Origin of the sequence: Streptomyces sp. NPDC006655 (genome assembly GCF_040703965.1) — a bacterium.
In the GTDB taxonomy this organism is placed as follows: domain Bacteria; phylum Actinomycetota; class Actinomycetes; order Streptomycetales; family Streptomycetaceae; genus Streptomyces.
Genome location: NZ_JBEYJU010000026.1, coordinates 57,672 through 101,715, shown reverse-complemented (window position 1 = coordinate 101,715; position 44,044 = coordinate 57,672). Strand labels below are relative to the sequence as shown.

The 44,044-nt window shown below is 70.5% G+C and carries 44 protein-coding genes, 1 pseudogene and 1 riboswitch (1 of these 46 running past the window's edge); of the genes and pseudogenes, 31 read left to right on the top strand and 14 right to left on the bottom strand.

Annotated features, from left to right (window positions below):
- Positions 1-181 precede the first annotated feature (181 nt).
- Complete coding sequence (glgX, locus tag AB0958_RS17695; RefSeq protein WP_366891341.1) at positions 182-2,350, bottom strand: glycogen debranching protein GlgX; 2,169 nt, start codon at positions 2,348-2,350, stop codon at positions 182-184.
- Between the two features lie 308 nt (positions 2,351-2,658).
- Between glgX and AB0958_RS17690 the strand changes: the two genes are divergently transcribed.
- The 7 genes from AB0958_RS17690 (at position 2,659) to AB0958_RS17660 (ending at position 9,678) form a co-directional block, all read left to right on the top strand.
- Positions 2,659-3,894 (top strand): Ig-like domain-containing protein, encoded by a 1,236-nt coding sequence (locus AB0958_RS17690; RefSeq protein ID WP_366891336.1) that lies wholly within the window; start codon positions 2,659-2,661, stop codon positions 3,892-3,894.
- Positions 3,895-4,049: 155 nt separating this feature from the next.
- Complete coding sequence (locus AB0958_RS17685; protein ID WP_366891335.1) at positions 4,050-5,285, top strand: Ig-like domain-containing protein; 1,236 nt, start codon at positions 4,050-4,052, stop codon at positions 5,283-5,285.
- Between the two features lie 87 nt (positions 5,286-5,372).
- On the top strand, positions 5,373-6,140 hold the full coding sequence (locus AB0958_RS17680) for an enoyl-CoA hydratase-related protein (protein ID WP_366891334.1): 768 nt from the start codon (positions 5,373-5,375) through the stop codon (positions 6,138-6,140).
- Positions 6,141-6,429: 289 nt separating this feature from the next.
- On the top strand, positions 6,430-6,933 hold the full coding sequence (locus AB0958_RS17675) for an ATP-binding protein (protein WP_165939398.1): 504 nt from the start codon (positions 6,430-6,432) through the stop codon (positions 6,931-6,933).
- Positions 6,934-6,981: 48 nt separating this feature from the next.
- Entirely contained in the window at positions 6,982-7,737 is a 756-nt protein-coding gene (locus AB0958_RS17670) for a polysaccharide deacetylase family protein (RefSeq protein WP_366891333.1), read from the top strand.
- Entirely contained in the window at positions 7,737-8,924 is a 1,188-nt protein-coding gene (locus tag AB0958_RS17665) for a YncE family protein (RefSeq protein WP_366891332.1), read from the top strand. The genes AB0958_RS17670 and AB0958_RS17665 overlap by 1 nt, the downstream gene beginning before the upstream one ends.
- Positions 8,925-8,994: 70 nt before the next feature.
- Positions 8,995-9,678, top strand: coding sequence for an ADP-ribosyltransferase (locus tag AB0958_RS17660; protein ID WP_366891330.1), 684 nt, complete (start codon positions 8,995-8,997; stop codon positions 9,676-9,678).
- Between the two features lie 72 nt (positions 9,679-9,750).
- Here the strand turns inward: AB0958_RS17660 and AB0958_RS17655 are convergent, their stop codons facing one another.
- On the bottom strand, positions 9,751-10,431 hold the full coding sequence (locus tag AB0958_RS17655; RefSeq protein WP_366891329.1) for a GNAT family N-acetyltransferase: 681 nt from the start codon (positions 10,429-10,431) through the stop codon (positions 9,751-9,753).
- Here AB0958_RS17655 and AB0958_RS17650 point away from each other — a divergent pair.
- From AB0958_RS17650 to AB0958_RS17635, 4 genes and pseudogenes are all read left to right on the top strand, one after another.
- Positions 10,430-10,528, top strand: a pseudogene (locus AB0958_RS17650) (MerR family transcriptional regulator); the annotation flags it as partial. The gene AB0958_RS17655 and the pseudogene AB0958_RS17650 overlap by 2 nt on opposite strands.
- A 13-nt stretch (positions 10,529-10,541) precedes the next feature.
- Complete coding sequence (locus AB0958_RS17645) at positions 10,542-10,688, top strand: hypothetical protein (protein WP_366891342.1); 147 nt, start codon at positions 10,542-10,544, stop codon at positions 10,686-10,688.
- 69 nt (positions 10,689-10,757) lie between these two features.
- Positions 10,758-10,970 (top strand): EF-hand domain-containing protein, encoded by a 213-nt coding sequence (locus tag AB0958_RS17640; RefSeq protein WP_132889692.1) that lies wholly within the window; start codon positions 10,758-10,760, stop codon positions 10,968-10,970.
- 138 nt (positions 10,971-11,108) lie between these two features.
- Positions 11,109-11,771 carry an NAD(P)-binding domain-containing protein gene (locus tag AB0958_RS17635; protein WP_366891328.1) on the top strand — a complete coding sequence of 221 codons (663 nt, stop codon included), beginning with the start codon at positions 11,109-11,111 and terminating at the stop codon, positions 11,769-11,771.
- Positions 11,772-11,796: 25 nt separating this feature from the next.
- Here AB0958_RS17635 and AB0958_RS17630 read toward each other — a convergent pair whose 3' ends face one another.
- The 6 genes from AB0958_RS17630 to gcvT form a co-directional block, all read right to left on the bottom strand.
- Positions 11,797-12,354 carry a glycoside hydrolase family 25 protein gene (locus tag AB0958_RS17630; protein WP_366891327.1) on the bottom strand — a complete coding sequence of 186 codons (558 nt, stop codon included), beginning with the start codon at positions 12,352-12,354 and terminating at the stop codon, positions 11,797-11,799.
- 125 nt (positions 12,355-12,479) lie between these two features.
- Positions 12,480-13,313, bottom strand: coding sequence for a PIG-L family deacetylase (locus AB0958_RS17625; RefSeq protein ID WP_366891326.1), 834 nt, complete (start codon positions 13,311-13,313; stop codon positions 12,480-12,482).
- A gap of 102 nt (positions 13,314-13,415) precedes the next feature.
- Positions 13,416-14,783: an L-serine ammonia-lyase gene (locus AB0958_RS17620; RefSeq protein WP_366891324.1), complete on the bottom strand. Its 1,368-nt coding sequence runs from the start codon at positions 14,781-14,783 to the stop codon at positions 13,416-13,418.
- Between the two features lie 56 nt (positions 14,784-14,839).
- Entirely contained in the window at positions 14,840-16,102 is a 1,263-nt protein-coding gene (glyA, locus tag AB0958_RS17615; RefSeq protein ID WP_366891323.1) for a serine hydroxymethyltransferase, read from the bottom strand.
- Positions 16,103-16,162: 60 nt separating this feature from the next.
- Positions 16,163-16,540, bottom strand: coding sequence for a glycine cleavage system protein GcvH (gcvH, locus tag AB0958_RS17610; RefSeq protein ID WP_366891322.1), 378 nt, complete (start codon positions 16,538-16,540; stop codon positions 16,163-16,165).
- 98 nt (positions 16,541-16,638) lie between these two features.
- Positions 16,639-17,766, bottom strand: coding sequence for a glycine cleavage system aminomethyltransferase GcvT (gcvT, locus tag AB0958_RS17605; protein WP_366891321.1), 1,128 nt, complete (start codon positions 17,764-17,766; stop codon positions 16,639-16,641).
- Positions 17,767-17,935: 169 nt separating this feature from the next.
- Positions 17,936-18,036, bottom strand: a riboswitch (glycine riboswitch).
- A gap of 189 nt (positions 18,037-18,225) precedes the next feature.
- Here gcvT and AB0958_RS17600 point away from each other — a divergent pair.
- The 3 genes from AB0958_RS17600 to AB0958_RS17590 all read left to right on the top strand — a co-directional run bounded on the left by AB0958_RS17600 (position 18,226) and on the right by AB0958_RS17590 (position 20,748).
- A complete protein-coding gene (locus AB0958_RS17600; RefSeq protein WP_366891319.1) occupies positions 18,226-18,897 on the top strand; it encodes an AAA family ATPase in 672 nt (223 codons plus the stop codon).
- A 129-nt stretch (positions 18,898-19,026) separates the two neighbouring features.
- A complete protein-coding gene (locus tag AB0958_RS17595; protein WP_366891318.1) occupies positions 19,027-19,818 on the top strand; it encodes an enhanced serine sensitivity protein SseB in 792 nt (263 codons plus the stop codon).
- A gap of 132 nt (positions 19,819-19,950) precedes the next feature.
- Complete coding sequence (locus tag AB0958_RS17590) at positions 19,951-20,748, top strand: enhanced serine sensitivity protein SseB C-terminal domain-containing protein (RefSeq protein WP_366891317.1); 798 nt, start codon at positions 19,951-19,953, stop codon at positions 20,746-20,748.
- 130 nt (positions 20,749-20,878) lie between these two features.
- Here the strand turns inward: AB0958_RS17590 and AB0958_RS17585 are convergent, their stop codons facing one another.
- Positions 20,879-21,448 carry a hypothetical protein gene (locus AB0958_RS17585; RefSeq protein WP_366891316.1) on the bottom strand — a complete coding sequence of 190 codons (570 nt, stop codon included), beginning with the start codon at positions 21,446-21,448 and terminating at the stop codon, positions 20,879-20,881.
- Positions 21,449-22,123: 675 nt separating this feature from the next.
- Between AB0958_RS17585 and AB0958_RS17580 the strand changes: the two genes are divergently transcribed.
- The 7 genes from AB0958_RS17580 to AB0958_RS17550 all read left to right on the top strand — a co-directional run bounded on the left by AB0958_RS17580 (position 22,124) and on the right by AB0958_RS17550 (position 30,870).
- On the top strand, positions 22,124-23,122 hold the full coding sequence (locus AB0958_RS17580; RefSeq protein WP_366891315.1) for an ABC transporter permease: 999 nt from the start codon (positions 22,124-22,126) through the stop codon (positions 23,120-23,122).
- Positions 23,123-23,181: 59 nt separating this feature from the next.
- Positions 23,182-24,933, top strand: coding sequence for an ABC transporter substrate-binding protein (locus AB0958_RS17575; protein WP_366891314.1), 1,752 nt, complete (start codon positions 23,182-23,184; stop codon positions 24,931-24,933).
- A 72-nt stretch (positions 24,934-25,005) separates the two neighbouring features.
- Complete coding sequence (locus AB0958_RS17570; RefSeq protein WP_366891313.1) at positions 25,006-26,013, top strand: ABC transporter permease; 1,008 nt, start codon at positions 25,006-25,008, stop codon at positions 26,011-26,013.
- Positions 26,010-27,101, top strand: coding sequence for an ABC transporter ATP-binding protein (locus AB0958_RS17565; protein WP_366891312.1), 1,092 nt, complete (start codon positions 26,010-26,012; stop codon positions 27,099-27,101). Before AB0958_RS17570 ends, AB0958_RS17565 begins: the two co-directional genes overlap by 4 nt.
- A gap of 29 nt (positions 27,102-27,130) precedes the next feature.
- Positions 27,131-28,582: a dipeptide ABC transporter ATP-binding protein gene (locus AB0958_RS17560; protein WP_366891340.1), complete on the top strand. Its 1,452-nt coding sequence runs from the start codon at positions 27,131-27,133 to the stop codon at positions 28,580-28,582.
- 189 nt (positions 28,583-28,771) lie between these two features.
- Complete coding sequence (locus tag AB0958_RS17555) at positions 28,772-30,163, top strand: M1 family metallopeptidase (RefSeq protein ID WP_366891311.1); 1,392 nt, start codon at positions 28,772-28,774, stop codon at positions 30,161-30,163.
- Positions 30,164-30,210: 47 nt separating this feature from the next.
- Positions 30,211-30,870 carry a trimeric intracellular cation channel family protein gene (locus AB0958_RS17550; RefSeq protein WP_366891310.1) on the top strand — a complete coding sequence of 220 codons (660 nt, stop codon included), beginning with the start codon at positions 30,211-30,213 and terminating at the stop codon, positions 30,868-30,870.
- Here AB0958_RS17550 and AB0958_RS17545 read toward each other — a convergent pair.
- Positions 30,779-32,002, bottom strand: a complete 1,224-nt coding sequence (locus tag AB0958_RS17545) for an alpha/beta hydrolase-fold protein (protein WP_366891309.1) — start codon at positions 32,000-32,002, stop codon at positions 30,779-30,781. The genes AB0958_RS17550 and AB0958_RS17545 overlap by 92 nt on opposite strands.
- A 164-nt stretch (positions 32,003-32,166) precedes the next feature.
- On the opposite strand from AB0958_RS17545, the gene AB0958_RS17540 reads away from it, so the two are divergent.
- Positions 32,167-33,018 (top strand): thioesterase family protein, encoded by an 852-nt coding sequence (locus AB0958_RS17540; RefSeq protein WP_366891308.1) that lies wholly within the window; start codon positions 32,167-32,169, stop codon positions 33,016-33,018.
- 120 nt (positions 33,019-33,138) lie between these two features.
- On the top strand, positions 33,139-33,510 hold the full coding sequence (locus tag AB0958_RS17535; protein WP_366891306.1) for a hypothetical protein: 372 nt from the start codon (positions 33,139-33,141) through the stop codon (positions 33,508-33,510).
- Positions 33,511-33,530: 20 nt separating this feature from the next.
- Here the strand turns inward: AB0958_RS17535 and AB0958_RS17530 are convergent, their stop codons facing one another.
- Positions 33,531-34,160, bottom strand: coding sequence for a TetR family transcriptional regulator (locus AB0958_RS17530; RefSeq protein WP_366891305.1), 630 nt, complete (start codon positions 34,158-34,160; stop codon positions 33,531-33,533).
- Positions 34,161-34,281: 121 nt separating this feature from the next.
- Between AB0958_RS17530 and AB0958_RS17525 the strand changes: the two genes are divergently transcribed.
- The 3 genes from AB0958_RS17525 to AB0958_RS17515 all read left to right on the top strand — a co-directional run bounded on the left by AB0958_RS17525 (position 34,282) and on the right by AB0958_RS17515 (position 36,058).
- Positions 34,282-34,449 (top strand): hypothetical protein, encoded by a 168-nt coding sequence (locus tag AB0958_RS17525; protein WP_165939399.1) that lies wholly within the window; start codon positions 34,282-34,284, stop codon positions 34,447-34,449.
- Positions 34,450-34,483: 34 nt separating this feature from the next.
- On the top strand, positions 34,484-34,756 hold the full coding sequence (locus tag AB0958_RS17520; protein WP_366891339.1) for a DUF4190 domain-containing protein: 273 nt from the start codon (positions 34,484-34,486) through the stop codon (positions 34,754-34,756).
- Positions 34,757-34,894: 138 nt separating this feature from the next.
- Positions 34,895-36,058: a cysteine desulfurase family protein gene (locus AB0958_RS17515; protein ID WP_366891303.1), complete on the top strand. Its 1,164-nt coding sequence runs from the start codon at positions 34,895-34,897 to the stop codon at positions 36,056-36,058.
- An 87-nt stretch (positions 36,059-36,145) separates the two neighbouring features.
- Here AB0958_RS17515 and AB0958_RS17510 read toward each other — a convergent pair whose 3' ends face one another.
- On the bottom strand, positions 36,146-37,690 hold the full coding sequence (locus AB0958_RS17510; protein ID WP_366891302.1) for a multicopper oxidase domain-containing protein: 1,545 nt from the start codon (positions 37,688-37,690) through the stop codon (positions 36,146-36,148).
- 247 nt (positions 37,691-37,937) lie between these two features.
- On the bottom strand, positions 37,938-38,600 hold the full coding sequence (locus AB0958_RS17505) for an N-acetylmuramoyl-L-alanine amidase (RefSeq protein WP_366891301.1): 663 nt from the start codon (positions 38,598-38,600) through the stop codon (positions 37,938-37,940).
- Between the two features lie 60 nt (positions 38,601-38,660).
- Here AB0958_RS17505 and mnmA point away from each other — a divergent pair, with 60 nt between their 5' ends.
- On the top strand, positions 38,661-39,797 hold the full coding sequence (mnmA, locus tag AB0958_RS17500) for a tRNA 2-thiouridine(34) synthase MnmA (RefSeq protein WP_366891300.1): 1,137 nt from the start codon (positions 38,661-38,663) through the stop codon (positions 39,795-39,797).
- Here mnmA and AB0958_RS17495 read toward each other — a convergent pair.
- Positions 39,773-40,099 carry a DUF427 domain-containing protein gene (locus AB0958_RS17495; RefSeq protein ID WP_366891299.1) on the bottom strand — a complete coding sequence of 109 codons (327 nt, stop codon included), beginning with the start codon at positions 40,097-40,099 and terminating at the stop codon, positions 39,773-39,775. The genes mnmA and AB0958_RS17495 overlap by 25 nt on opposite strands.
- A gap of 84 nt (positions 40,100-40,183) precedes the next feature.
- Between AB0958_RS17495 and AB0958_RS17490 the strand changes: the two genes are divergently transcribed.
- The 4 genes from AB0958_RS17490 to ligA all read left to right on the top strand — a co-directional run.
- Positions 40,184-40,723 carry a TIGR00730 family Rossman fold protein gene (locus AB0958_RS17490; protein WP_366891298.1) on the top strand — a complete coding sequence of 180 codons (540 nt, stop codon included), beginning with the start codon at positions 40,184-40,186 and terminating at the stop codon, positions 40,721-40,723.
- 16 nt (positions 40,724-40,739) lie between these two features.
- Positions 40,740-41,444, top strand: a complete 705-nt coding sequence (locus tag AB0958_RS17485) for an SDR family oxidoreductase (protein ID WP_366891297.1) — start codon at positions 40,740-40,742, stop codon at positions 41,442-41,444.
- A gap of 118 nt (positions 41,445-41,562) precedes the next feature.
- Complete coding sequence (locus AB0958_RS17480) at positions 41,563-42,564, top strand: methionine synthase (RefSeq protein WP_366891296.1); 1,002 nt, start codon at positions 41,563-41,565, stop codon at positions 42,562-42,564.
- 13 nt (positions 42,565-42,577) lie between these two features.
- Positions 42,578-44,044: the 5' portion of an NAD-dependent DNA ligase LigA gene (ligA, locus tag AB0958_RS17475; protein ID WP_366891295.1), read on the top strand. The gene runs 729 nt beyond the window's last position; only the first 1,467 of its 2,196 coding nucleotides appear in the window; its start codon is at positions 42,578-42,580; the stop codon falls past the right edge of the window.

Sequence of the window (44,044 nt, the reverse complement as noted above, 5' to 3'; positions counted from 1 at the left end):
GCCGCGGTCGCGACGGCCTACCAGCGGGGCATCCTCGGCTAGGGCCCTTCTGATGGATCTCCGCGGCGTCGCGACGCCCGCCGCCCCGCACGCCGATCGCACGCACCGAACGCCGCTCCTTCTTCCACGGAGATCCATCAGAAGGGCCCTAGCGCTGTGCCCGGAACGTCACCGGGACGGTTCAGCCGGCCACCCTGAGCAGCAGTACCGACCGTGCCGGCACCGTGATCGACGCCCCCGCCCGGTGCACCGCCGCGGGTGCCTCGCGCTGCTCCTCCCGTGAGGTGTCCACGAGCACCTCGTAGCGTTCCGCCCACGGCGGGCCCGGCAGCAGGAACTCCACCGGGCGGTCACCGGCGTGCAGGACGGTCAGGAAGCTGTCGTCCACGACCGGCGCCCCGCGTTCGTCCCGTCCTGGGATGTCGCGCCCGGAGAGGTACATGCCGAGCGTGGCGGCCGGCGCGTACCAGTCGCCCTCCGTCATCTCGGTGCCGCGGGCCGTGAACCAGGCCAGGTCGCGCAGTCCGTCCGCCGAGTGCGCGCGCCCGGAGAAGAAGGCGCGGCGGCGCAGCACCGGGTGACGGTGGCGGAGCCGGATGAGACGGGCGGTCAGGTCGAACAGCGGCCGCCACTCGGGATCGTCCAGCAGGCTCCAGTCCAGCCAGCTGATCTCGTTGTCCTGGCAGTAGGCGTTGTTGTTGCCGCGCTGGGTGCGGCCCAGCTCGTCGCCGGCGACCAGCATCGGGACGCCCGTCGACAGCAGCAGCGTGGTCAGCAGGTTCCGCACCTGCCGCCTGCGCAGCGCCCGTACGTCCCGGTCCTCGGTCTCGCCCTCCACCCCGCAGTTCCAGGAGCGGTTGTCCCCCGAGCCGTCCCGGTTGTCCTCGCCGTTGGCCTCGTTGTGCTTGGACTCGTACGACACCAGGTCGCGCAGCGTGTACCCGTCGTGCGCGGTGACGAAGTTGACGGAGGCGTAGGGGCGGCGGCCGCCCCAGGCGTAGAGGTCGCTGGAGCCGGACAGGCGGTAGCCGAGGTCGTGGACGTCGGGGAGGGCGCCGCGCCAGAAGTCCCGGACCGCGTCCCGGTAGCGGTCGTTCCACTCGGTCCACAACGGCGGGAAGGCGCCCACCTGGTAGCCGCCGGAGCCCACGTCCCAGGGTTCGGCGATCAGCTTCACCCGGCGCAGCACCGGGTCCTGGGCGATGACGGCGAGGAACGGGGAGAGCATGTCGACGTCGTGCATCGAGCGGGCCAGCGCCGCCGCCAGGTCGAAGCGGAAGCCGTCCACGCCCATCTCGGTGACCCAGTAGCGCAGCGAGTCGGTGATCAGGCGCAGCACGTGCGGCCGCACCACGTGCAGGGTGTTGCCGCAGCCGGTGTAGTCGGCGAAGCGGCGGGCGTCGTCCTGGAGGCGGTAGTAACCCCGGTTGTCGATGCCCTTGAGGGACAGCGTCGGGCCCAGCTCGCCCGCTTCCGCGGTGTGGTTGTAGACCACGTCCAGGACGACCTCGATGCCGGCCGCGTGCAGCGCCCGCACCATCCGCTTGAACTCGCCGACCTGCTGACCCGTCGTACCGGAGGCCGCGTAGGCCGCGTGCGGGGCGAAGTAGCCGATGGAGTTGTAGCCCCAGTAGTTCCGCAGGCCGCGCCCGAGCAGGTGGTCCTCGTGGGCGAACTGGTGGACGGGCAGCAGTTCCACGGCCGTCACCCCCAGCTTCACGAGGTGCTCGACCGCCGCCGGATGTGCGAGACCCGCGTAGGTGCCGCGCAGTTCCTCGGGTATGCCCGGGTGCAGTCGGGTGAAGCCGCGCACGTGCAGCTCGTAGATGACGGAGTCCGCCCACGGCGTCTTCGGGCGGCGGTCGTCGGACCAGTCGTCGTCATCGTGGACGACCACGCCCTTCGGGACGTACGGCGCCGAGTCCCGGTCGTCGCGGACCGTGTCGGCGACCTGCTGGTCGGGCCAGTCCCGGACGTGCCCGTACACCTCGGGCGGCAGCGCGAACTCGCCGTCCACCGCCCGCGCGTACGGGTCCAGGAGCAGCTTCGCCGGGTTCCACCGGGCGCCCGTCCACGGATCCCAGCGGCCGTCCACCCGGTAGCCGTACCGCTGCCCCGGCAGCACACCGGGCACGAACCCGTGCCAGATCTCGTGCGTGAGTTCGGTCAGCCGGATCTGGGTCTCCCGGCCCCGCTCGTCGAAGAGGCACAGCCGGACCGCCTCCGCCCCGGCCGCCCACAGCGCGAAGTTGGTGCCCGCCACTCCGTCGGGACCGACCCGGAAGCGGGCGCCCAGCGGTGTCGAGGCCCCCGGCCACGCGGACGGGACGGGCAGCGGCGTCCCGTTCACCGCGGGGGCGGCGTCCGCCCTCGGGGCCCGCGCCCGTGCTCCCTGCTGCTCGGCTGCGCTCGTCACGTGTCGGCCCCTTATTTGTTTCGCGGCTCGCCGACCCCCGGGGCGCACCGGACCCGCGTCCGGGCGGCCGGCCGCACCCGGGCTCCCGGTCCCGGGCACGGCCGGCCGCTCGCCACGGACCCGCCCGTGGCGGCTCGTCCACGGGCGCGGCGGCTCCCCAGCTCGTCGTCCTTCCCTCTGTTCTGCCCAGTGCCGGCGTCGCACTCACGTTTCCCCGGGGCATGCCCGATCGTTAGCGGTACGTGACGCATGCACAAGGGCGCGCACGGCGCGCGGGGGCCGCGCTGGCCGCGGTACTGACATGGGCGGGACTGCTGGCGGGCGCCGCCGGCTGTTCCGTCGGCGACAAGGCCCCACTGGGCGTCGACCACGTCCTCGGGGGCGCGCCACCGGCTCCCGAGGACGTGATCCGGATCTCCCCGGACGACGGCACCAAGGCGGTACGCCCCGGCGCGGGGCTGACGGTACGGGTGCCCGGCGGCCGTCTGGAGTCGGTGAGCGTCGTCAGATCCCAGGACGCCCAGGACTTCCCGGTGCCGGGGCACATCGCCGAGGACGGCACGACCTGGCGCCCGGACGACCCGAAGCTCGCGCTCGCCGCCGAGTACACGGTGGACGCGGTCGCCCTGGACGCCTCGGGACGCCGCTCCGCCCGCCACACCACCTTCACCACCCTCGTCCCCGACGAACGCTTCATCGGGTACGTCACCCCGGAGAACCGCGCCACGGTGGGCACCGGGATGATCGTGTCGCTCGCGTTCAGCCGCGACATCGACAACCGCGCCGCCGTCGAACGCGCCGTGCGGGTCACCGCCAGACCCGCCGTCGAGGTCCGCCCGCACTGGTTCGGCAAGAACCGCCTCGACTTCCGCCCCGAGCACTACTGGCGGCCCGGCACGGTCGTCACCGTCGACCTGAGGCTGCGTGACGTCGAGGCGGCCCGGGGCGTCTACGGCCTCCAGTACAAGACGTTCACCTTCACCGTCGGCCGCAGCCAGGTCTCCCTCGTCGACGCGGCCAGGCACACCATGGAGGTCCGCCGCGACGGCGACCTGCTCGCCACCGTGCCGATCACCGCGGGCGCGCCCGCGCACACCACCTACAACGGCAAGATGGTGGTGATGGAGATGCACGAGGTCACCCGCATGAACAGCCGCACGGTCGGCTTCGGCGGCGAGTACGACATCCCCGACGTCCCGCACGCCCTCAAACTCACCGACTCCGGCACCTTCCTGCACGGCAACTACTGGGCGCCGGACGCCCCGGGCCACGTCAACGTCAGCCACGGCTGCGTGGGCCTGCGCGACGTGAAGGGCGGCAGCTCCGAGACGCCCGCGGGCTGGTTCTACGACCGCAGCCTCATCGGGGACGTGGTCGAGGTCGTCAACAGCAACGACAGGACGGTCGCCGCCGACAACGGCCTCGGCGGGTGGAACATGGGCTGGAAGGAGTGGAAGGCGGGCGGCGCGGCCGGGTGACCGGGCGGGACCGGGCCGGTGGTGGGGGCGGAAGTTGCGACGCAACGGTGACATTCGCCCAACACCAAGCTCAAAACCCTGCGGTTACGATGCGCCCATGCGCGCGCCGAAGGCGCCGGGGTGGGCCTGACCAGGCCCTGGGAGGGGAGAACAACGTGAACGTGCGGCCGATATCGGGGGCGTCGGTTCGGACTCGGGGAGCTCGGGGGGCGCGGCTGGCGCTCATATCCTCGGTCCTGCTGGTGGCGGTCACCGCGTGCGGGGGCGGCTCCTCCGACAAGGGGTCCGGGAACGGCGACAAGAAGGACTCCACGACGCAGGCGAGCAAGCAGTCCGTCGCCACGGTCAGCATCAGCCCCAGGTCCGGCGCGACCGGCGTGGACACCAGCGGGGCGCTCAAGGTCAGCGCCGCCCGGGGCAAGTTGACCGACGTCGAGGTCAAGGACGCCAAGGGCAACAAGGTCGACGGCACCATAGCCGCGGACGGCGTCAGCTGGACGCCGTCCCTCCACCTCGCCAGCGCGACGAAGTACACCGTGCACGCGGTGGCCAAGGACGCCGAGGGCCGGGAGTCGGCGGAGGACTCCACGTTCACCACCCTCACCCCGAAGAACACGTTCGTCGGCTACTTCACGCCGGAGGACGGTTCCACGGTCGGTGTCGGGATGCCGTTCTCGATCCGCTTCACCCGGGGCATCACCGACCCGGACGCCGTCAAGAAGGCCATCACCGTCAAGACCGAACCGGCCGTCGACGTGCAGGGCCACTGGTTCGGCAACGACCGCCTCGACTTCCGCCCCGAGCACTACTGGAAGTCCGGTACGAAGGTCTCCGTCACCCTCGACCTCGACGGCGTCGAGGGCCGCGACGGGGTCTATGGCAAGCAGTCCAAGACCGTGAACTTCACGATCGGCCGCAACCAGGTCTCCGTCGTCGACGCCAAGAAGCACACGATGAAGATCACGCAGGACGGCAAGGTCGTCAAAACCCTCGCGGTGACGACCGGCAAGCCGGGCTACGACACGTGGAACGGCCAGATGGTCATCAGCGAGAAGCTGCGCGTGACCCGGATGAACGGCGAGACGGTCGGCTACGGCGGTGAGTACGACATCAAGGACGTGCCGGACGCGATGCGGCTGACCACGTCGGGGACGTTCATCCACGGCAACTACTGGGGCGGGGACGCCTTCGGCAACTACAACGCCAGCCACGGGTGCGTCGGCCTGCGGGACGTCCGCGGCGGCGGCGACCGGTCGGTGCCGGCCGCCTGGTTCTTCGACCACTCCATCGTCGGGGACGTGGTGACGGTGAAGAACTCCCACGACCGGACGGTGTCGCCGGACAACGGCTTGAACGGCTGGAACATGTCGTGGAAGGAATGGACCGCGTAGTCGTTCGGCTGCCGGTGCGTGGGGGCTGGTCGCGCAGTTCCCCGCGCCCCTGACGGGGTCCGATGAACCGGCGTTAACCTGCGGGGCATGACTGTAACCCTCGAAGTCGCCGAAGGTGTCGGTACGATCCGCCTCGACCGGCCGCCCATGAACGCGCTGGACGTCGCCACCCAGGACCGGATCAGGGAGCTGGCGCAGGAGGCCACCCGTCGCGCGGACGTCCGTGCCGTCGTCGTCTACGGCGGCGAGAAGGTCTTCGCGGCGGGCGCCGACATCAAGGAGATGCAGGACATGGACCATGCCGCCATGGTCCTGCGCGCCCGTGACCTCCAGGACTCCTTCACCGCCGTCGCCCGGATCCCCAAGCCGGTCGTCGCCGCCGTCACCGGCTACGCGCTGGGCGGCGGTTGCGAACTCGCTCTGTGCGCCGACTACCGGATCGCCGCCGACAACGCCAAGCTCGGGCAGCCCGAGATCCTGCTCGGGCTGATCCCGGGGGCCGGCGGCACCCAGCGGCTGCCCCGGCTGGTCGGCCCCTCCAGGGCCAAGGACCTGATCTTCACCGGCCGGATGGTCAAGGCCGACGAGGCGCTCGCCATCGGCCTGGTCGACCGGGTGGTACCCGCCGCCGACGTCTACACCGAGGCGCACGCCTGGGCCGCCAGGCTCGCCCAGGGACCCGCGATCGCGCTCCGGGCCGCGAAGGAGGCGATCGACACCGGTGTCGAGACCGACCTGGAGACGGGCCTCGCCGTCGAACGGAACTGGTTCGCGGGCCTGTTCGCGACCGAGGACCGGGAGCGCGGCATGCGGAGCTTCGTGGAGGAAGGGCCCGGCAAGGCCAAGTTCCTGTGATCTTCACCCTGTTGTGAATGGGTTGAAGCACTTGCAATTGACGTGATGTCTGATTCCGGGTCCCTCGATGGGGCGGTTTATGGGAGCCTTAAGACACCCTTAATTCCGCCTTGTCGAGGGGGCCTGTCGCTTGCCCGGAGATGAGTCGTCGCCCCAGGTGGAGAGGGGTGTCAGAGCCCCCGAAATGCCAACGGCATATGCCGATCGACGGTCGACGGACCGGGTCTCCCCCAGGGCCTATTCCTCCGGAACGGCCCCGCGGTGCGCTCCGGACGGCCATGATGGGGGCATGGCGGGGCTGGAGGGCATCGAACAGCCGCGGGGACACAGCCGTGCGGCCGCTGCACGGTGGTCGCCTGCGGTCGAGGACGAGCAGGCGCTCAAGGCGATCGAACTGTTCGGCAACCCGACGGAGGCGGAGGTTCCGCTGCCGTCCCGCCCCGAGTCCGCCGCGACCGCACGCCGGCTGGCCCAGGTCGTCATCCTCCGCCAGTGGCGCCTCACCCCCAAGATGACGGAGGACGCGGTCTTACTCGTCTCCGAACTGGTGGGCAACGCGGTGCGACACACCGGCGCCCGGGTCTTCGGCCTGCGGATGCGCCGCCGCCCCGGCTGGATCCGGGTGGAGGTGCGCGATCCGTCGCGCGGACTGCCGTGTCTGATGCCGGTTCAGGAGCTGGACATCAGCGGCCGGGGCCTGTTCCTGGTCGACAAGCTGTCCGACAGATGGGGAGTCGACCTGCTCCCGCGGGGCAAGACGACGTGGTTCGAGATGCGGGTGGCCGACCGCTAGGCACGTCAATGGCCACTTTTCTTACCTTATCCCCCTTAAATAGGGCAAGTGACCCCCACCAACCGACGTGACGTCCTCCGAGCAGGCGCCGGCCTGGTCGCCGGAGGCGCCATGGCCACCGGTTGCGGCAACACCGGTACGGCCAGCGCAGCACCGCCCACCGACACCCCCACCCCCACCTCCGCCCCGGCCTCCCCCGACCGCCTCCCCCTGCAAGTCACCCACGGCCCCCGCGACCGCGCGAGCGTCGCGCTCACCTTCCACGGCCAGGGCGATCCCGCCCTCGCCACCCAGCTCCTCACCACCGCCGAGCAGCACGGTGCCCACCTGACCGTCCTGGCCGTCGGCAGCTGGCTCGACGCGTGTCCCACCATCGCCCGCCGCATCCTCGACGGCGGTCACGACCTGGGAAACCACACGCAACGGCACATCTCCATCAACGCCATGGCGGAGGACGGCGCCCGCAAGGAGATCACCGACTGCGCCGACCGTCTCCGGCGGCTCACGGGCTCGATCGGCCGCTGGTTCCGCCCGTCCAGGGCGGCGACCGCCTCACCGCTGGTCGCCCGCCTCGCCGTCGCGGCCGGATACCCGCACGTGCTGTCGTACGACGTCGACTCGCTCGACTACACCAGCCCCGGCGCGTCGGCCATCACCCGCAAGGTGCTCGCGGAGGTCAGGGGCGGCTCCGTGGTGAGCATGCACCTCGGGTATCCCGACACGATCGCCGCCCTTCCCGTCGTACTCCAAGAACTCCACCGCCGTGGACTGCGCGCGGTCACCACCACGGAGCTGCTGAGCTGATGCGAACCAAGAAAGCCGCCCCTCTGCTGGCCGCGGGCGCCGCCCTCACCGCCCTCGCGCTGCTGTCCGCGTGCAGCGACGACTCCGACCGGCCCGCGGCCGCCGGCAGCACCGCCCCGGCGCGGCCACAGGCCAGGCAGGAGGAACCGGCCGTCGACGGACTGCCGGGCATGCCCCCGGTCCTCGACCCCAAGGACATGTACGCGGCCGACCGCCCCGGCCTGCTCTCCCCGGTCGTCAAGGGCTTCCCGTCCCTGGTCTACGTCCCCAACACCAACTCCGACACCGTCTCGGTGATCGACCCGAAGACGTACCGGGTGATCCGGACCATCCCCGTCGGCCGGCAGCCCCAGCACGTGGTGCCGTCCTGGGACCTGAAGACCCTGTGGGTCAACAACGACCTCGGCAACAGCCTCACCCCCATCGATCCGAAAACCGGTGAGGCGGGCCGTCCGGTCGCCGTGCACGACCCGTACAACCTGTACTTCACCCCCGACGGCAAGTACGCGATCGTGATGGCCTCCAACGACCGCGAGCTGGTCTTCCGGGACGCGCACACCATGAAGACCGTCAAGGCCCTCCCGGTCAGCTGCTACGGCGTCAACCACGCCGACTTCTCCATCGACGGCAAGTACTTCATCGTCTCCTGCGAGTTCAGCGGCGAACTGCTCAAGGTGGACACGGCGCGGATGGAGGTGCTCCGGCAGGAGAGGCTGCCGTTCCACGGCGCGATGCCGCAGGACGTCAAGGCATCCCCGGACGGCAAGCGGTTCTACATCGCGGACATGATGGCCGACGGGCTGTGGGTCCTGAACGGCGACACCTTCGCCAAACCCACCTTCCTGGCCACCGGCAAGGGCGCCCACGGGCTGTACGTCAGCCGGGACTCCCGTCGGATGTACATCTCCAACCGGGGCGAGGGCACCATCTCCGTCTTCGACTTCGCGCAGAACCGGCTGACCGACAAGTGGCGGCTGCCGGGCGGCGGCAGCCCGGACATGGGCGGGGTGTCGGCGGACGGCAAGGTGCTCTGGCTGTCCGGCCGGTACAACTCGGTGGTGTACGCCATCGACACCGGCACCGGCGCCGAACTCGCCCGCATCCACGTCGGCAGCGGACCGCACGGCCTGGCCGTCTACCCGCAGCCGGGCCGCTACTCGCTCGGCCACACCGGGGTCTTCCGCTGACCACGCGGGACACGCCGCTGAACGAGTGACGGTCCCCGACGCGGCCCAGCCGGGCCGACATCGTGCTGCCATGCTCACCACTCGTCTGCGGCGGCGTGCCGCTGCCGCCGTCCTGTCCCTGGCCGCCGTCTTCGCGACCACGGCCGCCGTACCCGCGACCGCGACCGCCACCCCGGCCCTGGCCGCCGCGACCGCGACCGCGACCGCCACCCCGGCCCTGGCCGCCGCGACCGCGACCGCGACCGCCACCCCGGCCCTGGCCGCCGCGCCCGCCTGCCCCCAGTTCGAGGACAAGCTCGAGGCCGCCGCCGACCACGACGTCGACGTCGACCGGATCACCCCGGCCCCGGTCTGGCGCACCACCTGCGGCACCCTCTACCGCAGCGACAGCCGCTCGCCCGACAAGGTCTTCCCGGTCGGCTTCCTCCCCAAGGACGTCGTGACCGGCCAGTACGACATCGAGAAGTACGTCCTCGTCAACCAGCCCTCCCCGTACGTCTCGACGACCTACGACCACGACCTCTACAAGACCTGGTACAAGTCCGGCTGGAACTACTACATCGACGCCCCCGGCGGCGTCGACGTCAACAGGACCATCGGCGACACCCACCGGTGGGCCGACCAGGTCGAGGTGGCCTTCCCCGGCGGGGTCGCCCGGCAGTACATCATCGGCGTGTGCCCGGTCGACAAGGTCAGGAAGATCGAGATCATGGACGACTGCCGGAGCAACCCGTACTACGAGCCCTGGCACTGAGTTCGGATGCTGAGGTCCGGGCGCTGAGGTCCGGGTGTTGGGGTCCGGGTGCTGGGGTCCGGGCGCTGAGGGTCAGGTCTTGAGCAGCAGCGCCTCGGCGCCCACCGGCGCGTAGCCGGCCGCCTGGAACGCCCGGACACTGCGGGCGTTCCCCGGGGCGACCTGCGCCCACAGCGGCTCCCCGGCGAGCTGCCGGGCGGCCGTCACCAGGGCGCGGCCCAGCCCCCGCGGTGCCCCCTCGGCCACCTCCACCGAGACCTCCAGGCGCCCCGCCACACCACGGCCCAGGACGACCACCCCGCCGTCCGCCGCCCAGGCCCGCACCTCGTCGCGGCGGGTCCGGGCATAGGCGATCCGGGAGTGGCCGGCGCCGGTGAGCCGGGTGAGGGGCAGGTCCGGGCGGCCGGGGAGCGGGGCGGCGACCAGCAGCGCGTCGATCGTCTCCTGCTCCCGTCCGGTGCGGTCCATCAGGGCGGTGAGGAACCGCGCGTTCATGCTCGCGCACAGGGGATCGCAGGGGACCGCGCGCAGGGCCTCGTACACCCACCGCGGGTCCTCGTCCACGAACACCACCGAGTGCGCCGTGAAGGAGAGCACCCCCGCGTCCCGCGGGGACGGCTGCGGTACGACCGTGGTGCCGCCGTCGGCGGGCGGGAAGACGCCGTCCGCCGCCGCGTCGAGAATGTCCCGCAGGGTTCCTGCCACCGTGCTCCTTGAGTCTCCACCCACTGGAAGCCCCACACTCGCAGACATGATCGAAGACGGCACCGGACTTTTCACCATCGGCGAGCTGGCGCGCGCCACCGGGCTGACCGTGCGCACCATCCGCTTCTGGTCCGACGAGGGCGTGCGAACCCGCCGCCGTGCTGGCGCGGCTGGAGGCGGCCTTCAACGACCGCGTGGCGCGCTACCGCGAACTGCTCTGCGTGCTCAAGGGACAGCCTCTCGCGGTGCACGCCGAGGAGTTCTCCCGGCTGTCCGCGGCACTGACGGCTCGCCTGGACCGTTAATCTGACCTGCGACAGTACGCCGGTACGGCACCGGTACGACAGCAGAGACAGACACAGAGGGGCGGATCGGTGGCGGACATCGACGAAGCACGCCAGCAGTTCCAGCGGATCGACGCGGACGGTGACGGTTTCATCACCGCCGCCGAGTTCAAGTCCGCTCTCGCACAGGGGGGTGACTGGAACGTCACCGACACGGTGGCCGAGGCCGTCATCAGGACCCGCGACCTCAACGGCGACAAGGTTCTGTCGTTCGACGAGTTCTGGGCCTACCTGAGCAAGTGAGGCGAGGGGAGGGGGTGCCCGCCGAACGGGTGAGGGGTGCCCCCTGCCCGGAATGATCCGGGCGGACCCGGGGTTGATGCCGGACAGCAGCTTTGTATGCGTGTGCATCGACTGTGCATCGACTACGGAAGGTCCCTCATGAAGATCGGCATCATCGGCGCGGGCAACATCGGCGGCAACCTCACCCGGCGGCTCACCGCCCTCGGCCACGAGGTGTCCGTGGCGAACTCACGCGGTCCCGAGACGCTCACCGCGCTCGTCGAGGAGACGGGGGCGAAGGCGGTACGGGCCGAGGAAGCGGCCCGGGGCGCACAGGTCGTGGTCGTCACGGTCCCGCTGAAGGCGGTTCCCGGCCTTCCCGCCGGCCTCCTGGACGGGGCGGCCGAAGGCGCTGCCGTGATCGACACCGGCAACTACTACCCGCAGCAGCGGGACGGCCGGATCGCCGAGATCGAGGACGACGGCCTGACCGAGAGCCGCTGGACCGAACGGCACCTCGGCCACCCGGTGATCAAGGCGTTCAACGGCACCTTCGCCCAGGACATCCTCGACCGCCACCGCCCCGCCGGGGACCCCGACCGCCAGGCCCTGCCGGTCTCCGGCGACGACGAGCAGGCCAAGCGGACCGTCCGCGCCCTGATCGACGAACTCGGCTTCGACACGGTCGACAACGGCGGCATCGACGACTCCTGGCGCCAGCAGCCGGGCACCCCGGTCTACGGCCTGCGGGCGGGCGTCGAGGCGGTCCGCAAGGCCCTCTCCGAGGCGTCCAGGGAACGGCCGGCGGACTTCCGGGCCTGACGGGCTCCGGGCCGGGGACCGTCCGTCACGCGTCCCCGGCCCACTGCCTGAGCGCGTCCTTGGTCGCGAAGGCGGCGACGTTCTTGTCGTGCGGGTCGCTCGTGTACTGGTGGAACCGCCACGTGGCCTTGACGCGCGGCTTGCCCGCCGTCACGTAGTCGGCGATCCACAGCCCGTCCCCCGCGTAGGAGGTCCTGTCGACGGTGAGCCAGTAGTTGCGGTTCGTGTAGAGGATCACGCGGTGGCCGGGCCGCAGCGCCTTCACCTTGCGGATGAAGGCGTCCTTCTCGGCGTTGCTCGCGTGGGTGCCGTCGCCGGTGGTCTCCCAGTCGACGGCGAGGATGTCGCCCGCCTTCTCGGGGGCGTGCGCGACGAAGTACTCGGCCTGCGCGGTGAGGTCGCCGGGCCAGAGGAAGTGGTAGAAGCCGACGACCAGCCCGGCGTCACGGCCCCGCTTCGTCTGGGCGGCGAGTTTCGGATTGACGTACGAACGCCCCTCCGTCGCCTTCACGAAGACGAAGGAGAGGCCGTCCGTGTCGTACGCGGACGACTGGTACGCGCTCACATCGATGCCGTGCAGCATGGGGGAACTCCCTGGGTGCCGGTGGGGGGGGACAGGAGTTGGAATCTCGTGCTCCGTATTCCCCGCCCAGGGGACCGCCGATCGTCATACTTCTCAGCCGCGGGCCGCCGGGGGCCGTGCCTTCGTCAGCGCAGGCCCGCGAAGAGGTCGTCCTCGGGCAGGGACGCGCCGGTGGTGTCGTGCACGCGGACGAACGTCTCCACGCCCATGAGGTGCGTGAACCTCTCCTTGCCCATGCGCAGGAAGAAGATGTTCTCCCCCTGGCTGGCGTGTGCGGCCAGCGAGTCGTACTTCCGGCCGCCGAACCCGGTGGTGTCCACCCACGTGGTGATCTCCTCGTCGGGCAGCCCGATCTCGGGCACCGCCGGGTCCTCGGCCGGGTCCAGCTCCGGCAGATCCTCGCCGAACTCGCGCATCACCTGCCCGAACTCCTTCATCATCGAGCGCGGCGCCGTCGTCCAGTACACCTTCGACGCCACGTCGGTCAGCGCCAGCGCGGCCATCGTGATCCGGTGCGCCTGGATGTGGTCGGGGTGGCCGTAGAACCCGTTCTCGTCGTAGGTCACGACGACGTCGGGCCGGTGACGCAGCATCAGTTCGGCCAGCCGGGCGGCGGCCTCGTCCACGGGCGTGCTCCAGAACGATCCCGGCGCCGTGTTGGCGGGCCAGCCCATCATCCCGGAGTCGGCGTAGCCGAGGAGTTCGAGGTGACCGATCCCCAGGACCTCGCAGCTCGCCTCCAGTTCGCGTCGGCGCAGCGCGGCGACGGCGGCCGGGTCGTGCCCGGGATCGCCCGGCTTGACGCCTCCCGGCCCGTCACCGCAGCCGCCGTCGGTACAGGTGACGAGCACCGTGCGGACGCCCTCCGCCGCATACCGCGCCAGGACACCCCCCGTGCTCGTGGCCTCGTCGTCCGGGTGGGCGTGCACTGCCATCAGCGTCAAGGGCCGCTCGGCCATGGAATCCATCCCCTGGGTCGGTCAACTGATCGACACCAGTCTGCGGCACACCGCGTGCGACGCGGCCGGCAGATCCGCGTGGGCCGTCATGGGCCCCGTTGCTCAGCACTCGATGATGTTCACCGCGAGCCCCCCGCGGGCCGTCTCCTTGTACTTGACGCTCATGTCGGCGCCCGTGTCCTTCATGGTCTTGATGACCTTGTCCAGGGACACCTTGTGGGAGCCGTCGCCGCGCATGGCCATGCGGGCCGCGGTGACCGCCTTGACCGCGGCCATGCCGTTGCGTTCGATGCAGGGGATCTGGACCAGGCCGCCGACCGGGTCGCAGGTGAGGCCGAGGTTGTGTTCCATGCCGATCTCGGCGGCGTTCTCGACCTGTTCGGGGGAGCCGCCGAGGACCTCGGCGAGGGCGCCCGCCGCCATCGAGCAGGCCGAGCCCACCTCGCCCTGGCAGCCGACCTCGGCGCCGGAGATGGAGGCGTTCTCCTTGAACAGCATGCCGATCGCGCCCGCCGCCAGGAGGAAGCGGACGACCCCGTCCTCGTCGGCGCCGGGCACGAAGTTGATGTAGTAGTGCAGGACCGCGGGGATGATGCCGGCCGCGCCGTTCGTCGGCGCGGTCACCACCCGGCCGCCGGCCGCGTTCTCCTCGTTCACGGCCATCGCGTAGAGCGTGATCCACTCCATCGCGTGGGCCAACGGGTCGCCCTCGGCGCGCAGTTGGCGGGCGGTCACGGCGGCCCGGCGCTTCACCCGGAGCCCGCCCGGCAGGATGCCCTCCCGGGACATCCCGCGCGAGACGCACGCCTGCATCACCCGCCAGATGTCCAGCAGGCCAGCGCGGATCTCGTCCTCCGTCCGCCAGGCCCGCTCGTTCTCCAGCATCAGCGCGGAGATCGACAGGCCCGTCTCCTTCGTCAGGCGCAGCAGCTCGTCGCCCGTGCGGAAGGGGTACTTCAGGACGGTGTCGTCCAGCTTGATGCGGTCCGCGCCGACCGCCTCCTCGTCGACCACGAACCCCCCGCCGACCGAGTAGTAGGTCCGGGACAGCAGCTCCGCCCCGGAGGCGTCGTACGCCCAGAGGGTCATGCCGTTCGCGTGGTAGGGGAGCGCCTTGCGGCGGTGCAGCTTCAGGTCGTCGTCGAAGGAGAACGCGATCTCGTGCTCGCCCATGAGCGACAGCCGCCCGGTGGCCTTGATCGTCTCCAGCCGGTCGTCCGCCGTCTCCACGTCCACCGTGCGCGGCGAGGCGCCCTCCAGACCGAGCAGCACCGCCTTCGGGGTGCCGTGGCCGTGGCCGGTGGCGCCGAGGGATCCGTACAGCTCGGCGCGTATCCGCGCGACCGAGGGCAGCAGCTCCTCGTTGCGCAGGCGGAGTGCGAAGATCCGGGCCGCGCGCATCGGGCCGACGGTGTGGGAGCTCGACGGGCCGATGCCGATCGAGAACAGGTCGAAGACCGAGATGGCCACGGGAACTCCTTGGAAATGGGCGGGGGCACACGCCGTCGGGCGCCCCCGCCGGGGAACTACTTGTTCAGAGCGGGGTAGAGCGGGTGCTTCGCGGTCAGGGCCTCGACCCGGACCTTCAGCGCCTTCGCGTCGTAGGAAGGCTTCAGCGTCTCGGCGATCACGTCCGCGACCTCGGCGAAGTCCTCGGCCGTGAAGCCGCGGGTGGCCAGCGCCGGGGTGCCGATCCGCAGCCCCGAGGTGACCATCGGCGGGCGCGGGTCGTTCGGGACGGCGTTGCGGTTGACCGTGATGCCGACCTCGTGGAGCCGGTCCTCGGCCTGCTGTCCGTCCAGCTCGGACTCGCGCAGGTCGACGAGGATCAGGTGGACGTCCGTACCGCCGGACAGGACGTTCACACCGGCCTCGCGGGCGTCGGCGGCCGTCAGCCGCTCCGCCAGGATGCGCGCACCCTCCACCGTACGACGCTGGCGCTCCTTGAACTCCTCCGAGGCGGCGACCTTGAAGGAGACCGCCTTCGCCGCGATCACGTGCTCCAGGGGGCCGCCCTGGAAACCCGGGAAGACGGACGAGTTCAGCTTCTTCGCGAAGTCCTTCTTCGCCAGGATGATGCCGCCGCGCGGACCGCCCAGCGTCTTGTGGGTGGTGGAGGTGACCACGTCGGCGTACGGCACCGGGTTCTCGTGCAGCCCCGCCGCCACCAGGCCCGCGAAGTGCGCCATGTCGACCCACAGGTACGCCTCGACCTCGTCGGCGATCCGGCGGAACTCCGCGAAGTCCAGCTGACGCGGGTACGCCGACCAGCCCGCGATGATCACCTTCGGCCGGTGCTCCTTGGCGAGCCGCTCCACCTCGGCCATGTCGACCAGGCCGGAGTCGTCCACGTGGTAGGCGACCACGTCGAACTGCTTGCCGGAGAAGTTCAGGCGCATGCCGTGGGTCAGGTGGCCGCCGTGGGCGAGGTCCAGACCGAGGATGGTGTCCCCGGGCTGGGCCAGCGCGAACAGGGCCGCCTGGTTGGCGGAGGCGCCCGAGTGCGGCTGCACGTTGGCGTACTCGGCGCCGAACAGCTCCTTCACCCGGTCGATGGCGATCTGTTCGGTGACGTCGACGTGCTCGCAGCCGCCGTAGTAGCGGCGGCCGGGGTAGCCCTCGGCGTACTTGTTGGTGAGGACGGAACCCTGCGCCTCCATGACCGCGAGCGGAGCGAAGTTCTCCGAGGCGATCATCTCCAGGGTGGACTGCTGACGCACCAGCTCGGCGTCGACCGCGGCGGCGACCTCCGGGTCGAGCTCGTGCAGGGACGTGTTCAGAACGGACATCTGTTTCTACGACTCCTAAGCCGGTGTTCCTGCGGCCGTCGGCCGGCGGTGGGGTGTCCCTCAGCCGGCGGTGAAGGCGGTGTAGTCGTCGGCGGAGAGCAGGTCGGCCGGCTCGTCCGCGAAGCGCACCTTGAACAGCCAGCCGCCCTCGAAGGGCGCCGAGTTCACCAGCGACGGGTCCTCCACGACGTCCTCGTTGACCTCGGTGACCTCGCCCGTGACCGGCGAGTACAGGTCGGACACCGACTTGGTCGACTCCAGCTCGCCGCAGGTCTCGCCCGCGGTCACCGTGTCGCCGACCGCCGGCAGCTGGACGAAGACGACGTCACCGAGCGCGTTGGCCGCGTGCTCCGTGATGCCGACCTTGGCCACGCCGTCCTCGGCGGCCGACAGCCACTCGTGCTCCTTGCTGTAACGCAGCTGCTGGGGGTTGCTCATGTCCTGAATTCTCCTGTACGCGGGGGAGTGCTGATGAAGGGGGAACTGCGGAATGCGGGCCCGAGCAGCGACGATGTGCTCGGTATCACCCGCGGTCGCTACTTCTGGCGCTTGTAGAACGGCAGCGGCACGACCTCGTACGGCTCGTGGCTGCCCCGGATGTCGACACCGACCCCGGCCGTGCCGGGCGCCGAGTGCGCCGCGTCGACGTACGCCATGGCGATCGGCCTGCCCAGGGTGGGGGAGGGGGCGCCGGAGGTGACCTCGCCGATCACCTTGCCCGCGGCGACCACCGGGTAACCGGCGCGCGGCACCCGGCGGCCCTCGGCGACCAGACCGACGAGGACGCGCGGCGGGTCCGACTCCGCGCGGGCCGCCGCCTCGGTGAGCGCCTCGCGCCCCACGAAGTCGCCCTCCTTGTCGAACTTCACCACCCGGCCGAGCCCGGCGTCGAAGGGGGTCAGCGAGGCGCTGAGCTCATGGCCGTAGAGCGGCATGCCCGCTTCGAGCCGCAGGGTGTCCCGGCAGGACAGGCCGCAGGGCACCAGCCCCGCAGGCCTGCCCGCCTCGGTCAGGGCCTGCCACAGCTGCACCGCGTGCTCCGGCTTCACGAACAGCTCGAAGCCGTCCTCGCCGGTGTAGCCGGTGCGGGCGATCAGCGCTGGGACCCCGGCGACGGTGCCGGGCAGCCCGGCGTAGTACTTGAGGCCGTCCAGGTCGGCGTCGGTGAGGGACTTCAGGATCCCGGGCGACTCGGGCCCCTGGACGGCGATCAGGGCGTACGCGTCCCGGTCGTCGCGCACCTCGGCGTCGAAGCCGGCGGCCCGCTCCCGCAGCGCGTCGAGGACCACCTGGGCGTTGGAGGCGTTGGCGACCACCAGGTACTCGGTGTCGGCCGTGCGGTAGACGATCAGGTCGTCGAGGATGCCGCCGTCGGCCCGGCAGATCATGGTGTAGCGGGCGCGGCCCGGCCCGACGGAGGCGATGTTCCCGACCAGGGCGTGGTTCAGCAGCCGGGCCGCCTCGGGCCCGGTCACGGTGATCTCGCCCATGTGGGAGAGGTCGAAGAGGCCGGCCGCGGTGCGCACCGCGACGTGCTCGTCGCGCTCGGAGCCGTAGCGCAGGGGCATGTCCCAGCCGGCGAAGTCGGTCATGGTCGCGCCGAGCGAGCGGTGCAGGGCATCGAGTGCGGTGCGGCGGGGTGCGGCGGAATCGGTACTGCTCATCGGTCGGTCGTCTCCCAAGGGTCCCAAAGGCGTGACAGGCGAGGGCGGTCCTCCCCGCTGTCCTCCCCATCTGTCATCGGAACCTGAGAGGTTCGCCCTGACCCACGCGGGGGCACGGCTTGCACCTTGGGTGGAGCCACTGACACAGCGGCCCGCTTTTCAGATGTGCCTCGCCCGCGCGGTAACGGGGCCTGAGAGATTCAAGGGAGGGACTTGCTCCTTCGGCGCCCCGGGCACCGTGGTGCCGGGGGACTCTCCCGCGCGGATTCAAGCGGCCGGTATGCAGTTGGCGCGGACATCATTGCACGCCGCCCGCGACGGCGGCAGACCGGACGTGCCGCGCCCCTTTGTGACGGGCCTGTGGCAGGAAGCGAACGGAACCGCGAGACACCGTGCATTACCTTCTCTTTACATTAAGTGGGGAGAACCTTTCCTGAACCCCCAGGGAGGACGGTCACGGTGACAAGGACCACGGCGTACGCGACGACGACGGGCATCGCCCTGCCCGGGCAGCCGACGGCCCCGGCCCGCGAGCGGTGCGGCGGTCTCCCCGTCGCACCGGTCGTCCGCGACCTGCGCGACCGCGCCGGCCACAGCCCGCACGGCCTGCTCTTCGGCCCCCGTGACCTGGTGGTGGTCACCGGGCTGCCGGGCAGCGGGAAGTCCACGCTGATGCACCGCACCGTCCAGGGCATACGGATCGACTCGCAGGACACCCGCGACCGCTGGGACGCCCGGCTGGCCCGCGTCCTGCCGTACGCCGTCTACCGCCCGCTGGTCCGTCTCGCCCACTACGCCGCCCTGCGCCGCGCCCTCCGCAGCGGCGAGGGCGTGGTCGTGCACGACTGCGGGACGCAGGTCTGGGTGCGCGACTGGCTGGCCCGCGCGGCGCGCCGCCGCGGCGGCACCCTGCACCTGCTGCTGCTCGACGTCACGCCGGACACGGCCCTGGACGGCCAGCGCGAGCGCGGCCGGGGTGTCTCGCGGTACGCCTTCCTGCGCCACCGCCGGGCGGCGGGCCGGCTCATCCGCTCCGTCGAGAAGGGCGAACTGCCCCCGGGCTGCGGAGCGGCGCTCCTCCTCGACCGCGACGCGGCGGACGCACTGCGCCGCATCGCCTTCACGACCTGACCGCACCCACCCTGCGCGCGCGGCGCCCGTCCGTGCTGAACTGGGCGGGCCGAATGGGCTGCTGGCTTTGTCGGTGTCACCCGCTAGCCTTTCCAGCCTCAGCAGTGGTTTCCAACAGGCGGTAGGCAGATGGACTTCCCGGCGGACTTTCCCGCGGACTTCCCGGCACAGGCACACCCCCACCCGCACGGCGGTTGGCCCGGCAACGAACTGGAGGAGGTGCTGTCGGCCTCGCTCGGGGTGCCCGCGGCGGGGGGCCGGCTCATCGAGGTGCTGGGCCGCAGCTTCCTCTGGGTCCCGCTACCCGAGGGCGGCGGCCCGCACAGCGGCTCCCTCGACCTGCCCACCACGGAGATCGCCGGCCAGGTGTACGTCCCGGTCTTCAGCTCCGAGGAACAGTTCCGCCTGGTGGTCGGCTCGCACCTGTCGTTCACCGTCGCCCCCGCCGTCGAGTTCGCCCGCGGCCTGCCCCCGCAGGTCGGCATCGCCGTGAACCCCGGGGGAGTGGTGGGCCTTCCGCTGCCGCCGGAGGGCGTCGCCGAGCTGTGCCGGGTCGGCCGCACCGAACTGGACGGACCCGCCTCGGGCGGCCGGGTGCGCCTCTTCGAGCCGGACTGGCAGGACGACCCGATCGACTTCCTGGCGGCGGCCTCGGCGGAGTTCGCGGCGATCGGCGTGGTCGCCACGGCCCGCCGCTGCCTGGCCGCGATCGAGACGGCCGACCCGGTGATGTTCGTGGGCGTCGAACTCACCCAGTGGGAGGGGGACCTGCGCGCCCTGCCCCTGGAGGCCCTGGGCAAGGCGCTGGGACGCGTCCCGGTGCCGTGGCCGGTCAACCTGGTCCTGCTGGACGTGGCGGACGACCCGGTCGCCCACTGGATGCGGGACCACGTGCGCCCCTTCTACCAGTACGGCCACTGAGGCTCCCTGTCCCGTGCGGCCCGACCCGTAGCCGCGCACGGACCATCGGCCCCCACCCCCTGGGCGCTTAAGCTGTCCCCAAACGCGGGGCAAGCTCCACACGCGGGGCGACGAACGAAGGGGCGGTAACACGTGAGCGCCAGCGGCACCGCGGCGACCGGACAGGTCGAGCACATGCTGCGCCAGGTAACCCCCGGGCGCTACGACGCCTACGAGGCACTCCTCCGCGCCCTCGCCACACCCGCCTCCGGCCAGATCTGGATGCTGCTCTGGCACGGTCAGTCCGGTTCCCCCGACGCCCAGTACGGGAACATGGAGGTGGAAGGGCACGGCTACGCCCCCTGCGTGACCTCGGCCCAGGAATTGTCGGCCAGCGGCTGGAACCGCTCGTACGAGGTGGTCGACGGCCTCGACGTGGCCCGCACCCTGTACCCCGACCACTTCGGCCTCTGGCTCAACCCGCACGCCCCGGGCGGCGGGGTCGGCATCCCCTGGCTGGACCTGCGCCGCATCGCCACCGGCCTGGACCGGCAGCCGGCCGGACCGCTGCGGCTGGCCGAACCGACCATCGAGATCCCGCAGTTCTACGCCCTGCTGTCGCAGAACGCCCACCGCACGCCCGCGGTCCGCTCGTTGCGCCGCGCCTGGGTACAGCCGGCCCTCGGGGCGCCGTACCTGGCGATCGGCCTCGACGTGTACGACACCTCGCCGCCGACGGTGGACTCGGTGCGGGCGATGATGCAGCAGTCGATCGGCGCGGTCCCGGACGGCCTTCCGGTGTCCACCGTGGCCATGACCGACGAGTACGACCCGGTCGTCCTCTGGATGAGAGCGGCGGCCCGCCCGTTCTACGACCGGGAGGCCCACGCGGCCCTCCCCCCGGCCCCGGCGGCCGGCTACGGCTATCCGCCCGCGCCCGGCGGTTACTGAGCACCGCTCATCCGCCGTGCGTCTCCACGCCGTTGAATTCTGCGCACAAGAAATCCGGGTGAGCGGCAAAATTCATTGCCGCTCACCCGGATTTTTTGTGGTGTCGCCCTGTGTCAGCCGTGCATCACCGTTACGGCTTGGGAGTGCAGCCGTCGGAGCTCTTCGTCTGGCACTCCGCCCAGTGCTCCGAGGACGTTATCCCCTTGAGGATTCCCATGTCGTTGACGGGATACTGCTTGCAGTCACCTCCCTGGCGCCACTTGTAGATCCCGAAGTTGTGGTACTCGACCATCGGCTGCGCGTATCCCCGCTTGTGCGAGTCGACGACCATGGTGTCGGTCACGGTGACGCCCTTCGCGGCCGTCTTCGTCACCGTGTAGCTGGTCTTGGCGTTCACCGTGGCGATGGCCCAGCCCAGGGACACGCTGGCCTCTCCGCTCCAGGCGGACGCCCGCGTGGTGCTCGTCGTCTCGGCGATCGAGAGCGTGGCCGCGTGGGAGCTGCTGTTGTACTTGCTGCGCACCGGTCCCCGGCTCTTGTAGGAGGCGCCGGACAGCTTGGAGACGGTGTAGTAGGTGAAAGGCTCGCAATGCGCGGCGGCCGCGGAAGTCGCCGTCGCGGGAATGATGGCGAAGCTTCCGCCGAGCAGGGCGACGCCCGTCGCAGCGGAACAGAGCGCGCGCTTCTTCGAGGTCTTCATTTGTTCTCCCCGTATTCCCCGTTTTCCTTCTGCCCCGGTATTCAGGTCGCCGGTGCAGTGGTACGGGGATGAAGCTAGTCCTGCGAATTCGATCCGGCAAGCATTTTTCCGCGAGGTGGTTCGGGTGAATTCTCAGGGGAAGCTCAGATTCGTAAAGCGCAGGAAAATCGGTTCATGGTCAAAATCCCGATTGTCCACTCTGCGCGGAGGGAAAAAGGGGAGGGAAGCGGCGAACTGGGCACGATGGGCGCTGAATGTGATGTCGGTCACATCGAATTGCCTCGCGTCCGAGGTCCCGGCGGGCGCCCTTCGGTCGAAGTTCATGCGATGATCTTCGCGCGTAGATGTGCACGATTGGAGGCGTACTGCGCCCTGTGCGTAAATTGTTCCGTCCGGCCTCTGTTGTCTGCCGTCCGGATAGCGGAAACCTCGATCGTCATCACGGTTGCGCATACTTTCTCCATCAGCCCTGGCGCGTGATCGCCAGGGCGTTGAAGACTCGCCTCTCAGACGCGAAGTCACCGATCCCGCGAGCCGGTACGCAGTGCCAGTCAACGGTCTCGCGGACGGTGGGGCCGTAACCATCGGCAGCCACCGCGCACCATGCAAGCGAACCAAGCCGCCCATAGCGGCGGACAAAAGCCGGTCACCACCGGTGAGAGGGGTCAGGTCACTGTGACCGCACCGATCGAGACCACCGGGGCGGCAGCCGATGCGCAGCCGGAGGCTGTGCTGGAGGGTGCCGGTAAGGGGCGGATCGAGGGGCGTTCCCTCGGGCAGATCGCCTGGTCCCGGTTCAAGAAGGACAGGGTCGCCGTCGCGGGCGGCATCGTTGTCGTCCTGCTGATCGTGGTGGCGATCCTCGCCCGCCCCATCCAGGCTCTGTTCGGTCTCGACCCCAACGCCTTCCACCAGGATCTGATCGATCCCAACACCTCGCTGCCGACCGGTGGCTGGGGCGGTATGAGTCTCGACCACCCCCTGGGCATCGACCCCAAGTTCGGCCGCGACATCGCCACCCGCATCCTGGAGGGCTCCTGGGTGTCGCTGGTGGTCGCCTTCGGCGCCACCGTCCTCTCCAACGTGATCGGGGCCGTCATGGGCGTCGTCGCGGGCTACTACGGCGGGCGCGTCGACTCGGTCATCAGCCGGCTGATGGACACCTTCCTCGCCTTCCCCCTCCTGCTGTTCGCCATCGCCATCTCCGCCACCCTGCAGGGCGGTGCGTTCGGCCTGAACGGACTGCCGCTCCACCTGAGCGTGCTCATCTTCGTCATCGGCTTCTTCAACTGGCCCTACCTGGGCCGGATCGTGCGCGGCCAGACCCTGGCCCTGCGGGAGCGCGAGTTCGTCGACGCCTCGCGCGGCATGGGTGCCAAGGGCCCGTACATCCTGTTCCGCGAGCTGATGCCCAACCTGGTCGGCCCGATCATCGTCTACTCGACGCTGCTGATCCCGACCAACATCCTCTTCGAGGCGTCCCTCAGCTTCCTCGGCGTCGGCATCCAGCCCCCGCAGGCGTCCTGGGGCGGCATGCTCCGTGAAGCCGTGACCTTCTACCAGGTCGATCCCGAGTACATGATCGTGCCCGGCCTTGCAATCTTCGTGACCGTGCTGGCGTTCAACCTGCTCGGTGACGGTCTCCGCGACGCTCTCGACCCGCGCAGCCGCTGACGCCTGCCGGCACCCGAGAGCCCGAAAAGTTTCCGACAATGGAGGGGAACCCACCCATCATGCGAAGGTCAGCGCTGGCCGCGATCGCGGCCATCGGCTCCGCCACCCTGCTGGTTGCAGGGTGCAGCAAGGCCGATGACAACAAGAACGACAACGGCGGCAGCTCCGCCGCGGCCAACGCGGCTACCAAGGGTGTCGTCAACGCGTCGGACAAGAAGGGCGGCACGGTCACCTACGAGCTGTCCGACGTCCCGGACTCGTTCGACCCCGGTAACACGTACTACGCGTACATGTACAACTTCAGCCGGCTGTACGCCCGTCCGCTGATGACGTTCGAGCCGGGCCCCGGCTCCAAGGGCAACACCCTGGTCCCGGACCTCGCCGCGAGCAAGGGTGTCTCCAGCGACGGCGGCAAGACCTGGACGTACAAGCTTCGTTCCGGCCTGAAGTACCAGGACGGCACCGCGATCACGTCCAAGGACGTCAAGTACGCCGTAGAGCGCTCCAACTTCGCGCGTGACGTGCTCTCCCTCGGCCCGAACTACTTCCAGCAGTTCCTGGTCGGCGGCGACAAGTACAAGGGCCCCTACAAGGACAAGAGCGCCAAGGGCCTCGCCTCCATCGAGACCCCGGACGACACCACGATCGTCTTCCACCTGAAGACGGCCTTCCAGGAGTTCGACTACCTGGTCGCCGCCCCGCAGACGGCCCCGGTCCCGCAGGCCAAGGACAACGGCGTCGACTACGTCAAGAACATCGTGTCCTCGGGCTCGTACCAGTTCCAGAGCTACCAGGACGGCAAGCAGGCCGTGCTGGTCCGCAACAAGAACTGGGACCCGAAGACCGACCCGCTGCGCAAGCAGCTGCCGGACAAGATCGTCGTCAACCTCAAGGTCAACCCCGAGACGGTCGACAAGGACGTCCTGGCCGGCGACGCGATCGACCTCGGCGGCACGGGTGTCCAGGCAGCCACGCAGGCCCAGCTCCTCACCGACTCCGGCAAGAAGGCCAACACGGACAACACCTACGGTGGCCGTCTGGTCTACATGGCGATCAACACCAAGTTGAAGCCGTTCGACAACGCCGCCTGCCGCAAGGCCGTCGAGTACGCGATCGACAAGGTCTCGGTGCAGACCGCCGAGGGTGGTCCGATCCGCGGTGACGTCGCCACCACGGTGCTGCCGCCGGACATCCCGGGCTACGCGAAGGCGGACGTCTACGCCACCACCGGCAACAAGGGTGACGTCGCGAAGGCCAAGGAGCAGCTGAAGGCCTGCGGCAAGTCGTCGATCAGCACCAACATCACGGCGCGTTCGGACCGTCCGCAGGAGGTCGACGCCGCCACGGCGATCATCAACTCGCTGAAGAAGGTCGGCATCAACGCCAGCCTCAAGCAGTACCCGTCGGGCAAGTACTTCACCGACTACGCGGGTGTGCCGAACTTCGCCAACAAGCAGAACGTCGGCCTGATGATGATGCAGTGGGGTGCCGACTGGCCGTCCGGCTACGGCTTCCTGCAGCAGATCCTGAACGGCCAGGCGATCAGCCAGTCGGGTAACACCAACCTGTCGCAGTACGACAACAAGTCGGTCAACGACCTGCTGGCCAAGGCGATCGGCACGCAGAGCGACTCCGAGCGCATCGCCCTCTACACGCAGATCGACAAGCAGGCCATGGACGACGCCGTCATCGTCCCGCTGACCTACTTCAAGGTCCTGCTGGCCCGCCCGACGAACAACACCAACCTGGTGTCCTCGGCGGCCTGGAGCGGCCAGTACGACTACCTCAACATCGGCGTCGCGTCGAAGTAGCAGCCCCGGAAGGCAGGTGAAGGCATTGGTGCCCGCGGACTTCGTGGCCCGCGGGCACCAGCGCCGATCCCCGTGATCTCGTACATCCTCCGTCGGACGCTCGCAGCGGTGATCCTGCTGCTGGTCGTCTCCGCGGTCACCTTCGCCATTTTCTTCGTGCTGCCGCGGCTCGCCGGGCAGACCGCCGACCAGCTGGCGCAGCAGTACATCGGCAAGAGCCCGTCGAAGGCGGACATCGCCGCGGTCAAGCACAACCTCGGTCTGGACCAGCCTGTCTACGTCCAGTACTGGCACTTCATCAAGGGGATCGTCTCCGGCGCCACCTATGACCTGGGCCCCACCACGGTGCACTGTGACGCGCCGTGCTTCGGCTACTCCTTCAAGACCCACCAGGCCGTCTGGCCGCAGCTGACCTCCCGGATGCCGGTGACCCTGTCGTTGGCCGCCGGTGCCGCCGTGCTGTGGCTGGTCTCGGGTGTGGCGATCGGCGTGATCTCCGCGCTGAAGCCGCGCTCCTTCTTCGACCGCACCTTCATGGGTGTGGCCCTCGCAGGCGTCTCGCTGCCCATGTTCTTCACGGGCAACCTGGCGATCCTGCTCTTCACCTACCAGTGGCCGATCTTCGGCCGCACGTACGTCCCGTTGACCGAGAACCCGGCACAGTGGGCCAACACACTGATCCCCGCCTGGTGCTCGCTCGCCCTCCTGTATTCGGCCATCTACGCGCGGCTCACCCGCTCGGGCATGCTGGAGACGATGAACGAGGACTACATCCGCACGGCCCGCGCCAAGGGCCTGCGCGAGCAGAAGGTCGTCGTCCGGCACGGACTGCGCGCCGCGCTCACCCCGATCATCACCGTCTTCGGCATGGACCTCGGTCTGCTGCTGGGCGGCGCGGTGATCACCGAGACCGTGTTCTCGCTGCACGGTGTCGGCCAGTACGCGGTGCAGGCCATCGATGACAACGACCTGCCTCCGATCCTCGGCGTGACCCTGCTCGCCGCCTTCTTCGTCGTGATCGCAAATCTCCTGGTGGACCTGCTCTACGCGGCCGCCGACCCGCGGGTGAGGCTCTCGTGACCGAACTCTCCAAGACCGGTGCCGCCGTGGGGGAGCCCACGCCGAGCAGCCCGTCGGACGCCTTTCTCGATGTCCGAGACCTCAAGGTGCACTTCCCGACCGACGACGGCATCGTCAAGTCGGTCGACGGCCTCAGCTTCTCCCTGGAGAAGGGCAAGACCCTCTCCATCGTGGGCGAGTCGGGTTCGGGCAAGTCCGTCACCTCGCTCGCCATCATGGGCCTGCACCGGCTCGGCGCCCGCGGCAAGAACGTCCGGATGTCCGGCGAGATCTGGCTGGGCGGCAAGGAACTCGTCGGAGCCTCTCCGGACGAAGTGCGCCGGCTGCGCGGCCGCGAGATGGCGATGATCTTCCAGGACCCGCTGTCCGCGATGCACCCGTACTACAAGATCGGCGACCAGATCGTCGAGGCGTACCGGGTCCACCACGACGTCAGCAAGAAGGTCGCCCGCGCCCGCGCCATCGAGATGCTCGACCGCGTGGGCATCCCCGAGCCCGCCAAGCGCGTCGACGGCTATCCGCACGAGTTCTCCGGCGGTATGCGCCAGCGCGCGATGATCGCGATGTCGCTGGTCAACAACCCCGAGCTGCTCATCGCGGACGAGCCGACGACCGCCCTGGACGTGACCGTCCAGGCGCAGATCCTCGACCTGATCCGGGACCTGCAGAAGGAGTTCGGCTCCGCGGTCATCATCATCACCCACGACCTGGGTGTGGTGGCCGAGATCGCCGACGACGTGCTGGTGATGTACGGCGGCCGGTGTGTGGAGCGCGGCCCGGTCGACGAGATCTTCGAGAAGCCGCAGCACCCCTACACCTGGGGTCTGCTGGGCTCGATGCCGCGCATCGACCGCGAGACCTCCGACCGGCTCATCCCGGTCAAGGGCCAGCCGCCGAGCCTCATCAACGTCCCCTCGGGCTGTGCCTTCCACCCGCGCTGCCCGTACGCGGACCTTCCCAAGGGGAACGTCACCCGCACGGTCCGTCCCGAGCTGGAGCTGGTCGACGGCGGCCACTGGTCCGCCTGCCACCTCTCGGCCGAGGACCGGACGCGGATCTGGACCGAAGAGATTGCGCCGAAGCTGTGAGCGACACGAAGAAAACCGATGAGGCGGTCATCCCGCAGCAGGCGCCGGCTCCCGAGAAGGCGTCCGGGGACCGGGAGGTGCTGCTGAAGGTCGAGGGCCTGGAGAAGCACTTCCCGATCAAGAAGGGCATCCTGCAGCGCCAGGTCGGCGCGGTGAAGGCCGTCGACGGCATCGACTTCGAGGTGCGCAAGGGCGAGACCCTGGGCGTGGTCGGCGAGTCGGGCTGCGGCAAGTCGACCATGGGCCGGGTCATCACCCGGCTCCAGGACCCGACGGGCGGCAAGGTCACCTTCGAGGGTCAGGACATCACGCACCTGTCCACCGCGAAGATGCGCCCGCTGCGCCGCGACATCCAGATGATCTTCCAGGATCCGTACGGCTCCCTGAACCCGCGGCACACCATCGGTTCGATCGTCTCGGCGCCGTTCCGGCTCCAGGGCGTCGAGCCGGAGGGCGGGGTCAAGAAGGAGGTCCAGCGCCTGCTGGAGCTGGTGGGCCTGAGCCCCGAGCACTACAACCGCTACCCGCACGAGTTCTCCGGTGGTCAGCGCCAGCGCATCGGCATCGCCCGCGCGCTCGCCCTGAAGCCGAAGCTGGTCGTCGCCGACGAGCCCGTCTCCGCCCTGGACGTCTCGATCCAGGCCCAGGTCGTCAACCTCATGGACGACCTCCAGGAGGAGCTGGGCCTCACCTATGTGATCATCGCCCACGACCTCTCCGTCGTCCGTCACGTGTCGGACCGGGTCGCGGTGATGTACCTCGGCAAGATCGTCGAACTCGCCGACAGCACCAAGCTGTACGAGTCGCCGATGCACCCGTACACCAAGGCGCTGATGTCGGCGGTGCCCGTCCCGGACCCGAAGCGGCGCGGGCAGAAGAGCGAGCGCATCCTGCTGCGCGGTGACGTGCCGTCGCCGATCGCCCCGCCGTCCGGCTGCCGGTTCCACACCCGGTGCTGGAAGGCGACGGAGATCTGCAAGACCACCGAGCCGCGCCTCCTCGAACTGCGCACCGGCCAGCAGGTCGCCTGCCACCACCCGGAGAACTTCGCCGACCAGGCACCGCAGGACACGGTCCTGCTGACCGCGGCGAAGGAGGCCGCGGAACTGGTCGGCGAGGCGGCCCTGGAGGAGTCGGCGGAGACGTCGGCGGCGGTGGCCGCGGCGGCGGAGGAGATCGCCGCGGCGGAGGAGATCGCCGCGGCGGAGGAGACCGCCGAGGCGTCCGAGACGGCCGCCGCGCAGCCGGAGGCCGCAGAGGCGTCCGAGACGGCCGCCGAGCAGCCGGAGGCCGCAGAGGCGCCCGAGACGGCCGCCGAGCAGCCGGAGGCCGCAGAGGCGCCCGAGACGGCCGCCGAGCAGCCGGAGACCGCAGAGGCGTCCGAGACGGCCGCCGCGCAGCCGGAGGCCGCGGACACGGAGCGCGAGGAGGCCGCGTCCGCGACCGAACCCACGGAACCGGAAACCCGCGACGAGAAGTGAGCGGACCACCCGCGTGAATGCCCCGGCAGGCCGTTCGGTCTGCCGGGGCATTCCTGTTCCACGGGAGAACAGGAGTCAGCCGGGGGTGACGCATGACACGTCTCGGTAAAGCCATGTACATGCCGTAACGGCAGCATGCAGAGTCGTCCGTGTCCGTGCACTGACCGGCACGCTCGAAAGGGACGACCCATGCGCCTCTCCCGTTCGGCACGTCTGGCGGCTGTCGCGACCGCGGCAGCCGCCTCCTTCGTCATCGCCGCCGCTCCCGCCCCCACCCCGGGCGCCGACGGCGTGGGCGACCCCTACTTCCCGCAGCTGGGCAACGGCGGTTTCGACGCCCGCCACTACGACCTCGACATCGCCTACGCGCCCGACACCGGCCGCCTGGACGGCCGTACGACGATCACCGCGCGCACCACCCAGAACCTCTCCACCTTCGACCTCGACCTCCAGAAGCTGGACGTCACCCGGATCGAGGTGAACGGCAGACGCGCCGAGTTCACGCGCAGCGGCGACGAGATCACCGTCACCCCGAGGAACTTCCTCCCCAGGGGCCGGGAGTTCACCGTCTCCGTCACCTACGGCGGCATACCCCAGCCCCTCAACAGCCCCATCGTCTTCGGCTCCGACTACGGCTGGATGAAGACCCCCGACGGCGTCTTCGTCGCCTGCGAGCCCAACGCGGCCTCCACCTGGTTCCCGTCCAGCGACCACCCCTCGGACAAGGCCACCTACGACATCAGGGTCAAGGCGCCCAAGGGCCTGACCGCCGTCTCCAACGGCCGGCTCGTCTCGACCTACGACAAGGGCGCCTCGACGTACACCCACTGGCGCGAGTCGAAGCCCATGGCGACCTACCTCGCCACCGCCACCATCGGCAAGTTCGACGTCCGCACCGGAAAGACCCCCTCCGGCATACCGATCTACGTGGCCATCGACCCCACCCTCGCCCACAGCAACAGCGTCGACGTGTACGCCGTCACCGCCGCCGCCACCGACTACTGGGCCTCGGTCTTCGGGCCGTACCCCTTCGAGGAGACCGGTGCGATCGTCGACGACATGCCGCAGGCGGGGTTCTCGCTGGAGGTGCAGAGCAAGCCGGCCTACTCGGCGGTGCGCAACGAGACGACGATCGTGCACGAACTGGCCCACCAGTGGTTCGGCGACTCGGTGAGCGTGGCGCAGTGGAAGGACGTCTGGCTCAACGAGGGCTTCGCCACCTACGCCCAGTGGCTGTGGGCCGAGCACCAGGGCACCAGGTCGGCCCACGACTCGTTCCTCGCCGCGTACAACGCGCGGGCGGCCGAGAACCCCTTCTGGGGGATCACCGTCGCCGACCCGCAGCGCGACACCATGTTCGCCTCGGCCGTCTACCAGCGCGGCGCCATGACCCTCCAGATGCTGCGCGAACGGATCAGCGACACGGCCTTCTTCAAGCTGCTCCCCGCCTGGACGACGCTGCACCGCTACGGCAACGCCGACACCGCCGACTTCATCCGGCTCGCGGAGAAGGTCTCCGGGCAGCAGCTCGACGACCTGTTCCGCACCTGGCTCTTCACCCCTGGCAAACCGACCCTGTAGGCCTGGCTTTGTAAGGTGCATGCACCCTGACGGTCCACAATGTCAGGGTGCAGCTCCAGCAACTCTTCTCCCCGTCCGTCCAGCACACCCTCGACGTCATCGGCATCTTCGTCTTCGCGATCTCCGGCGCGCTGCTGGCCGTCCGCAAGAACTTCGACGTCTTCGGCATCGCCGTGCTGGCCGAGGTCACCGCGCTGGGCGGCGGGATCTTCCGGGACGTGATCATCGGCGCGGTGCCCCCGGCCGCCTTCACGGACCTCGGGTACTTCATGACCCCCCTCATCGCCGCCCTGGTGGTGTTCTTCCTGCACCCGCACGTCGAACGGATCCAGTCGGCGGTCCTGGTGTTCGACGCGGCCGGCCTCGGCCTGTTCGCCGTCAGCGGCACGACGAAGGCGTACTCCTACGGCCTGAACCTCACCGCTTCGGCCGCCCTGGGGCTCGCCACCGCGGTCGGCGGCGGCGTGCTCAGGGACGTGCTCGCCAACGAGGTGCCCTCGCTGCTGCGCTGGGACCGCGACCTGTACGCGGTCCCGGCGATCGTCGGGGCGATGACCGTGGTGCTGTGCATCCACTACGACGCGCTGACCCCGTACACCAGCGGGCTCGCGGTGGTCACCGCTTTCGTACTGCGCCTGCTCGCGATGCGGTACCACTGGCGAGCGCCGCGCGCGTGGAACCGGCGCTCGACGGTTCGAGAGGAGTAGCGGAGTGGCCCTTGACGTGGCTCTGGCCCATGTTGACCGTGAGCCACTCGAACACGGTCGCCACCTGAGGCCGCCACAGCGCCATGTTGTGGCCGCCGTCGCTGCGCGGCAGGAACACCACGTGCACGGTGGTCGGCGCCTTCGCGACCTGTTCGAGCGCCACCCCGGCCTGGTAGCCGTCACCTGACTCGCCGGACAGGTACAGCGCGATCGGGGGCGGGCTGGCCGCCTTCCGCAGCAGCAGGTAGGGGTTGTTCTGCTGGCGCAGGGTGAGGTTCTGCGCGGCGAGTGAGTTGCGCTCGCCGATGGGGTCGTTGTACCCGGACAGGCTGACCGCGGCCCGGTAGCGGTCGGGGTGCGCGACCGCCAGCTTGACCGCGCAGTGCGCGCCGGCCGAGTAGCCCGCGGTGGCCCAGTTCCCCGGGGCGGGGGCGGCCCGGAAGTTGTCGGTGACCATCTTCGGGACGTCGATGCTGAGCCAGGTGTCGGCGTTGACCGTGCCCGGGATGTTGGCGCACCCGGTGTCCACCCCGGCCAGCAGGTTGGTGCGCGGGGCGACCAGGATGAAGGGCGCGACCCTGCCGCTCCTCATCAGCGGCTCCAGCTGCTGGGTCACCTTCATCGAGCCGAACCAGGCCTTGGCCGAGCCGGGGTAGCCCGGCAGCAGCTCCACCACCGGGAACTTGTGGTTCTTGTACCTGGGCTCGTTGTACTGGGGCGGCAGCCACACGTAGACCTCGGCGTTCACCCCCGAGATCCGGCCCTTGAGCTGGGTGACCTGCACCCCGCGCATACCGGGTCCGCTGGCCGCGGCGAAGGTCTGCTTCACCTTGGGCAGCGTCTTCAGCGCTATTCCGCCGGTCCCGTCCTGGCCGAGGTTGGCGGCCTGCTGGACGTGGTTGCCGGTACCGAGGAGATCGGCCCAGTTGTCGTACAGGTTGTTCTGGTTGTTGACCAGTACGAAGATCAGCGTCACCGCCGTGGCCTGAGCGAACAGCAGCATCAGGACCCGGGCCGCGGCACGCACGATCCTGGGCCCCCGCATCCGCGACCACAGGGAGAGCGGCAGTATGAGAGCGACCACGGTCAGCACGATGGTCGTGTAGAGGAACGGAGTCCCGGTGAGGCTCATGTCCCCATAGAGGGGAATTCCCGGGTCCGGGTTACGGACGTCTCCGGACACTTACCTAGAAATTGCCGGAACCTCACTCGGGAGGGGGATCCCTTACCGGGGCGCCGCTGCCGCGTAGCTCACAAAAGCGACCGCTTAGTAATCTTCTCTTGTAGTGTTCAGACATGTCAGAAGCATCAGCGACGCGGGCCGTCGTCGGCGACAGCGAGTTCGACCGCGACACCGCGGTCACCCGGCGCGCCCCCGGGGTGTACGACATCGACCTCTCGGCCGGCTGGACCATCATCAGCGCCGTCAACGGCGGCTATCTGCTGGCGGTGCTCGGCCGGGCCCTGGCGGACACGCTGCCGCACCCGGACCCGTTCACCGTCTCCGCGCACTACCTGACCGCGTCCCGGCCCGGCCCGGCCGTGATCCGCACGGACACCGTCCGCACCGGCCGCACCCTCTCCACCGGCCAGGCCTCCCTCTTCCAGTACGACGACGAGGGCAACGAGGTCGAACGCATCCGCGTCCTGGCCTCCTACGGCGATCTCGCCGCCCTTCCCGACGACGTCCGCACGACGGCCGTCCCGCCCGCCATCCCGCCCATGGACCAGTGCTTCGGCCCCCAGGACGGACCCGCCCCGGTCGACGGCAGCTCCGCCATCACCGAGCGCCTGATGCTCAAGCTGGACCCGGCGACCCTGGGCTGGGCGCTCGGCGCGCCCTCCGGCAAGGGTGAGATGCGTGCCTGGTTCGGGCTCGCCGACGGCCGGGACGCCGACCCGCTCTCGCTGCTGCTGGCCGTGGACGCGCTGCCGCCCACCGCGTTCGAGATCGGCCTCAAGGGCTGGGTCCCGACGATCGAGCTCACCGTCCACGTCCGGCACCGCCCCGCCCCGGGCCCCCTCCGGGTCTCCATCGCCACCCGGAACCTCGCCGGCGGCTTCCTGGAGGAGGACGCCGAGGTCTGGGACAGCGCGGACCGGCTGGTCGCCCAGTCGCGGCAACTGGCCCGCGTCCGGCTCGGCTGACCGCCGCCGTCCTTTGTCCGACTCACAGGTCGGGGACAGGGCGGCCCCAAGTACGCCCTAAGCGCCGTTGGTTGAGTGCCACGCCTCAGGACTCCCTCATCCTCCATGGAGTTGGCTCTCATGAAGCGTGTACGTCTCGCCCCCGCGGTCGCCCTGCTCGCCGTGTCACCGCTGCTGCTGACCGCGTGCGGCTCGGACGACTCGTCGTCCTCCACCGGCAACGGCGACTCCGGCCGGTCGCAGTCCTGTCAGCGCCCCTCGGGCATGCCGACCGGTCAGGCCTCGGGGGCGCCCACCGGGGTCCCGTCCGGCGCTCCCTCGGGCGCCCCCACCGGTACCGCCGAGCCGACCGGCACCCCCACCGGCATGCCGAGCGGTACGCCGGGCGGCGGCGGCCAGGGCGGTGGCGGCTGCGGCGGCGGTCCGGGCGGTCCCGGCGGGGGCGGCGCGGCCCCCGGCGGAGCCCCGGCCCAGCAGGCCACCAGGAGCTGACTCCCGGGGCTGGTCGTGCGTCAGTCCAGCCAGTGCTGCCGGCCGAGGCTGATGAGCCGCATCTGACGGGTGGCGATCCGGGTCACGCGCTGCCGCTCCGCCTCCGAGGGCTCCGGCGACTCCAGGGTCTCCAGGAACAGCGAGGCGGTGATGAGCATCTGGTCCACATAGAGGTGGGCCAGCATCAGCAGGTCGTCGTCGTGCCAGCCCTCGGCCTCGGGGTCCTTGGCCAGCTCCGTCTTGACCTCCTCGGCGAACCGGGCCAGCTGGTCCCGGATCGCCGCCCGCACCGGCTGGACCCCGCCGTGCCGCTCGCGGGCGATGAACCGGACGTGCGCCGGGTGCGCGGCCACGTGGTCGGCGATCAGCCGCACGGCCCGGTCGATGCGCTCGGCGCCGGGGGTGGCGACCGTCGTACGGACCATGGGGTGCAGGCTGCCGAGCGCCTCGTCGACGAGGGCGACACCCAGGTCGGCGGTGGAGCGGAAGTGCCGGTAGAAGGCGGTCGGGGCGACCCCGACGGCCCGGGTGACCTCGCGCAGCCCCAGGCTGCTCAGGCTCTGCTCCTCCAGCAGCCCGAGCGCCGCGTCCAGGAGGGCCTGGCGGGTCTTCTGCTTCTGGGCCTGCCGGATGCCGAGGGTGTGACTCATGTCATCCAGTTAACAACTGTTCTCTCGAATTGAAAAGCCGTAGAGGTTGGTAGACTCGAAGTCAGTGAACAACTGTTACTACAACCGTTCACCCAAATGTAACGGAGGGGGATCGAAACCCATGTTGTTCCTCGTCGCCGCACTCATGCTGCTCGGCGTGGTGCTGGGCACCGTGGCCCACGCGCCGCTCGACGTCACCGCGGGCCTGGCCGCCGTCATCGCCGTCTGGCTCGCCGTCTTCGCGGTCCGCGAGCGCATCGCCCGCCACCGCCGCACCTCTGCCAACTGACCTTCCGTCCCGCTCGCCAGAGGAGCCGACCATGATGCACCTCACCGCCCCGGCCACCCCCCGCACCCAGCCCCGTACCCGCGACGCCGACGGCATGGCCGTCGCGTCCTTCATCCTGGGCCTGCTGGGCCTCCTGGTCCTGAACCTGTTCCTGGGCCCGACCGCGATCGCCCTGGCCGCCGTCGCCCTGTGGCGCGGCACGGCCCGCAAGGGCCGCGCCTATCTCGGCCTGTTCCTGGGCGTGGCGGACCTGGCGGTGCTCGGCATCGCGATCGCGGCCTCGCACACGGTCTCCTGGAGCCTGTGAGCAGGGTTCACTGAAGCGCCCCCATAGGGGCGCGGGGAACTGCGCGACCAGCCACCACGTGACCGGTAGCCGCCCACGGTGAAGGCCCCCTACGGCGCGAGGCGTCCCCAACTCCGTGCCCCGTAGAATCGACCCACCATGGCCTACCTCGACCACGCAGCCACGACCCCGATGCTCCCGGAAGCGGCCGCTGCCCTCACCGCCGCCCTGGGCGTCACCGGCAACGCGTCCTCCCTGCACGCCTCCGGCCGCCAGGCCCGCCGCACGGTCGAGGAATCCAGGGAGACCCTGGCCGAGGCGCTCGGCGCCCGCCCCAGCGAGGTCGTCCTCACCTCCGGCGGCACCGAGGCCGACAACCTCGCGGTCAAGGGCCTCTACTGGTCCCGCCGCGACGCGGACCCCGCCCGCACCCGCGTCCTGTCCAGCCCCGTCGAACACCACGCGGTCCTCGACGCGGTCCACTGGCTCGGCGAACACGAGGGCGCGACGGTGGAGTACCTTCCCGTCGACGGCTACGGCCGGGTCCACCCCGACGCGCTGCGCGAGGCGATCGCCCGCAACCCCGACGACGTGGCCCTCGCCACCGTCATGTGGGCCAACAACGAGATCGGCACGATCCTGCCGATCCGCGAACTCGCCGACGTGGCCCACGAGTTCGACATCCCCCTGCATGCGGACGCGGTGCAGGCGTTCGGCCAGACCCCGGTGGACTTCGCCGCCTCCGGCCTCGCCGCGATGACCGTCTCCGGCCACAAGATCGGCGGCCCCTACGGCATCGGCGCCCTGCTGCTCGGCCGTGAGCACAGCCCCGTACCGGTCCTGCACGGCGGCGGCCAGGAGCGGCACGTGCGCTCCGGCACCCTCGACGTCCCGGCGATCGCCTCCTTCGCGGTGGCGGGGCGCCTCGCCACCGAGCGCCGCGAGCGGTTCGCGCACGAGGTCGGCGCCCTGCGGGACCAGCTGATCGACGCGGTGCGTACGGCCGTACCGGACGCGATCCTCGGCGGCGACCCGGTGGACCGACTGCCGGCCAACGCCCACTTCACGTTCCCGGGCTGCGAGGGCGACTCGCTGCTCCTGCTGCTCGACGCGCAGGGCATCGAGTGCTCGACGGGCTCCGCGTGCACGGCCGGCGTCGCCCAGCCGAGCCATGTCCTGCTGGCCACCGGGACCGACCCGGACCTGGCCCGGGGCACCCTGCGCTTCTCGCTCGGCCACACCTCCACCCAGGCCGACGTCGACGCCGTCGCCAAGGCGATCGGCCCGGCGGTGGAGCGGGCCCGGGCCGCCGGACTGTCGTAGACCGGTTCCGCCGGAGCACGACGCACGAACGGCTGCCGCCGGTGCTTCCACCGCCGGCGGCAGCCTGACCGGGAGGCCGGCCCCCGGCTAGCTCTCGGTCACCATGAGGGACGCCATCATTCCCTCGTCCTCGTGTTGCAGCAGATGGCAGTGCAGCATGTACATGTAGGTGTCGTCGGCGAAGTCCGTGAACTCCATGGCGATCTCGATCGAGCCGCCGCCGACCACTTCGTAGGTGTCGAACCAGCCGAGGTCGACTCCCGTCGGATCCTCGCCGTTGATGGAGATCAGCTGGTAGGGCACGTCGTGCAGGTGGAACGAGTGCTCCAGCTGGGTGCCGTTCTTGATGGTCCAGATCTCCTTGGACCCCAGCGTGGTGCTGATCATGGCCATCGAGGACATGCTCGTCCCCGCCGACCCGTTGATCGTCATCGTCGTGCCGCTCTGGCCGAGGGTGATGGTCCGGGCGGTGAAGTCGGTGGTGTCGTACCGGTCGATCGTGTTGAGCGAGGCCGGCAGGTCGTCCGGGGTGTCGGTGCCGGACGCGGTGATCGCGAGCACGTCGTAGGTGCCGCTGCCGCCGCGGACCCAGCCGGTGGTGACGACGGCCTGCAGCGTGACGGCGTCCGACAGGTCGAGGACGAACTCGGCGCGGGCGCCGGCCACCAGCCGGATGCCGGTCACCTCGGTGGCCGCGGTGAGGTAGCCCTGGTCGGTGGCGATCTGGGTGAGGTTGCCGCCGTCGCTGCGCTGGATGGTGATGATGTCGGACGGCGATGCGTTGAGCACCCGGAACCGGGTGCGGGTCCTGGTCGCCGTGAACGTCAGCGTGGTGTCGTCCACGTTGGTGCCGTTCAGCAGCAGCGGGAAGCTCAGTCCGTTGCCCAGGTATCCGGTGAGGTTGTACTTGATGTCGCCGGCGCTGTCGGTGGCGAGGCTCTGGAAGATCAACGGGATGTCGTCGGTGCCGTAGGTGCTCGGCAGCTCCGAGGAGACGGTCGAGTCGTCCGCCACGATGATCATGCCGGCCAGTCCGTGCACCGCCTGCTTGGCCGTGGTGCCGAGGGCGTGCGGGTGGTACCAGAGCGTCTTGGCGTCGTCCTTGACCGTGAACGTCGGGGACCAGGTCTCCCCGTCGGCGAAGGCTACTTGGGGACCGCCGTCCGTCTTGGCGGGGACGTGGGCGCCGTGGAAGTGGACAGTGGTGTCCTCGCCCAGGCTGTTGGTGATGTCGAGCAGAACGGTGTCGCCGTTGGTCCACTTCATCGTGGGGCCGAGGAAGGACTGGTTGTAGCCCATCGTGTCGCTGGTGACCCCGGAGAGCACCTCCGCGGTGCCGGTCTTCGCCTCCAGGGTGAAGGTGGTGGTGCCGCCGGAGGTGGTGCCCTCCAGGAGGTCCGGGACGGTCAGCGTCGCCGTGTTGGTCGCGGCGCCGGCCCTGTTGCCCTTCGCGTCGGCCAGCAGGGCGAAGGCCGCGCCGCCCGCGGCGACGGCCCCCAGCCCGACCCCGGCCATGCCGCCGAGGAACGTGCGGCGGTGAACTCCCTTGCGGCGCTTGGCCGTCGCCCCGCCGCGGGTGACCTGCTCGTCGGTGCCGTCCGCCTCGAAGGCGGGCTCTGTGGTGTGGGTCATGGCCCCGGATGTTCGACCTGGGGACTGTGTGCGATCTGAGGCGAAGTTAGGAGCCGACCCGGGGGACTGTGCGGCGGCCGTGGACGCCGGCATCGCTCAACCACCCGGCGAACAAGCCCGAATGGGCGAGACGCAGCTGGCGCCCGGGGTGAGGGACGCAACGGACACAGGCGCCGCGCAGGGCGACCACAGGGTCACGATTGCGTCTCGTGAGTCATGGTGCGTCACGCGGGGCGGGGGACCGGGTTCACGCCTGTCCGGCCCGCCGCACAAGCCGCAGGTAGCGATCCCAGTCCCAGTGCCCGCCCGGATCGGTGTGGTCGGTCCCCGGCACCTCCGCATGCCCGATCACGTGCTCGCGGTCCACGGTCATGCCGTAGCGCCCGCATATCGCGGCCGTGAGCCGTGCCGAGGCCGCGTACATCGCGTCGGTGAAGTCCTGCGGACGGTCCACGAACCCCTCGTGCTCGATCCCGACGCTGCGCTCGTTGTACGACCGGTTGCCCGCGTGGAACGCCACGTCCAGCTCGCGGACCAGCTGGGTGATCCGTCCGTCCTTGCGCACGATGTAGTGCGCGGCCGCCGCGTGCGCCGGGTCCTGGAAGGCCTTCACCGCGCTCGCGTAGTCCCCCTGCGTGACATGGACGACCACCCGGTCGACCGGGTAGTCGTCCGGCCGGTTCGCCGTCCGGTAGTTCGCCGGGGACGCCGCCACCCAGCGCGCCCCCCTGAAGTCCACCGCCCCCGCCACCCGGGCCTTGCGCACTCCCGGCAGCCGCCAGTAGAACCGCGTCAGCTCGTCCCTGGTCAGCGCCGCCGTGCCGACGGCCGTCGCCGCCCCGCCGACCAGCAGCGCGCGCCGCCCGATCCGCCGGTCCCGATCACCCGCCACTGGCTGGTTCACCCCCATGTGATCCCCAACGGATACTCGTGGGCCCCGGTTCCCGCGTCCCCGTACTCTTGAGGGGCTATGACTGACACCCCGCAGCGCACCCGTCCCCTCCGCGTCCTCGCCGCCATGTCGGGCGGCGTGGACTCCGCCGTCGCCGCAGCCCGCGCGGCGGAAGCCGGCCACGACGTCACCGGCGTCCACCTCGCGCTCTCCGCGAACCCGCAGTCCTTCCGCACGGGCGCCCGGGGCTGTTGCACCATCGAGGACTCCCGCGACGCCCGCCGCGCCGCCGACGTCATCGGCATCCCGTTCTACGTCTGGGACCTCGCCGACCGTTTCCGCGAGGACGTCGTCGAGGACTTCGTCGCCGAGTACGAGGCCGGTCGCACCCCCAACCCGTGCCTGCGCTGCAACGAGAAGATCAAGTTCGCCGCGCTCCTGGACAAGGCCCTGGCCCTGGGCTTCGACGCGGTGTGCACCGGCCACTACGCGAAGGTGGTCGTCGGGGACGACGGCTCCCGCGAACTGCACCGCGCCTCCGACATGGCCAAGGACCAGTCGTACGTCCTCGGCGTCCTGGACGAGAAGCAGCTCGCCCACGCGCTCTTCCCGCTCGGTGACACGGTCACCACCAAGGAGGAGATCCGCGCGGAGGCCGAGCGCCGCGGCCTCGCCGTCGCCAAGAAGCCCGACTCGCACGACATCTGCTTCATCGCGGACGGCGACACCCAGGGTTTCCTGGCCCGGCGGCTCGGCAAGGCGGAGGGTGACATCGTCGACGAGTCCGGCGCGAAGGTCGGCACCCACGAGGGCGCGTACGGCTTCACCATCGGCCAGCGCAAGGGCCTGCGGATCGGCACCCCGGCCGCCGACGGCAAGCCGCGCTACGTCCTCGACATCTCACCGGTGGACAACACGGTCACGGTCGGCCCGGCCGCCGCCCTCGACGTCACCGGCCTCACCGCGATCAAGCCCCGCTGGTGCGGCACCGCGCCCACCGCCCCCGGTCTCTACACCGCTCAGCTCCGCGCCCACGGCGGCGAGACCGAGGTGAGCGCGGAACTGGTCGACGGCACCCTGCACGTCACGTTCACCGAACCGGTCCGCGGCGTCGCCCCCGGCCAGGCGATCGTCCTGTACGACGGCACCCGCGTCGTCGGCTCGGCCACGATCGCGTCGACCGTGCGCCGTCAGTCGGTGACCTCCACGTCGTAGAAGCAGAGGTGGTCCTTGATCCGGGCGACGTCGTCCTTGGGCTCGGGGTACGCCCAGACCAGGTCCGGAGCGTCCGGCAGGGACCAGTAGGAGGCGGTCCCCTTGAAGGGGCAGACGCTGTGCGACGCGGAGGGCGTGAGCAGGTCGAGCCGCACGTCGTCGGCGGGGATGTAGTAGCGCGGGGGACAGCCGGTCTCGTGCAGCACGAGGGCCCGGTCGCTCTCGGCGAGAACCAGATCGCCGTGCGTCACGCGCACGTGCCGGTCACTGTCTTCGATGGTGATGGTGTGTCCTGAGGCCATGTAGAGGGGACGCGCATCGGCGCCCAGTTGTTCCCGGCGCCGCACCCCCGCCCGCGGCACTGAGCCAGTGCCTACCCTGACCCCATGCGAATCTGCGTCTTCCTCTCCGCCGCCGACCTCGACGACCGCTACACCCGACCCGCCCGCGACTTCGGCAAACTCATCGGAGCGGGCGGCCACGCCCTGGTCTGGGGCGGGTCCGACACCGGTCTCATGAAGGTCGTCGCGGACGGGGTCGAGGAAGGCGGCGGCAGGCTGATCGGCGTCACCGTCGAGTTCCTCGCCAACAAGGCCCGCCCCGGCGTCGACGAGATGGTCGTCGCGGCCTCCCTCGCGGAGCGCAAGCGGCTCCTCCTCGAGAAGGCCGACGCGGTCGTGGTCATGGTCGGCGGCACCGGCACCCTGGACGAGGCCACCGAGATCCTGGAGCTGAAGAAGCACCGCCGCACGGACAAGCCGGTCGTCCTGCTCAACACCGCCGGTTTCTACGACGGCCTGGAGCAACAGTTCCGCCGTATGGAGGCCGAGGGCTTCCTGCCCCGCCCCCTGTCCGAGCTGATGCACTTCGCCGCCGAACCCGCCGACGCGCTCGCCTACCTGGAGGCGAGCCGGCCGGCCCGCTGATGCGAGCATGGCCCTCATGGCAACTCATGTGATCACCGGCGCCGGATCCGGTATCGGCGCCGCCGTGGCCCGCAGGCTGCACGGGCGCGGGGACGACCTCGTCCTGCACGCGCGCGACGCGGCCCGCGCCAAGGAATTCGCCGCCGAGTTCCCGGGCGCCCGCACCCTGGTCGGCGACCTGGCGGACCCGGACAAGCTCTCCTGGGCCTTCTCCCACCAGTCGCTCCCGGACCGGGTGGACTCGCTGCTGCACATCGCGGGCGTGGTGGACCTGGGCGAGGTCGGCGAGCTGACCCCGAAGTCCTGGCGGCACCAGCTGAACGTCAACCTGGTCGCGCCGGCCGAGCTGACCCGGCACTTCCTGCCCCAGCTGCGGGCCGCCCGCGGCCATGTGCTGTTCGTGAACTCGGGCGCGGGACTCAACGCCCACGCCGGCTGGTCGGCGTACGCGGCGTCCAAGCACGGCCTGAAGGCCCTCGCGGACTCCCTGCGCCAGGAGGAGTCCGGCAACGGTGTCCGGGTCACCTCGGTCTACCCGGGCCGCACGGCGAGCCCGATGCAGGCGAAGGTCCACCAGCAGGAGGGCAAGGAGTACGACCCGGCCCGCTGGATCGACCCGGAGTCGGTGGCGACCGCCGTCCTGACCGCCCTGGACCTCCCGAGGGACGCGGAGATCACGGACGTCACCGTGCGCCCCGGCCCGACGCCCGGCCTGGCGTAGCGGAGGTCGCGGGTGCCACGTCCGGCGTGCGGCACCGCGGCACCCGCACCACCGCACCCGCACCACCGCACCCGCACCACCGCACCCGAACCGTGGTCACCCCGCATAGGCTCCTCGTGTGAACGCACACCCCACCTTCGGCCCGGCCACCGGCGTCGGCTCGCTTCCCGGCACCGACTCCAGGGAGGCCGCGAAAACCGCGACGGGCAGCTTCGAGGACTTCCCGTTCCTGCCCGAACTGCCCGCCCGGGGCCCCGGCGCCGACATGATCGGCCGTACCGCGGGCCTGCTCGTCGAGCTGTACGCGCGCGTGGAGCCCAGCGGCTGGCGGATCGGCGACCGGCCGGGCCGCGACACCCGGCGCGCCCGGTCCTGGCTGGGCGAGGACCTGGACGCACTGGAGGAGTACACCCAGGAGTACGAGGGACCGCTGAAGGTGCAGGCGGTCGGGCCCTGGACGCTCGCCGCCGCCCTGGAGCTCAGGAACGGCGAGTCTGCCCTCTCCGACCCCGGCGCCTGCCGCGACCTGGCCGCGTCGCTCGCCGAGGGCCTGCGCCTGCACCTGGCCGAGGTGCGGCGGCGGGTACCCGGCGCCGGCCTCGTGCTGCAACTCGACGAGCCGTCCCTCACCGCCGTCCTGCGCGGCCAGGTGCGGACCGCCAGCGGCTACCGCACCCACCGGGCCGTGGACCGGCAACTCGTCGAGTCGACCCTGCGGGACGTCATCGACGTCCACGCCGGCGGCCCGGTGGCCGTCCACTCCTGCGCCCCCGACGTGCCCTTCGCACTGCTGCGCCGGGCCGGGGCCGCCGCGGTCTCGTTCGACTTCTCGCTCCTCACCGAACGTGACGACGAGACGATCGGCGAGGCCGTGGAGGCCGGCACCCGGCTGCTGGCCGGTGTCGTGCCCGGCACGGACACCGCATTGTCAGACCCTGCCGGTAGCGTCATGGGTGTCAGGACGCTGTGGCGCAGGCTGGGGCTGCGACCAGGGCTGCTCGCGGAGACCGTCACCGTCACACCGGCGTGCGGGCTCGCGGGCGCCTCCCCGGCCTACGCCCGGCAGGCGCTCGCCCACTGCGTCCGGGCGGCGAGATCACTCGCGGACAACCCAGAGTAACGGGAGGAACACGGTGGCCGGCGACAAGCAGCAGGCTCAGACGGCGGTGCCCGCCGAGGCCCGGGAGCAGCACGCGCAGCTCGCCGAGCAGATCGAGGAGCACCGCTTCCGGTACTACGTGAAGGACGCCCCGGTCGTCAGCGACGCCGAGTTCGACAGGCTCCTGAAGACGCTGGAGGCGCTGGAGGACCAGTACCCGCCGCTGCGCACCCCGGACTCGCCGACCCAGAAGGTCGCGGGGTCGTACGAGACGGAGTTCACCTCGGTCGAGCACCGCGAGCGGATGATGTCGCTGGACAACACGTTCAACGACGACGACCTCGCGGCCTGGGTCGAGCGCATCCACAAGGAGCTGGGCGACCAGGAGTTCCACTTCCTGTGCGAGCTGAAGGTCGACGGCCTCGCCGTCAACCTGACGTACGAGCGCGGGCGCCTCGTCCGCGCGGCGACCCGCGGCGACGGCCGCACCGGCGAGGACATCACGCCCAACGTCCGCACGATCGCCGAGATCCCGGACCGGCTGCACGGCGAGAAGGTCCCGGACCTGGTGGAGATCCGCGGCGAGGTCTACTTCCCGATGGAGAAGTTCGCCGAGCTCAACGAACGGCTGGTGGCGGCCGGTGACAAGCCGTTCGCCAACCCGCGCAACGCGGCGGCCGGTTCGCTGCGCCAGAAGGACCCGCGCGTCACCGCCTCCCGTCCGCTGCACATGGTCGTGCACGGCATCGGCGCCCTGGAGGGCTTCGAGGGCCTTGGCCGGCTCTCCGAGGCGTACGAGCTGCTGAAGACCTGGGGACTGCCCACCTCCCGGCACAACAGGGTGGTCGACGACCTCGACGGGGTACGGGAGTTCATCGCCCACTACGGCGAGCACCGGCACTCCGTGGAGCACGAGATCGACGGCGTCGTCGTCAAGCTGGACGAGATCCGCCTCCAGGGCCGCCTCGGTTCGACGGCCCGGGCCCCGCGCTGGGCGATCGCGTACAAGTACGCGCCGGAGGAGGTCAACACCAAGCTCATCGACATCAAGGTCGGGGTCGGCCGCACCGGGCGGGTCACGCCGTACGCGCAGGTCGAGCCGGTGACGGTGGCGGGCAGCGAGGTGGAGTTCGCGACCCTGCACAACCAGGAGGTCGTCAAGGCCAAGGGGGTGCTGATCGGCGACACCGTGGTGCTGCGCAAGGCCGGTGACGTGATCCCCGAGATCCTCGGCCCGGTCGCCGACCTGCGCGACGGCAGCGAGCGGGAGTTCGTGATGCCGGCCGAGTGCCCCGAGTGCGGGACGCCGCTGCGGGCCATGAAGGAGGGCGACATCGACCTCCGCTGCCCCAACGCCCGGACCTGTCCCGCCCAGTTGAGGGAGCGGGTGGCGTATCTCGCGGGCCGGGAGTGCCTGGACATCGAGCACTTCGGGTCGGTGGCCGCGGCCGCCCTCACCCGGCCGCTGGAGCCGGCCGACCCGCCGCTGGTCGACGAGGGC

Bases quoted from the DNA above. Each gene is read 5' to 3' on its own strand.
- AB0958_RS17680 (WP_366891334.1), top strand. From the start codon at position 5,373: ATGACTGTAACCCTCGAAGTCGCCGAAGGTGTCGGTACGATCCGCCTC.
- AB0958_RS17675 (WP_165939398.1), top strand. From the start codon at position 6,430: ATGGCGGGGCTGGAGGGCATCGAACAGCCGCGGGGACACAGCCGTGCG.
- AB0958_RS17665 (WP_366891332.1), top strand. From the start codon at position 7,737: ATGCGAACCAAGAAAGCCGCCCCTCTGCTGGCCGCGGGCGCCGCCCTC.
- AB0958_RS17660 (WP_366891330.1), top strand. From the start codon at position 8,995: ATGCTCACCACTCGTCTGCGGCGGCGTGCCGCTGCCGCCGTCCTGTCC.
- AB0958_RS17655 (WP_366891329.1), bottom strand. From the start codon at position 10,431: ATGTCTGCGAGTGTGGGGCTTCCAGTGGGTGGAGACTCAAGGAGCACG.
- AB0958_RS17635 (WP_366891328.1), top strand. From the start codon at position 11,109: ATGAAGATCGGCATCATCGGCGCGGGCAACATCGGCGGCAACCTCACC.
- AB0958_RS17630 (WP_366891327.1), bottom strand. From the start codon at position 12,354: ATGCTGCACGGCATCGATGTGAGCGCGTACCAGTCGTCCGCGTACGAC.
- AB0958_RS17625 (WP_366891326.1), bottom strand. From the start codon at position 13,313: ATGGCCGAGCGGCCCTTGACGCTGATGGCAGTGCACGCCCACCCGGAC.
- glyA (WP_366891323.1), bottom strand. From the start codon at position 16,102: ATGTCCGTTCTGAACACGTCCCTGCACGAGCTCGACCCGGAGGTCGCC.
- gcvH (WP_366891322.1), bottom strand. From the start codon at position 16,540: ATGAGCAACCCCCAGCAGCTGCGTTACAGCAAGGAGCACGAGTGGCTG.
- gcvT (WP_366891321.1), bottom strand. From the start codon at position 17,766: ATGAGCAGTACCGATTCCGCCGCACCCCGCCGCACCGCACTCGATGCC.
- AB0958_RS17595 (WP_366891318.1), top strand. From the start codon at position 19,027: ATGGACTTCCCGGCGGACTTTCCCGCGGACTTCCCGGCACAGGCACAC.
- AB0958_RS17585 (WP_366891316.1), bottom strand. From the start codon at position 21,448: ATGAAGACCTCGAAGAAGCGCGCGCTCTGTTCCGCTGCGACGGGCGTC.
- AB0958_RS17575 (WP_366891314.1), top strand. From the start codon at position 23,182: ATGCGAAGGTCAGCGCTGGCCGCGATCGCGGCCATCGGCTCCGCCACC.
- AB0958_RS17555 (WP_366891311.1), top strand. From the start codon at position 28,772: ATGCGCCTCTCCCGTTCGGCACGTCTGGCGGCTGTCGCGACCGCGGCA.
- AB0958_RS17545 (WP_366891309.1), bottom strand. From the start codon at position 32,002: ATGAGCCTCACCGGGACTCCGTTCCTCTACACGACCATCGTGCTGACC.
- AB0958_RS17540 (WP_366891308.1), top strand. From the start codon at position 32,167: ATGTCAGAAGCATCAGCGACGCGGGCCGTCGTCGGCGACAGCGAGTTC.
- AB0958_RS17535 (WP_366891306.1), top strand. From the start codon at position 33,139: ATGAAGCGTGTACGTCTCGCCCCCGCGGTCGCCCTGCTCGCCGTGTCA.
- AB0958_RS17530 (WP_366891305.1), bottom strand. From the start codon at position 34,160: ATGAGTCACACCCTCGGCATCCGGCAGGCCCAGAAGCAGAAGACCCGC.
- AB0958_RS17525 (WP_165939399.1), top strand. From the start codon at position 34,282: ATGTTGTTCCTCGTCGCCGCACTCATGCTGCTCGGCGTGGTGCTGGGC.
- AB0958_RS17520 (WP_366891339.1), top strand. From the start codon at position 34,484: ATGCACCTCACCGCCCCGGCCACCCCCCGCACCCAGCCCCGTACCCGC.
- AB0958_RS17515 (WP_366891303.1), top strand. From the start codon at position 34,895: ATGGCCTACCTCGACCACGCAGCCACGACCCCGATGCTCCCGGAAGCG.
- AB0958_RS17510 (WP_366891302.1), bottom strand. From the start codon at position 37,690: ATGACCCACACCACAGAGCCCGCCTTCGAGGCGGACGGCACCGACGAG.
- AB0958_RS17505 (WP_366891301.1), bottom strand. From the start codon at position 38,600: ATGGGGGTGAACCAGCCAGTGGCGGGTGATCGGGACCGGCGGATCGGG.
- mnmA (WP_366891300.1), top strand. From the start codon at position 38,661: ATGACTGACACCCCGCAGCGCACCCGTCCCCTCCGCGTCCTCGCCGCC.
- AB0958_RS17495 (WP_366891299.1), bottom strand. From the start codon at position 40,099: ATGGCCTCAGGACACACCATCACCATCGAAGACAGTGACCGGCACGTG.
- AB0958_RS17490 (WP_366891298.1), top strand. From the start codon at position 40,184: ATGCGAATCTGCGTCTTCCTCTCCGCCGCCGACCTCGACGACCGCTAC.
- AB0958_RS17485 (WP_366891297.1), top strand. From the start codon at position 40,740: ATGGCAACTCATGTGATCACCGGCGCCGGATCCGGTATCGGCGCCGCC.